The sequence below is a fragment of the Rehaibacterium terrae genome (assembly GCF_014202935.1).
GTDB lineage: Bacteria > Pseudomonadota > Gammaproteobacteria > Xanthomonadales > Xanthomonadaceae > Rehaibacterium > Rehaibacterium terrae.
In genome coordinates this window covers 56,204-111,266 of sequence record NZ_JACHHX010000004.1, presented here as the reverse complement: position 1 = coordinate 111,266, position 55,063 = coordinate 56,204, and the positions used below count along the sequence as shown (strand labels likewise).

Genomic DNA, 55,063 nt, shown 5'->3' with positions numbered 1-55,063 from the left:
TCACCGTTGCGAGCATCCCAGCCCAGTCTCCGGGCGTCCCGGGCCAGCCGGAGAACCCTGTGGCCAAGCTTAGCCCCGCGAGGGCGTGCACTGCCAGTCGCGGCAGGATCGGCAACGGGCGATGGTCGTCCAGCCAACCGATACCCGCCACGGCCAGAAGGCCGGCCCCGAAGCCCAGCCACAACCCGCGCTCTTCCGGCGCCATGAACCACAGCCCCGCCAAGCCGCACATCAACGCGACGACGATGCCGACCCCGCCGCCACGCGGGGTCGGGACGGCGTGGCTCCGCCGCGCACCGGGCTGGTCGAGCAGCGCCATCCGTCGGGCATAGCCAAGCGCCAGCGCCGTGGCCAGCGACGAAACCGCCGCCACCAGCAGCGTCGAGCCCAGCAGCACGGCCGGCGGGAATGTCTGGCTCATTCTGCGGCCAGGCTGTGCACGGGCTTGACCGCGCCCCAGCTCTTGCAGCTCGGACACTGCCAGTGATGCGCGCGGGCCCCGAAACCGCAACGGTTGCAGCGATAGGCCGGGGTCCGCATCAGCATCTGTTCGGTGACCTGCTTGAGCGAGTTCAGTGTGCTCGATCCGTCGGACATGCCTTCCGCCAGGCTGAGCTCGATCAAGGCGGCCTGTCCGCGGATGGAAGGCTTTCGTTTGAGCTGGTCGGTGAGGAAGGCGATGGCTGCCTCGCGCCCCTCCTCGCGTTCGATCAGCTTGGCGAGCGAGAGGATCGGCGAGACCCCTGGATAGCGCTCGGCCATCTCGGCCAGGAACGCGCGCGCGCGCGCGGTTTCGCCGCGCCGCTCGTAACAGGCCAGCAGCGGCTTCAGGATCTCGGGCAGGTACTCGGCGTCGTGACGCGCCACCCGCTCGAAGGCGCGGATCGCGGCCTGGTCGTTGCCGGCCGCCAGCTCCAGCCGGCCCTCGAGGATCCCGGCGCGGACCGAATCGGGTTCGGCCGCGAAGGCATCGGCCAGATGCGACCGCGCCCGCCCGTCATCGCCGTCCAGCCGCGCCTGCTCGGCCAGCTCGCAATGGAAATGCGCGATCAGCGACCCCATCGGCTCGCCGGTCACCTCCTGGTAGCGCCGCGCATGCTCGATCGCCTTCGGCCAGTCGCGCTCGGCCTGGTATATCGAGATCAAATGCCTGAGCGCCTGCGGCATGGAAACGTCCAGCCGCACCAGATCGCTGAACAGGGTTTCGGCACGGTCGAACAGACCGGCGCGCATGTAGTCTTCGCCCAGTTCGAAGATGGCCTGGGTACGGTGCTCGTCGCTCAGCCCGGCCCGCGCGATCAGTCCCTGGTGCAGCCGGATGGCGCGCTCGACCTCGCCCCGGCGACGGAACAGGTGGCCAAGCGCCAGCTGGGTCTCGACCGTGTTGCTGTCGACCTCGGCGATCTGCAGGAACAGCTCGATGGCCTTGTCCGGCTGCTCGTTGAGCAGGTAGTTCAGGCCGCGAAAATAGGTCGTCGACAGCCGGCTCACGCGCTGTCCGGTCTGCCGGACGCTGCCGCGCCGGCCCGCGAGCCAGCCGGTCGCTGCGGCCACGGGCAGCAACATGAAGAGCCAGTAGAGTTCGCTCACGGCTGTTCGACGGCCGGCGGTGCAGGCGGCTCGGACTGCCGCTGCCGCTGCAGCCTGCGCAGCCGGCGACCGAGCGGCCAGGCGACCGTCGCCGCGACCGCCAGCCCGCCCAGCAGGGTGCCGGCCAGCAGCGCCAGCAGCAGCGCGACCCCGAGGCTGCTGCCCCAGGTCAGGAAATGGAAATCGATGATGACAGGCGCCGGGTTGAGCGCACTGAACAGCACGCCGGACAGGACGAAAAGGATGGCGATCAGGCCCTGGAACAGGCGCATGGGCGGAGCCTCATGGGGTCGTACCCCGAAAGCTTAGCCGAAAGACCGGAGCTCAGGCGCCGGTCGCGGCAGGCACCACGCCGTTGACGCGCTCGCGCAGCTCCTTGCCTGGCTTGAAATGCGGGACGTGCTTGCCCGGGAGCGCGACCGACTCGCCGGTCTTGGGATTGCGACCGATGCGCGGCGGCCGGTAGTGCAGCGAGAAGCTGCCGAAGCCGCGGATCTCGATGCGCTCGCCGTGGGCCAACGCGCCGCTCATGAGCTCCAGCAGGGTCTTGACGGCCAGATCGACGTCGTCCGCCTTCAGATGGGCTTGCCGGCGTGCGAGGACTTCGATCAGTTCGGACTTGGTCATGGGCGGAGGATCGGCAGGCTGGAATGGCGGAGTCGAAAGCGGGGTCCGGGCCGTCCCGGACCCCGCCCGCATCGCTTACTCGGACTTGTTCAGCTGCTCGCGGAGCAGCGCGCCGAGCTTGGTGGTGCCGCCGGAGGCGTTCTGGTAGTCCTCCAGCACCTCGCGCATCTCGGCCTCGTCCTTGGCACGGATCGAGAGCTGCAGGGTGCGGCCCTTGCGATCCATGCCGATGAACTTGGCCTCGATCCTGTCGCCGACCTTCAGGTGCTGGGTCGCGTCCTCGACCCGCTCCTTGGCGATGTCGGAGGCACGCACATAGCCCTCGATGCCGTCGGCAAGCTCGATGGTGGCACCCTTGGCGTCGACTTCCTTCACGGTGCCGGAGACCAGCGAGCCCTTCGGGTGGGCGGCCATGAACTGGCCGAACGGGTCCTGCTCGAGCTGCTTGATGCCCAGCGAGATGCGCTCGCGCTCGGGGTCCACCGCCAGCACCACCGCCTCGACCGTGTCGCCCTTCTTGAAGTTGCGGACCACGTCCTCGCCGGTGGCGTTCCAGGAGATGTCGGACAGATGCACCAGACCGTCGATGCCGCCTTCCAGCCCCACGAAGATGCCGAAGTCGGTGATCGACTTGATCTGGCCGGTCACCTTGTCGCCCTTCTTGTGCATCGCCGAGAAGGCTTCCCACGGGTTCGGCTGGCACTGCTTCATGCCCAGCGAGATGCGGCGACGCTCCTCGTCGACGTCCAGCACCATCACCTCGACCTCGTCGCCGACCTGGACGACCTTGGACGGGTTGACGTTCTTGTTGGTCCAGTCCATCTCGGAGACGTGCACCAGACCCTCGACGCCCGGCTCGATCTCGACGAACGCGCCGTAGTCGGTGACGTTGGAGACCTTGCCGAACACGCGGCTGGTGGCCGGATAACGGCGGGCGATGTTGTCCCACGGATCCTCGCCCAGCTGCTTGAGCCCCAGGCTGACGCGGTTGCGCTCGCGGTCGTACTTGAGCACGCGCACATCCAGTTCCTGGCCGACCTCGACCACCTCGGACGGGTGGCGCACGCGCTTCCACGCCATGTCGGTGATGTGCAGCAGGCCGTCGATGCCGCCGAGGTCGACGAACGCACCGTAGTCGGTGAGGTTCTTGACCACGCCCTTGATGATCGCGCCTTCCTGCAGGCGCTCCAGCAGCTTCTCGCGCTCCTCGGAGAACTCGCTCTCGACGACGGCGCGGCGGGAAACCACCACGTTGTTGCGCTTGCGGTCGAGCTTGATGAGCTTGAACTCCAGCTCCTTGCCCTCGAGGTAGACCGGGTCGCGGACCGGGCGCACGTCGACCAGCGAGCCCGGCAGGAACGCGCGGACGTCCTTGATGTCGACGGTGAAGCCGCCCTTGACCTTGCCGCTGATGCGGCCGGTGATGGTCTCGTTGTTCTCGAGCGCCTTCTCCAGCTCGTCCCACACCATCGCACGCTTGGCCTTCTCGCGCGAGAGCACGGTCTCGCCGAAGCCGTTCTCGAGGTATTCCAGGGCGACCTTCACTTCGTCGCCGACGTTGACTTCGATCTCGCCCTGATCGTTACGGAACTGCTCGATCGGGATGATGCCCTCGGACTTCAGGCCAGCATTGATGACGACGACGTCGCTGCGGACCTCGACCACGGTGCCGGTGACGATGGCGCCGGGCTTGAGCTTCGCGATCGCGGTCTGGCTCTGTTCGAACAGTTCTGCAAAGGATTCGGTCATTGTTTGGTTACTCGGTTGAACACTCGGGCCGGTTGCATCCGCGGCCCACCCTTGTGTGCGGTGCCTGCGCACCTGTCTGGATAGGAAATACCCGGGCATCTGACCCGGGGCCGTCCTGCCGGCGGAAACGCGCACGCCCGAGCCGGCCGGAGGCCGGGCCGGATCGTTGCCGTGGCGGTGGGCCGGGCGGGCCTAGCTGCCCCGGAGCGTATCCGGCAACAGCGACAGCACGCGCTCGACGACCTCCTCGACCGGAATGCCGGTGGTGTCGATGAGAACGGCGTCTTCGGCCGGCCTCAACGGCGCCACCGTACGCTGGGCGTCACGGGCATCGCGGGCGAGAATCTCGCGCAGCAGACTGTCAAGGTTAACCGAAACCCCTTTATCCTTCAACTGCTTATAGCGCCGTGCCGCACGCTCCTCGGCGCTGGCGGTCAGGAACACCTTGTATGGAGCATCGGGAAAGATCACTGTCCCCATGTCGCGCCCGTCGGCGACCAGGCCAGGCGGACGCCGGAAGCCGCGCTGCCGCTCGCGCAGCGCCGCCCGCACTTCCGGAACCGCGGCGATGGCCGACGCCGCCGCGCCGGCGGTCTCGGTGCGCAGTTCGTCGGTGACATCGACGCCGTTGACCAGGATCCTCGGCTCGCGCTCGCCGTCCTCGCGGAAGGCGATGTCGGTATCGAAAGCGCAACGCACCAGTGAAGGGTGATCGGAGAAGTCCACGTCGGCCCAGCTGGCGGCCAGTCCGACCGCGCGGTACAGCGCACCGGAATCCAGATAGTGCCACCCCAGCCGCGCGGCGACCGCCCGGCTGATCGTGCCCTTGCCTGAGCCCGAAGGGCCATCGATGGTCAGCACGGGAACGGGATCGGTCATGGCATGGGTCCGCAGCGATGGGCGGCAGCGATTCTAGCCCGTGCTGCCCGGGCTTCAGGAAAAAGTCGGCAAACCCTTGAGCGCCCGCGGGAAAATGTATTATGATCTTGTGCTTTCCGCCGAGGGTTTACCCATGAAAGTCCTGTCTTCCCTGAAGTCGGCGAAGACCCGTCACCGCGACTGCAAGGTCGTCCGCCGCCGCGGCAAGGTCTTCGTGATCTGCAAGTCGAACCCGCGTTTCAAGGCCCGCCAGCGCTGAGCCGGCGAGCCCGGCCGCGACCGCGGCCGGAAACGACGAACAAGGGCCGCGCAAGCGGCCCTTGGCCGTTTCAGGGTGTCGACACCCGCGCGCATGACGGCACAACCCCGCTTCTGATAAAACGTCGTCGACAACCGGAACGCGGGAGAACTCCGATGCGCATCAGGCTGCTTCCCCTTCTTCTCGCCCTCGCACCGCTCGCCTCGGCCGCGGCCTCCGAACAGACCACGATCAGGAGCGATGTCCTGCTCATCGAGCGCGTCCAGGCAAGTGCCGCCCTGCAACTGCCCACACGCGGCATGAGCATGAGCCAGGTCGAGGCCCGTTTCGGCACACCCGCACAGAAGATGGAGCCGCGTGGCGGGCAGAAGCCCCAGTGGCCGGTCATCCACCGCTGGAACTACCCGCAGTTCACCGTCTACTTCGAGCGTGACCGGGTCATCAATGCCGTCGCCAACAAGGCGACGCCCGAGGAGATCGGACCCAAACCGGTCCGCTGAACGGATCATCCCATGGCACTACGATTCCCCGCGGAGTGGGAGCCCCAATCCGCGATCCTGCTGGCTTGGCCGCACGAAGGCACCGACTGGGCCGACCGGCTGGACAGCGTCGAGAAGACCTACGTGGCCCTGACGGCGGCGATCGCCGCCCACCAGACCGCCGTGGTCTGCGTCGCCGACGAACCCCTGCAGCGTCGCGCCCGCATCGCGCTCGAGCGCGGCGGCGTGCGGCTGGACCGGGTACGCTTCGTGCAGGCCAGCTACGACGACACCTGGCTGCGCGACTCCGGGCCGATCACGCTCGTGGGTCCGGACGGTTTCCGCCTGCTCGACTTCCGCTTCACCGGCTGGGGCGGCAAATTCGAGGCCGCGCGCGACGACCGTCTGGTCGAGCAGCTCGAAGCCGCCGGTCTGTTCCGCAATGCCACCCGCCAGCGCATCGACTTCGCCCTGGAGGGCGGCGGCATCGAAACCGATGGCGCCGGCACCCTGCTGACCACCTGGCGCTGCATGCACGAACGCCACCCGCACGCCAGCCGTGACGGCCTGTCCCATACGCTCGCCCACCACCTGCACCAGAACCGGGTGCTGTGGCTGGATCACGGCCATCTCGAGGGCGACGACACCGATGCGCACATCGACACGCTGGCACGGTTCGCCGCGCCCGACGCCATCGTCTATCAGGGCTGCGACGATCCGGACGACAGCCATTACCCGGAGTTGCAGGCGATGGCCGCCGAGCTGGCCGCGCTGCGCACCCGGCACGGCCACCCCTACCGGCTGTTCGCGTTGCCGTGGGCCCGGCCCATCATCGACGAAGGCCGCCGCCTCGCCGCGTCCTATGCCAATTTCCTGATCATCAACGGCGCCGTGCTGATGCCGGCCTACGGCGACCCGGCCGATGCGGGTGCGGCGGCCGTGATGGCGCGGGCATTCCCCGACCGCAAGATCGTGCAGGTGCCCTGCCGGCCGCTGATCTGGCAGAACGGCAGCCTGCACTGCGTCACCATGCAGCTGCCGATCGGGCTGCTGGCCTGAAAGCCGGGAATCGGGAGTCGCGAGAGCAACACCCCGACCTCATTCCTCCAAAAGCGGGAATCCAGTGTCCCTCGCGCCCGGACAAGGCACTGCGCCCGGCGTTGGTGCGGACGACGATACCCAGGGCTCGCGCGCTTTCCGCTTCCAGGCCTCTCGCCTGTCGCCTGCAGGCGCGCCCTACTACAATGGCCCCTTTCCGGATTCGCTGACCGATGAAGAAGACCACCCTGCCCGTCGCACTCGTCCAGGAACGCAACCACGGCGATGCCGAAGCCAACCTGGCCGTGATCGAGCAGCGCGTGGCCGAGGCCGCCGAGCGCGGCGCCCGGCTGGTGCTGCTGCAGGAGCTGCACAACGGCCCGTACTTCTGCCAGCACGAGAGCGTGGACGAATTCGACCGCGCGGAACCCATCCCGGGCCCGAGCAGCGAGCGCCTCGGCGCGCTGGCGAAACGGCACGGCGTGGTGATCGTCGGCTCGCTGTTCGAGCGCCGCGCGCCAGGCCTCTACCACAACACCGCCGTGGTGCTGGAGCGCGACGGCCGGCTGGTCGGCAAGTACCGCAAGATGCACATCCCCGACGACCCCGGCTTCTACGAGAAGTTCTACTTCACGCCCGGCGACCTCGGCTTCGAGCCGGTCGACACCTCGGTCGGCCGGCTCGGCGTGCTGGTGTGCTGGGACCAGTGGTATCCGGAAGCCGCACGGCTGATGGCCCTGGCCGGCGCCGAACTGCTGCTCTACCCCACCGCCATCGGCTGGGATCCGGCCGAGGACGAGGACGAGAACGCGCGCCAGCGCCAGGCCTGGATCCTCAGCCATCGCGGCCACGCGGTCGCCAACGGCTTGCCGGTGCTCAGCTGCAATCGCGTCGGCCACGAACCCTCCCCGCTGGGCGCGGCCGGCATCCGCTTCTGGGGTTCGAGCCATGTGCTCGGTCCGCAGGGCGAGTTCCTCGCCGAGGCCGGCACCGATGCGCCGGAAATCCTGATGGCCGAGGTCGATCTCGGGCGCAGCGAGTCGGTGCGCCGCATCTGGCCGTTCCTGCGCGACCGCCGCATCGACGCCTACGGCGACCTGCTCAAGCGCTACCGCGACTGACTCCCGCCCCATGAGCGAAACCCATCACGCCGTCGACGCGCTGCACGGCCAGCCCTGCGTCGAAGTCGAGCGCGACGGCGTGCATTACACGCTGCTCGGCACCGCTCACGTTTCCCGTGCCAGCGTGGAAGCGGCCGAGGCACTGCTCGCCGGCGGTGACTTCGACGCGGTCGCGGTCGAGCTCGACCCGCAGCGCCACCGCGTACTCACCGAGCCCGACACCCTGCGCAACCTAGACCTGTTCCGCATACTGAAGGAAGGCAAGACCGGCCTGGTCGCCGCCAACCTGGCACTGGCCGCCTACCAGCGCCGGCTCGCCGAACAGCTCGGGGTCGAACCTGGTGCCGAGCTGAAGGCCGCCGCGGACGGCGCCAGAAAGGCCGGCCTCCCGCTCCACCTGATCGACCGCGATGTCGGCCTCACGCTCAAGCGCGCCTGGCACGGCCTGGGCTTCTGGGGCCGCAGCAAGCTGATCGCCGGCCTGGCCGCCAGCCTGCTCACCGACGAGAAGGTCGAGGAGCAGGAGATCGAGCGGCTCAAGCAGGGCGACCTGCTCGAAAGCAGCTTCGGCGAGTTCGCCGCCGCCAGCCCGCCGGTCTACCGCGCCCTGATCGCCGAGCGTGACCGCTACATGGCGGCCCGGTTGCGCGAAGACGCCGTCTCGGCGCCGGGCCGACGGGTGCTGGTGGTGGTCGGCGCCGGCCACCTCAAGGGCCTGTCCGAGCAGTTGCGCACGGAAACGGCCGAGGCGCATGCCGTGCGCGCCGAGCTGGAGCAGGTGCCCAGCGGCAGCAAGGTGCCCTGGTTCACCTTGTTCCTGACCGTCTTCCTGCTAGGCGGCTTCGCCTGGGGCTTCTCGCAGGGAGCCGAGGTCGGCGGCGGGATGGTGCTCGGCTGGGTGCTGGCCACCGGCACCCTCGGTGCCATCGGCTGTGCACTCGCCGGCGGCCATCCACTGAGCATCGCCGGCGCCTTCCTGTCCTCGCCGATCACCCCGCTCCACCCCGCCCTCGCCTCCGGCACGGTCAGCGCCGCCATCGAGGCCTGGATGCGCAAGCCGACCTACGTCGACTTCCTCAACCTGCGCGACGACACCGCCCACTGGCGCGGCTGGTGGCGCAACCGTGTCGCCAGGGTGATGGTCAATTTCTTCCTGACCAGCCTGGGGACCGCCATCGGCGTATGGACCGGCGGCGCACATCTGCTCGGCCAAATGCTGGGCTGAGGCGCCCGGCGCATCGCAGCGGCCGTGGAGAACATCCGTGCGCCCACTGCGGCGCCCAGGACCGCCACTACTCTGCCGCCCGCGCGCGCAACGGCGCCCTCGCCGCGGCGCGGCGGACGATGTCGTAAGTCCACTCACGCAGGTCGTCGAGCAGGGCGTAGACGGTCGGCAGGAAGGCCAGGCTGACCAGCGTGGAGAAGATCAGGCCGCCGACGATGGCCCGCGCCATCGGGTAGTAGGGCGGGCCGTCGCCGCCGATCTGTGTCCCTCCCAGGCACAGCGGGATCATGCCCAGAATGGTGGTGCCCATCGTCATCAGGATCGGGCGCAGGCGCTCGCGCCCGCCCGCCACCAGCGCCTCGGTACGGCTCAGGCCCTCGCGTCGCAACGCATTGATGTGCTCGACCATCACGATGCCGTTGTTCACCACCACGCCCATCAGCACCAGGATGCCGATCGAGGCCATGATCGAAAACGTGGTTCCGGTCAGCCAGAACAGCCAGAACACACCCAGCACCGAGAACAGCACGCCGCTCACGATCGCCAACGGGAACAGCAGCGACTCGAACAACGCCGCCATCACGATCACGATCATCAGCAACGCCAGCAGCGTGTTGAACATCATCCGCTGCCCCGCCTCGTCGTTGCGCTGGAAGTCGCCGCCGAAGCTCCAGCGATAACCCGGCGGCATCGCTACCGTGGCCAGGGCCGACTCCATCGTCTTGCGCGCATCCTGTGCCGTTACGCCCTCGGCAAGGTTGGCCCGGATGCGCACGCTGGTCTGCCGGCTCTCACGGGTGATCTGGCTCGGACTGCGGCGCACCTGCACGTCGACCAGCGCCAGCAACGGCACGCTGGTACCGTCCGCCCGCTGCAAGTTGTAATTGCTCAGGTCGTCGACCTGTTTGGCATCGGCGTTGTCGAAGCGCACCCACATCGGCACCTCGCGCCCGCCGTGACGGAATTCGCGCAGCGGCGAGCCGCGCAGGGCGATGCCAATGTAGTTCGCGACCTCCTGCGCAGTGAACCCGTACAGCGCCGCGCGGTCGCGATTCACGCTGACCGACACCTCGCTGCTCGCATCGCCCGACTCGGTGCGGACGTCCCGCAGCTCAGGGCGCGCGGAAAGCACACGGACCACATCGTTCGAAATCTCGCGCAGCGTCTCCGAGGAATCGCCGAACAATGAAAGCACCAGCCCCTCACTGTTGCCGCCGCCCTGGTCCCCCTGGATGCCGACGGTCGCGGTGGCGAGCTTCGGCATGTCCTTGCGGATCTGGTCGATGATCTCGGCCGGCGGCCGCAGGCCAGCCCCTTCCGTATGCAACGAGACATTGATGCCGCCCCAGCCACGCTCCGAGAACCAGCTGTAGATCTGCCGGATCTGGTAGCGCTCTCGGTTCTCGTCGAGGAAGTTCTCGATCTTCGCCACTTCCCTGGACATCTGTTCCAGCGGATAGGACCCCTTCCACTGGAAGTACATGCTGAACTCCGGCCGCGCTTCGGACGGAAACATGTCCTTCTTGGTCTGCGCGACCGGAATGAAGCTCAGCGACACGATCAGGAAGATGCCGAACAGGCTCCAGCCACGGTTGGCTAGCGTCCAGCGCAGCATCTGACCGTAACTGTCCTGCATGCGCTTGATCAGGCCGCGTGCCGACTGCACCTGCGGCGGCGCCTTGATCCGCGCCGAGAGCATGGGAATCAGGCTGACCGCCATCAGCCACGAGGCCAGCAGCGCCACGGTGATGGTGATCGCGACCTCGCCCATGAACAGGCTGATCTCGTTGCGCTCGCCGAACAGGTTGGGAATGAAGACGATGATGCTGGTCAGCGTGCCGGCGCTGATCGCCAGCTGCACCGAGCGGGTGCCCTCGATCGCGCACTTCCAGGGGTTGTCGGGATATTTCTCGCGGTACTGATAGATGCTTTCGGTCACCACCACCGCATTGTCCACCAGCATGCCGACGCCGAGCAGCAGACCCATCATCGAGATGATGTTCAGACTGACGCCGAAGAAATACATCGCCCCAAGCGTCATGACGAAGCAGACCGGGATCGCCAGCGCCACCATCAGCGTCGATGCCCAGTGGCGCAGGAAGAAGAACAGCACGAGTATCGACAGCAGCGAGCCGAGCAGGCCGGCTTTGGCCAGCTCCGACAACGAACTGGTCACGCCATCGGCCTGATCCTGGATCACGTTGAACTGGATGCCTTCGAATTCGGGCAGCTCGGCGATACGGTAGGTTTCGGCCAGGACCGTGCGTCCGACATCGACCAGATTGGCCTGGCGCTCCTTGAACACATCGATGCCGACCGCCGGTCGGCCATCGAGCCGGCGGCCGTAGTCCAACCGGCTGGGCTTGAGCCGCACGGTGGCGACATCCGCCAGGCGTGTACCGCGCGGCGAGATGACCAGCTCGCGCACATCCTGCAGATCGGTCAGCTCGCCGATCGGCTGCACCCGCAGGCGCCGGGTGCCCTCGTCGATCTGGCCGGCAGAGAGCGAGAAGTTGGCAGCCTGAAGCCGCTGCGCCAGCTCGTTCAGGCCGATGCCGTGGGCGCTGAGGCGATCGGGCGAGATCGCGATCTCGACCTCGGGCGGCGCGACGCCGGAGATGTCGACGCGTGCGACGCCGGGCAGGCGTTCCAGCCGGCGCTTGACCTGCGTATCGAGCAGGTCCCAGCTCGTGGTGAGGTCACGATCACTGGCAAAACGGATGCGCAGCACCGGCGTGTCGGTACTGGAGAACTTCAGCACGAAGTAGCGCTGCAGGTCGTCGGGCAGTTCGTCGCGGATCGCGTCCAGCCGCTCGCGCGCCTCCGAAGCCACCACCTCGACATCGCGGCCCCAGCTGAACTGCATCTCGATGCCGGCGCCGTCGGCACGCGAGGTCGATCGCATCCGTTTGATGCCGGAAAGCGTCGAAAGCACTTCTTCGGCGGGCCGGGTAATCGTGCGCTCGACCTCTTCAGGCGTCGAGCCGGGATAAGGGAAGTCGACGAAGATGAAGGGCGCATCGAACTCGGGGAAGAAGGCCAGCGGCAACCGGAACGCGGCGATCAGGCCGATCGCGATCATCGAAACGAAGAACATCGTTGCCGTGACCGGCCTGCGGAGGCTCAGCTCCGCCAGGCTCCAGCGTTTCTGGCCATTCATGCCGTGGCCTCCCCGGTGCCGTCGCCCGCCGACAGCGGCCTGTTCCTGGCGGCGTAGGCCTCATCGGTCTTGCGGTCGAGCAGGTCGTACATGACCGGGATGACCACCAGCGTCAGCAGGGTGGACACCACCAGACCGCCGATCACCGTGATCGCCATCGGCGCGCGCACCTCCGCGCCCTCGCCCAACCCCAACGCCAGCGGCATGAAGCCGAACACGGTGGTCATCGTGGTCATCACGATCGGCCGCAGGCGCGCCTCGGCGCCTTCCAGGATGGCACGCCGCTTCGGCACGCCGGCGATTCGCAGCTGGTTGATGCGGTCGATCAGCACGATGGCGTTCTTGACCACGATGCCGGCCAGCAGGATCAGGCCGATGAACACCACGACCGAAAGCGAATTGCCTGTGAGTATCAAGGCGAGCACGGCGCCAACGACGGCGAGCGGAATGGTGAACATGATGACGAACGGGTGCAGCAGCGACTCGAACTGCGAAGCCATCACCAGATAGACCAGGAAGATCGCCAGACCGAAAGCGAACAGCAGCGATGCCGTCGAGGCATCGAGTTCCTCGCCCTGGCCGCCGATGTGCATCCGCACGCCGGCCGCCAGCGGCTTCTCGGCGACCATCCGCTGCACCGCGGCCACGGCCGAGCCGAGGTCGCCATGCCGCAGGTTCGCCGAGACGATGGCGACGCGACTCTGGTCGGCACGGTGGATCTCGCTCGGACCGGTCGTGGCGATCACTTCGGCCACCGCGTCCAGCGTCACCGGGCGATCGCTTTGCGGGTTGACGATCAGGCGCCGGATGTCGGCCACCGAGGCGCGATCGGACTCCTGCGCCCGCACCAGCACATCGATCTTGCGGTCGCGGAAGCTGTAGCGCGTGGCCACCTCGCCGCGCACCTTGCGGACCACCTGGTCGGCGATCTGGCGCGTGGTCAGGCCGAGCGCGGCGGCGCGCTCCTGGTCGAAGCGGATCTGTATCTCCGGAAAGCCACCCTCGACCGTGGTCTTGATGTCGGCGAAGCGGTCGTCGCCCGCCATGCGTTCGGCCAGGTCGCGACCGGCGCGCTCGAGCGCGCCGAGATCGCTGCCGCGCAGCTCGATCTCGACCGGTGTCGCCATGCTGAACAGCTCGGGGCGACCGAACTTCACCTCGACGCCCGGGTAGCGCTGCATGGTGGCGCGCAGGCGCTCGATGGCGGCGGCCTCGGCACGCGCGCCGGCGCCACGCTCCAGCACCACGGTGAGCTTGCCGATGTTCTCACCCGATTCGGTCGGGTTGGCGTCCAGCCGTGTGCCGCTGCCGCTCACGCCGTAGATGACGCGCACGCCCGGATCGTTCGCGTGCGCCGCCTGCAGCTCGCGCACCAGCGCATCGGTGTCACGCAGCTGGGTGCCGGCCGGCAGCTTGGCGGTCATCTCGAAGCGGTCCTGCGCCAACTGCGGAATCAGATCCATGCCCATCGTCGGCACCAGCGCCAGCACGGCGGCAAAGGCCAGCGTGGCGGTTGCCAGCACCAGCGCGGGCCGTTCCAGCGCCTGTGGCAACACCTGGGCGTAGAAGCGTTCCACGCGCCCGTAGCCGCGCATCAGCACAGCGCCGATGAAATGCAGCAGACGACCGACGGTGGCGGCCAGCAGGCGGCCGGTCGTTGTGGCCAGCCAGCTTGTGGCGAACAGCAGCCGCGGTGCCAGCATGGCCAGCAACATCACGATACCGACCAGCACCAGGGGGACCAGCTTGAGCGGCAGCGTGAGCAGAAACAACCCGCCGCGCAGCGCCGGCGCCATGGACCCGCCCAACGGCCATCGCGCCAGACCCAACCCGTAGTCCAGGATCTGCCTCCAGACTGCGCGGGTGTCGCCACCGGTTTCGGGGCGATAGCCCATGGGCGCCTTCGCCTTCAGCGAGGACAGCATGGGGATCAGGGTCAGCGAGACCAGCAGCGACATCAGCATCGCGATGGTGACGGTCAGCGCCTGGTCACGGAACAGCTGGCCGGCGATGCCGTGCACAAAGACCAGCGGCAGGAACACCGCCACGGTCGTCAGGGTGGAGGCCACCACCGCCATGCTGACCTCGCGGGTGCCCTGCACCGCCGCCTCGAGGATTCCCAGTCCGCGTTCACGCGCCTTGGCAATGCTTTCCAGCACCACGATCGAATCGTCCACCACCATGCCGGCCGCCAGCGCCAGGCCAGCCAGCGACATGATGTTCAGGCTCAGCCCGAGCTGTCCCATGAAAAAGAACGTGGCGATGATCGAGATCGGCAGCGACAGGCCGATCACCAGCGTGCTCCAGCCGTTGCGCAGGAAAAAGAAGATGATCAGGATCGCCAGCGAGCCGCCGATCAGCGCCTCGCTGCGCACTTCGCTCAACGCCTGCTTGATGAATACCGACTGGTCGTCGACCTCGGTCAAGCGCGCATCGGGCGGCAGATCCTTGCGCAGGCGTTCGAGCACCCGATGGACGTTCTCGGCGACGGTGACGGTGTTGGCATCGCCTTCCTTGTAGATGGCCAGTTCCACGGCCTCGCGGCCATCCAGGCGGATGACCGCCTCGCGCTCCTTGAAACCCTGACGGATAGTGGCGACATCGCGCAGCCGGATCGGCACGCCATCGAAATTCGTCACCAGCAGTTCGCGCATCTCATCGAGATCGACGAACTGGTTGATGGTGCGGACGAGGTACCGCTGGCTGCCTTCCTCGATACGCCCACCGGAAATGTTGACGTTCTCCTGCCGCAGCCTGTCGATCACCTGGCCGACCGACAGGTTCAGGCGGGCGAGCTGATGCTGGTCGATCTCGACCTGCACCTCGTCCTCCAGACCGCCAGACACCTTGACCGCGGCCACACCCTCGACCGGCTCCAGGCGCTTCTTCAGTTCCTCGTCCGCGAAGCGGCGCAGGCGCATCAGCTCGGCCATCTCGCTGCCGGCCGCCTCGCCCTGCCCGGAGAGGACCAGACGCATGATCGGCTCGGTGGACGGGTTGAAGCGCAGCAATACCGGCTTCTTCGCCTCCAGCGGCAGACGCAGCACCTCCAGCTTGTCACGCACCTCCATGCCGGCCCGGTCCATGTCCGTGCCCCAGGCAAACTCCAGGATCACGTCGCTCTGGCCGGTGCGCGATACCGAGCGCAGCTTGCGCAGGTTCTTCACCACACCGACCGCTTCCTCGACCGGCTCGGTGATCAGGTTCTCGATCTCGCTCGGCGCCGCGCCGGTGTACTCGGTACGCACCGTGAGCGTGGGATAGCTCAGGTCCGGCAGCAGATTCACCTTCAGATCCTTGAGCGCGATCAGCCCGAACAGTACGAAGGTGACCGTCGCCATCGCGATGGTCACGCGACGACGGGTGGAGAATTCGACCAGGCTCATTCGGAGGCCGCTCCGTTGTTGCCCTGCCTGGCGACCTGACTGCCGTCGCCGAGCGCGGGTGCGTTCACCACCTCCACGCTGGCACCATCGCGCAGCGTGACCTTGCCGACCGTCACCACCTGATCGCCCTCATCGATACCGGCGCGCACCTCGGCAAAACTGCCGTTGACGTAGCCCAGCTGCACCGGCGTGCGTACTGCCTTGCCATCGCGCACGGCGAACACTGCGGTCACGCCATCGTCTTCCACCAGCGCGTCGCGGGGAACGACCAGCACATCCTCACGCTGGTCATAGACCACTTCGATGCGCCCGAACATGCCCGGGCGAAGCAGCTCCGCCCCCGCGAAGGCCGCAACCACGCGGAACGTGCCGCTGCCCGAATCGACCACCGGCGCGACGCGATCCACCTTTCCTTCGAAGACCATGCCGGGCACGGCGTCGACGTGCATCTTCACCGGCAGGCCCGGCTTCATCGTCGCCAGTTCGCGCTCTGGCACGTTCAGCACCGCCTCCAGACGCGAGGTGTCGACGATGCGGAACAGTGGGGCATTGGTCTGGACCAGATTGCCTTGCTTGACCATGCGCTGGGCGACGACGCCCGAAATCGGCGCAACGACATTGGTGTAGGACAACTCCAGCCGCATGATGTCCACCGCGGCGCGCTGGACCTCCAGCTCCGAACGGAGCTTCTCGTACGCATCCGCGCTGACCAGCTGGCGGGCAAACAGCTCCTGCGAGCGCTTGAATTCACTCTCCAGTTTCCTCAGCTGCGCCTGGCTCTGCGCCAGCGCCAGTTCCTTGCGATCGGGATCGAGACGGGCCAGCACCTGGCCGGCCTGGACCATATCGCCCTCCTCGGCCATCAGCCGCAGGATGACGCCGGTCGTCTTGGCCACGACCTGGGCCTCGGCCGGCGCATCCAGCGTCGCCGTGCCGCTGTAGCTGGCGGAAATCGCGCGCCGGCTGGCCCTGGCGACTTCCACCGGCACCGTGTCGACCCTGGCGGCGGCACCCTGGCCTTGCGCCGTCGCACGCGCCGCTTGTGCGGCGGGTGCGCCCTGGCCGCCGCAGGCTGCCAGCACGGACATCGTGATCGCGAGGGAAAGCACGCGGACCGTGGCACGGAACGGGAGACGGGCGTTGATGGCAAGGCTCATGGCGGCAGCAGTGTTATGGGGGTATGGTGTTATAGTTATCTATAACACTATTCTTGTCAAGCACCCAAGAACGGCAGGGGCGAGTCTGCGGAAGCCCCGGCATCCGGGCGCGTGTCGTAAGTCACGGCGGGTCCGGACTGACACTGAGCATGCGCCCCTCTGTCTGTACCGGGGATGCACGGTTATACTGGCTGCTTTTCGTGCGCCGCCTGGCGGTGCGCGCCATCGCCACCCGAGAAGACGCGGACCTCCGACGATGAAGCAAACCCTCCCGATCGCCGCCAGCCTCGTCCTCGCCGCCCTCGCCGCACCCGCACTGGCGCAGGGCGACGCTGAGAACGGCAAACTCCTGGCCTACACATGCACCGGCTGCCACGGCATCCCCGGATACAAGAACGCTTACCCCAGCTACCGCGTCCCCAAGATCGGCGGACAGAACTACGAATACCTCGTGACGGCGCTGATGGCCTACAAGAACAACCAGCGCCCGCACCCGACCATGCGCGCCCAGGCGGAAAGCTTCACCGATCAGGAAATCCGCGACATCGCCACCTACCTGGCCAGCCTCGCCGACGGCGGCGCGAAGTGAAAGGAAGCCCTCCCATGACCCTGCGCATCGTTATCGCCGCACTCCTGTTCGCCACCGCACCGGCCCTGCTTGCCAAGGGCAATGTCGAGGCCGGCCGCCAGAAGGCCCAGGTCTGTCAGGCCTGCCACGGCGCCGACGGCAACGGCACCGGCGACGGGCAATACCCCCTGCTCGCCGGCCAGTACGCCGACTACCTGGAAAAGGCCCTGCACGATTACAGGTCCGGCGCGCGCGACAACGCCATCATGGCCGGTTTCGCAGCCACGCTCAGCGACCAGGACATCGCCGACCTGGCCGCCTTCTATGCCGCCCAGAGCGGTCCGCTGCGCGACATGCGCGGCGCCAGATAATCGCTCCGGCACGCGGACGGCAAAAAGGGCTCCGTACGGAGCCCTTTTTCGTTCCGTCGGAGGGGCATCGCAGACCCGGCTGAGCCGGTCGCCGGGAGGCCGCGGTCAACGGTTGCGGTTCGGAGGCGGCACGTAGGGTCCGAAGTCCTGCCGCCCGGATGCCTGCACGACAGGGGCGATCCCGCAGCCGGCGCCGGGCGCCAGCAGCGAGACCTTGCAGACGATCCGCCAGCCGCTGCCCGGGATGGGGATCGAGACTTCCTTGATGCCCTTGCGCACCCATTCCTCGAGCAGGTTTTCGTGCGGCACCCAGTAGGCCTCGAACACGGTGGGCTCGTAGTCGATGGGCGGCGGCCGGAGGAACATGCCGGCCCGATCGAGGTTCGCGATGCGGTACTCGACCTGTTCGGCGGCCGCCTTGTCGAGTGCATCGACGAGGTTCTCCGGCAGTTCCAGCGCCCCGTCCGGGCGAAACAGGAAGCTGCGGGCCGGTGGCGGGAGCGGCTCGTCGACCGTCTCCGCCAGGGACTGGGGAGCCTCACGCGCAGGCGCCACCGCCTGCAGGCGCCGCACTGGCGGCGGTTCGCCGTCTGGCGGTCGCAGCTCGGGGATCGGCGCATCCGCATCGAGCAGGACCAGCTCGATCCGCGTCGGGTCGCGCGGACCCGGTTCGCGCGGCGACATCTCGCCACGAAGCATCCAGACCAGCACGAGATGCAGCAACGCCACCGACGCCAGCACGAACCAGCGCAGCCGGGGCGATGTGTCCGTATCCGGCGGGCGCCAGCTTTCCAGCGGCCGCGCGCGCGGCGATAGCCGACGCGACCAGTCGTGGCTCAATCCGTCGCCTGCATCGGCCATCGTCCAGCGGCTCCGCGCGTCAAGGGCAGGCGGAGACTATCGGGCACTGGCTGAAAATCGGGTTAAGCGTCGCGCCGGTAGTAGGGAGCGCTGCCGCTGGCGTGGTCGGTGGCGTCGTGCACTGCGGTGATCTCGGGAATGCGCCCGCGCAGGGTCCGCTCGATGCCCTGCCTCAGCGTCACGTCGACCATGCCGCAGCCATGACAACCGCCTCCGAAGCGCAACACGACCACTCCGTCGGCAGTGACCTCTTCCAGCGCCACCCGGCCGCCGTGCGAGGCCAGCTGCGGATTGATCTCGCTCTCCAGCAACCAGCGCACCTTCTCGACCAGACTGGCGCCCTCGCCCGGTACCTCGCCCTTGATCCGTGGGGCGCGGATGGTGAGCTGGCTGCCGGCCGTGCCGGTGCTGATGTCGATTTCCGCGCCGTCGAGGAAGGGGACGCTCGGTGCATCGACGTAAAGCGTGAACCCTTCGCACTCCACGGCCCATTCGTCACCGCCGAGGTCGCCGGCTTCGCAGAACTCCAGGCGCGCGTCCGCGCGGGGCGTGCCGGGATGGATGGCGGAAAGACGGATGCCGACGGCATCGCCGCCCTGGGTCTGGAGCAGGCGCTGGAAATGGGCCTGCGCGGCCGGGGATATCTGGATCATGCGGCTATTGTAGTCCGTCGGGCGACCTTCGCCCCGTATACTTTCCGGATCGACGATGGAGACGGCCATGACCGCGATCAAGGACCTGCTGGCAGCCCACTGTGTCCCGCGCAGGGGCGCGGAGCACCGCCTCGACCCGGCCCGGGTGGCCGAACACCTGGGCGCCCTGCCCGGCTGGGAACTGGTCGAGGATGGCCAGGCGATCCGCAAGACGTTCCGCTTCGCCGACTACCACCGCACGATGGCCTTCGTGAACGCGCTGGCCTACGTCGCGCACCGCGAGGATCACCACCCCGACCTCGGCGTGCACTACGACCGGGTGGTCGTGCGTTTCTCCACCCACGACGTCGGCGGGTTGTCCGAGAACGACTTCATCTGTGCCGCCAAGGCCGAGGCGCTTGCCGCCGACTCGCGCTGAGCCCGGTCAGGCCAGCGCGTCGAGGGCCGCGACCAGTTCCGGCGCCAGCGGCGCGTTGAGCACGTAGGGCGCCCGCCCGCCATCGAGGGCGAACTCCAGCGAGGCGGCATGCAGGAACAGCCGCTTGAGTCCGGCCTGTTCGCGCAGCCGGCGGTTGGCCTCGCGATCGCCGTACTTCTCGTCACCGGCGACCGGGTGGCCGACATGGGCGGCGTGAACGCGGATCTGGTGGGTGCGCCCGGTATCGATGCGCACCTCGCAGAAGCTGTGCCCACCGCGGCGCTCGAGCACCCTGAAGTGGCTCACCGAGGGCTTGCCGCCCGCGTCCACGCGCACCATCCGCTCGCCGCCCTGCAGTACCGACTTCTGCAGCGGCTGATCGACGGTCATCGTGCCGTCGGGCATCCGCCCGACCAACAGCGCCAGATAACGTTTGGCGATGCCGCCTTCCTCGCGCATCAGCGCCTGCAGCTCGGTGAGCGCCGAGCGCTTCCTGGCCACGACCAGCAGGCCGCTGGTGTCGCGATCCAGACGATGGACCAGCTCCAGCGGCTCGCCGGGCCGCAACTGCCGCAGCCCTTCGATCACCCCGAAACCGATCCCGCTGCCACCGTGCGTGGCGATGCCGCTGGGCTTGTTCACCGCCAGCAGCAGCCGGTCCTCGAACACGATGCTGGCTGCCAGCCGGTCGAGCAGCGCTTTCGGCGCCGCCCCCCGGTCCACCGGCTCGCCCAGACGGACCGGCGGGATACGTACCTCGTCGCCCCCTTCCAGCCGGGATTCGGGCTTGGCCCGCTTGCCGTTCACGCGCACCTGGCCGGTGCGCAGGATGCGGTAGACCAGGCTGCGCGGGGCGCCCTTGAGCTGGCCGAGCAGGAAATTGTCCAGGCGCTGACCGGCCCGGTCATCCGGGACGCGCACCAGCTTCACGCCCGGGGACGGGGCATCTGTGGTCATGGGGATCGCTTCTGCTACACTAAGGCCGCGAAGTAACGTCCTGATTTCACTGGACGCTTTGGGGGTTCCCCAGCGTCGGCGAATTCCGGAGCGACACCGCCTTCAGGGCCCTTCGGGGCGCCCATGTTAACGCGACGAGTCATGGGCTGCGGCCGTCCCCTCCGGACTGGCGTCAATCGCACGGAAACGCCGTCTGGTTTCCGGCATGGAAGCCGGCGGGCGCAAGGCGCCCATCCGGTCGAAGAAAACCCGTTTTTATGACAAGCGCTCCCGCGGGCTATGCCCCTCGGTCTGGTAGCAGCGCTGGAGATTTCGCAGGGGCCGCCCAAGGCGCGTGGCGCACGGGGCGGCCCTCCCACATCGGGAGCGGACACCCCGGCGTTCCTCGCGGTCGAGCGCGTGAGGACACGACAACAATGAAACGCATGCTCATCAACGCGACTCAGGCAGAAGAGTTGCGTGTGGCCATCGTCGATGGCCAGACCCTGTACGACATCGATATCGAACAACCCTCCCGGGAACAGAAGAAATCCAACATCTACAAGGGCCGGATCACCCGGCTCGAACCTTCGCTCGAAGCCGCCTTCGTCGACTACGGCGGTGAGCGTCACGGCTTTCTTCCGCTCAAGGAAATCTCCCGCGACTACTTCCAGGCCGGCGTCGACCCCAACAAGGCCGGGCTCAAGGAGCTGCTGCGCGAAGGCCAGGAGGTCGTCGTCCAGGTCGACAAGGAAGAGCGTGGCAACAAGGGCGCCGCGCTGACCACGTTCATCTCCCTGGCCGGCCGCTACATGGTGCTGATGCCCAACAGCCCGACTGCCGGCGGTGTCTCGCGGCGGATCGAGGGCGACGACCGGCAGGCACTCAAGGAAGCCATGGACCAGCTGCGGATCCCCAACGACATGGGCGTCATCATCCGCACCGCGGGCGTCGGTCGCGACGCCGAAGAGCTGCAGTGGGACCTGGACTACCTGCTTCACGTCTGGAAGGCGATCACCGACGCCGCCCTGTCCAAGCCGGCACCGTTCCTGATCTACCAGGAGTCGCGGCTGATCATCCGCGCCCTGCGCGACTACCTGCGCGCCGACATCGGCGAGATCCTGGTCGACACCGAGGAGCTCTACGAGGAGGCCCGGGACTTCATGCAGCAGGTGATGCCGCAGAACCTGCGCAAGCTCAAGCTGTACAAGGATTCCACCCCACTCTTCAACCGGTTCCAGATCGAGTCGCAGATCGAGGCCGCCTACGGACGCGAGGTGCGCCTGCCCTCCGGCGGCGCCATCGTGGTCGACCAGACCGAAGCCCTGACCGCGATCGACGTCAACTCGGCGCGCGCCACCAAGGGCAGCGACATCGAGGAGACCGCCTTCCAGACCAATCTGGAGGCGGCCGAGGAGGTCGCCCGTCAGCTGCGCCTTCGCGACCTCGGCGGCCTGATCGTGATCGATTTCATCGACATGTCGTCCAACCGCCACCAGCGCGAAGTCGAGAACCGTCTGGCCCAGGCGCTCAAGCAGGACCGCGCCCGCGTGCAGATTGGCCGGATCTCGCGCTTTGGCCTGCTGGAGATGAGCCGCCAGCGACTGCGCCCCTCGCTCGGCGAATCGAGCCAGATCGTCTGTCCGCGCTGCGACGGCCACGGCCGCGTGCGCAGCGTGGAGTCGCTGTCGCTGTCGATCCTGCGCCTCGCCGAAGAGCACGCGATGAAGGAAAACACCGGCCAGGTGCTGGTGCAGGCCCCGCCGCAGATCGCCAACTATCTGCTCAACGAAAAGCGCCGGGCGCTGATCGAGATCGAGCAGCGTCACGACGCGCCGATCATCATCGTTGCCGACGACAAGCTGGAGACGCCGCACTTCAACGTCACCCGCCTGCGCGAGAACGATATGGGCGAGGAGGCCAGCAAACCGAGCTACCAGCGCACCACCCCGCGCAAGCTCGAGGTGCACTCGCTGACCAAGGCCAACCTCAACATCCCGCCGGCCGCGGCGGTCACCAACGTCCGTCCGCCGGCGCCCGCACCGCTGCGCGAGGAAGCGCCGCCGCCAGAGCCGACGGTCGCCGCGCCGACCCACTCCGGCGGTCTGGTCGAGCGGATCCTGCGCTGGTTCCGCAGCAGCGGGCAGGCCGCGCCCGCGAAGCCGGCCGAGGGCCGCGAGCCGCAGCGCGGCGGGCGGCGCGAGCAGGAGCGCGAGCGCGACCAGCGCCAGCGCAACGGTCGTCGCGACGAAGGCCGCCGCGACAAGCGCGAGCAGCAGCGCCAGCCGCAGCAGGCCAAGCAGGCCAAGCCGCCCCAGCCCCAGGCCCGCCGGGAAGAGCCGCGTGGCGGCAAGGCAGATCCCTCCCGCCAGAGCGGCCAGCCGGCGCAGGCCAAGCCGGAGCGCCGGGAGCCGCCCGCTCGCCCGGAAGCCGAGCGCAAGGACGGCAAGGCCGCCGCGCCGCCTGTCCAGCCTGCGCCGGAAACCGACACCGGAACCGCCGCCATTCCCGCCGCTGCGCTCACCACCGAGCCGGCAGTGAGCGAGGCCGTAGCAGTCCCGGCCGCCGATGCCACCTCGACGGCGGCCCAGGCCGGCACCGAGACGGGCGAAGCCGGCGCCCCCGGCAGCACTCGCCGTCGCCGTGGCCGCCGCGGCGGTCGCCGCCGCCGCCGTCAGGAAAGCACGCCGGTCGAGGGCTCGCCGGAGAGCATGAGCCAGCCCGGCTTCGATTTCGACGAGGAGGAGCCGGCCGTGGAAGACCGCCGCGACCGGGCGCCGGCCGCGGTCGCACCGCAGTCGCAGCCCCCCTCCCCGACACCGCCCGTCGCACCCGCTGGCGAGCCCGTCGCGGGCCGCGCAGCCGCTTCCGCACCGGTCCCGGCGGCGGATGCCGCCGCGGACGACCGTCAACCGGCCCCGGCAGCGCCTGCCAACGACAAGCCGCGGACGGCCTCCGCGAACGACGGCCCGGAATCAGCCGGTGCGACAGCGCCTGAAATCGCCAAGCCCGCTCCCAGGCCGGCCGCCCGGATCATCCCCCCGGAGCCGCCGGTCCGTCAGCCACCGCTGGTGATCCCGCTGTCCACCGCCGTCGCCGCGGCGATCCATGCGCCGCCCCCAATGCCCACGCCGGTTGCCCCCCCGCGCCCGTCGTCGCCCGGGAACGAAAGCCCGGCCACGATCGAAACCGCCAACCGCCCGCCAGCCGAGAAAACATCCGCGCCAGCCAGCGACACGGCTCCGGCGGACGGAGCGCGCGCCGGCGGCGAGGCCGCCGCCGGCGAGGAGAGCAAATCGACCGGCTGATGGCGCCGCGACAGCGGAATGCGGAACGGGCGCTTCCGGGCGCCCGTTCCCGTTGCGCTCAGCCGGTCGCGGCGTCGATCAGTCCATACTGGCCGGCCAAGCGTGCCAGCGCCACCACGTCGCCGATGCCGAGCTTCTCGAACAGCCGGTACTTGTGCGTGGCCACGGTCTTCGCGCTCAGGCTGAGGTGACGGGCGATGTCCTCCATGCGCTTGCCCTGACTGAGCATCATCGCCACCTCCAGCTCACGCGGCGAAAGCCGGTCGAACGGCGACTCGTCGCCGGTGAGCGCGCCGAAGGCCAGCTTCTGCGCCAAGCCGCCGGCGAGGTATCGCTTGCCGGCATGCACGTCGCGAATCGCACGCAGCAGTTCGTTCGCTTCGCAGCCCTTGCCGAGGTAGCCGGATGCGCCGACTTCGAGCAACCGGCGCGGCATCGGGCCGTCCTCCTGCACCGACACGACGATCACGCGTGGTCCGTAGCTGCCCTTCACGACCCGCTCGGTGATTTCCAGCCCGCTCACGCCGGGAAGGTGCAGATCGCAAAGCAGGATGTCCGGCCTGAGCTTGCGGATCAGCGGCAACCCTTCCTCGCCGCTTGCCGCCTCGCCGACCACCTCCATATCGACCTGTTGCGTCAGGATCATGCGGAAGCCGGTGCGGACCAACGCATGATCGTCGAGCAGGAAGACGCGAATCATGGGTTCCCCCGAAGTTCCCTTTCGCACGTGCGAGGTTATGCCAGCCAGGGCAAGCGGCGCAACGAGCGGTCGTGGCGGGGCCCGCGTGGCGACAGCTCGGGAGGGATCGTCCGGAACCCGAGCGCCGGCAGGCCGTTCATGCCCGGCCTGTCAGGCGAGCCATCGCTGGCCCGCATCGCCAGGCGATCGCTGCAAGCGATGGCCGTGGCATGCCTGCCCAGAGTGCGTAGGGCTGCGCTTCACGTTCTCCCGGGCATCATCCTGCCCGCGCTGGCGAACGGCGCGGGACAGAGCATCCCGGCCGGTGCGTCGTCGCCAACGCCGGAATGCGCGGGCGCTATGGCAAAATGCCCGTCCCTGCGCGCTTTCCGGCCATCGGGGCAGGGTCATGCGGCCGCTGCCCGCGGTCGTGTTGGCCGCGAGACCGTCTCGATTCCGTTGGCTTGGCCGCCATTTTTTTGCCCCGACTGGACATTTCCGCAGGACGCATGAGTCATCTCCTCCGCTCGCTGACAATGCTGCTCGCGCTCGCTGGCGCGCCCGCGCTCGCCGCCGAGCAAGCGCAGGAGCCGGCCAACGAGGCCCAGAACGGCAGCTTCGACGCCGACCCTTGGGAGCGCTTCAACCGCCGCACGCACGCCTTCAACCAACGGGTGGATCGCTACGTGGCGCGGCCGCTGGCGACCGTCTACACCACCCTGACTCCGCCGGTGGTGCGACGCGGTGTCGGCAATTTCTTCACCAACCTGTTCCAGCCGTTCACCGCCCTGCACCAACTGCTGCAGGGCAAACCGGCGCAGGCCGGCAGTGCGATGGCGCGCTTCGCGATCAACACCACGCTCGGCCTCGGCGGCCTGCTCGATCCGGCCAGCGACGCCGGCCTGCGCATCCGCCGCGAGGACATGGGCCAGACCATGGCGACCTGGGGCTGGCGGAACTCGCGTTACGTCGTGCTGCCCTTCCTCGGCCCGACCACCGTGCGCGACGCCTTCGGCGACGCCGGCGACTACCAGCTCGGCCCGTTCCGCCACTTCGAGCGTGAAAAGACCCGTATCTTCGTCTCCGGGCTGTACCTGGTGGACCTGCGCGGACAGGCGCTGGCCGCCGAGGGTTTCGTCAGCGACGCGTCCGATGACTACGTCCTGATCCGCGACGCCTGGCTGCAACGCCGTCGCTTCCTGATCAACGACGGCGAGGACGAGCTGCCCGACTATCTCTTCGACCTTGAGGACTACGACGACTGATGCCCGTCGTCCCACCGACCGCCGTGAACGACACTCACGACATGCCTGCCGTCCGCATCGACGATCTGCGCATCGTCCGCGGCGGCCGTACCATCCTGGACCGCGCCAGCCTGCACATACCGCGTGGCAGCGTGGTGGCCGTGCTCGGTCCCAGCGGTGCCGGCAAGTCCACCCTGCTGCACGCCATCACCGGCGAACTGGCGCCCGCCAGCGGCACGGTCGAGGTGTTCGGCGAGCCGGTGCCGGCCGGACGGCCGCGCGCGCTGATGGCGCTGCGCCGACGCATCGGCGTGCTGCTGCAGGGCAACGGCCTGCTCTCCGACCTGACCGCCGGCGAGAACGTCGCCCTGCCGCTGCGCTACCACACCCGGCTGCCGGACGCGGTGATCCGCCGCATCGTCGAACTCAAGCTCAACGCGGTCGGCCTGCGCTCGGCGATCGATCTTTACCCACGCGAACTGTCTGGCGGCATGGCCCGCCGCGTGGCGCTGGCGCGCGCACTGGCGCTGGATCCGCCGCTGATGATCTACGACGAGCCACTGACCGGCCTGGACCCGATCGCCACCGGTGTGATTGTCAGCCTGATCAAGCGCCTGAACGACATGCTCGGACTGACCAGCCTGGTGGTGACCCACCACATGCTCGAATGCCTGCCGATCGCCGACCGGGTGGTCGTGGTCGCCAATGGCGGCATCGCCTTCGACGGCACCCCGGCCGAACTGGAGGCCACCGACGACCCGCTGCTGCACCAGTTCATGGCCGGCGAACCGGACGGCCCGATCCCCTTCGACGCCGGCCGCGAACGCCCCGCGGCGCTGGGAGGCTGACCATGCCCGCCGCACGCGCCCTGTCCGCCATCGGCGAATCCGGCCTGTTCCTGGTCACCATCCTGCGCGCCAGCTACCCGCGCCGCGACCTGCTGGCCGACATCGTCGCGCAGCTGTATGCCATCGCCGTGCGCTCGCTGCCGATCATCGCCGTCGGCGGTGCCTTCGTCGGCCTGGTGATGACCCTGCAGGGCTATCGCACCCTGAGCACCTTCGGCGCCACCAACTCGCTCGGCACCCTGCTCGGCCTGTCGCTGTACCGCGAGCTCGGGCCGGTGCTGACGGCGTTGCTCTTCATCGGCCGCGCCGGCTCCTCCATGGCCGCCGAACTCGGCCTGATGCGCGCCACCGACCAGATCCCGGCGCTGTCGCTGATGGCGATCGATCCGGTCGCCAAGGTCGTGGTGCCGCGCTTCTGGGCGGCGGTGCTGGGCGTGCCGCTGCTGTGCGCGTTCTTCTGCAGCTTCGCCATCGCCGCCGGCTACTTCGAGGCGGTCTGGGTACTGGGCCTGGACGCCGGTTATTTCTGGTCGGCGCTGCGCGAGAGCATCGACCTGGTCGATGATTTCCTCGGCGCCTTCCTCAAGTGCCTGGTGTTCGGTCTGATTGCCGCACTGATGGCAACCCACGTCGGCTACCACACCGAGCCCACCATCGAGGGCACCTCGGTCGCCACCACCCGCGCGGTGGTCAACGGCTCGCTGCTGGTGCTCGTCTCCAACTTCATCCTGAGCGCGATGCTGTTCTGACCATGAACCGTTCCGGCAACCGATTCGAACTCGCGGTAGGGCTGTTCCTGCTGCTCTCCTTCGCCACCCTGCTGGTGCTGGCCTTCGCCTCGACCAACGGCAAGACCGGCCTGGGCGGCGGCAGCTACACCGTCACCGCCCGCTTCAGCAACATCGGCGAGCTGCGCGTGCGCGCTCCGGTCAAGATCGGCGGCGTCACGGTCGGCGAGATCAGCCGCATCCAGCTCGATCCGCAGACCTTCGAGGCGGTGCTGACCCTGAAGATCGACTCGGCCTATTCGGACATCCCGGTCGACACTTCCGCCGCCGTGTTCACCAGCGGTTTGCTCGGCGAGCGCTATGTTGCCCTCGCCCCCGGCGGCGACCCGGAACCGCTGCGCGACGGCGACGAGATCGTCCTGACCCAGTCCGCGGTGGTTCTGGAGCAGCTGATCGGCAAGTACCTGTTCGGCGGCGGCGACGAAAACGCCCCGGCGACGGACGAATGAGCACGGAAGGAACCCAAGGAGTTTCCGTCATGTTTCCCGCCCCCCTGTTGCGACTGCTGGCCGCCGCTGCGCTGATGCTGGTCGTCGGCGCCGCCGTCGCCGGCCCGCGCCCGAAGCTGGTCATCGAGCAGACCACCGCTGCCGTCCTGGCTGGCATCAAGGAACGCCGCGACGAGTTCAACGCCAACGACGCGGCGCTGCAGGAGTTCATCCGCAGCACACTGGGCGAAGTGCTCGACCAGAACTACTCGGCCCGCATGGTGCTCGGCCTGCACGGCCGCCGAGCCAGTGACGCCGAGGTGGACGCCTTCGCCCAGGCGCTGGCGGACAATCTGCTGCACCGCTACGGTCGCGCCCTGCTGGAGATCGATCCCGACAAGACCCGTGTCCGGGTCACCGGCGAGCAGCCACTGCGCGATGGCCAGATCGTGCGGGTGAACACCGAGGTGCTGCGCGCCTCCGGCGCGCCGGTGCCAGTGCAGTACCTGTTCCGCAAGCGCGGCGACGACTGGAAGGTGTTCGACGTGATCGTCGAGGGCATCTCCTACGTGCAGACCTACCGCACCCAGTTCGACGAACCGCTGCGCCAGCGCGGCATCGCCCAGGTCACCGAGGACCTGCGTGCCGGGCGCATCCAGATCAGGGACGCCCAGTGAGCTCCGAGACTGTGCTCAGGCTGGACGGCGCGCTCGACCGCGAGCGCGTCGCCGACTTCCCGTTGCATGACGCCGGTCTGCGCCACGTGGAGACCATCGACCTGCGCGGCATCGACCGTATCGACGTGGCCGGCATCGCCCTGCTGGCCGAACTGATCGCCCGCATCGAGGCTGTGAGCGGCCGCCGCCCACGTATCGAGGGACATCCCGCCGGCCTCGACGAACTGTGCCGCGCCTACCGCATCGCGCCGGATTTCAGCGACTTCCCCTGATCCTCGCAGTGCGCCGTCAGTAGAGCGTGCGGCGCAGATTGTCCTCCAGCGCCGCGTCATACCCGATCGCATCGAACCGGTCCGTCTGCTTGAGTCGCGCTCGCCCGCCCGCCGGGCGCGGCGCAGGCCTGCTCGCTCGGCCGGATCAGCCGGCTTCGGCCCGATAGCGACGCGCGACGTAGTCGTCGATGATCGCCACGAACTCGCGGGCGATGTTGTCGCCGCGCAGGGTCATCGCCTTCACGCCGTCGATGAACACCGGCGCGGCCGGCGCCTCGCCGGTACCCGGCAGCGAGATGCCGATGTCGGCATGACGGCTCTCGCCAGGGCCATTGACCACACAGCCCATCACCGCCAGCGAGAGATTCTCGACACCGGGATGTTTGAGCTTCCACTCCGGCATCTTGGCCCGGACATGTTCCTGCACGGTCTTGGCCAGCTCCTGGAAGAAGCTCGAGGTGGTGCGCCCGCAGCCCGGACAGGCGGTGACCAGCGGCGTGAACGCACGCAGGCCCATGGTCTGCAGCAGTTCCTGGGCAACGACCACTTCGGCGGTGCGTGACTGGCCCGGCTCGGGGGTGAGCGAGATGCGGATGGTGTCGCCGATACCCTCCTGCAGCAGCACCGCCAGCGCCGCGGTGGAGGCGACGATGCCCTTGCTTCCCATGCCAGCCTCGGTCAGCCCCAGGTGCAGCGGATAGTCGCAGCGCGCGGCCAGGTCACGGTACACCGCGATCAGCTCCTGCACGCCGCTGACCTTGGCGCTGAGGATGATGCGGTCGCCCGGCAGGCCCAGCGCCTCGGCGCGTTGCGCCGACTCCAGCGCCGACACGATCAGCGCCTCGCGCAGCACGCGCGCGGCGTCCCAGGGCTCGGCGCGGTCGTGGTTCTCGTCCATCAGCCGCGCGGCCAGCGACTGGTCCAGCGAGCCCCAGTTGACGCCGATGCGCACCGGCTTGCCGTAGCGGATGGCGGTCTCGACGATCGTCGAGAACTGCACGTCCTTCTTCTTGCCGAAGCCGACGTTGCCCGGGTTGATGCGGTACTTGGCCAGCGCCTCCGCGCAGGCCGGCTCGGCGGCCAGCAGCTGGTGACCGTTGTAGTGGAAATCGCCGACGATCGGCACCTCCACACCCATCATCGCCAGCCGCTCGACGATGCGCGGCACCGCGGCGGCGGCCTCGGTCGTGTTGACGGTGACGCGCACCACCTCCGAACCGGCACGCCACAGCTCGGCGATCTGCTGCGCGGTGGCCTTGACGTCGGCGGTGTCGGTGTTGGTCATCGACTGCACCACGACCGGCGCATCGCCGCCGACCGTGACGGTGCCGACCCGTACCGCCCGCGCACGCCGACGCGGCGCGGGTCCGTAACGATCGCTCATGAAAACGACTCCCGGGCGGACGCGGAGGTGCCGTAAAGCACGTAGTCGCCGCCGTTGTGAAGCAGACCCAGGCGTGTCCGCGACGCACTGAGGATGTTCTCGCCCGCGCCGTCGAGCCGCGATGGACGCAGGATCTCGATCTCGCCGCCGTCGAACTCGCCGGGCTCCTGGCTCAGGTACCGCGCGCCGGTCTCGCCGTCGAGCGGCAACAGGGCCAAGGCCCGCAGCGGCGGACGGTCGTCGCCCCGCCCGTTCAGCCCGCGCAGGCCGACCGCATGGGCGCGTCGCGCCAGCAGCTCGATGCCGGCCGAAATGCTGCCGTCCTCCTCGTAGCGCAGCCAGCGGATGATGCCGACCATCCAGTCGCGCTCGTCGTCCGGCTCGTCCGGCAGCGACAAACCGACCAGTTCGCCGACCCGGGCACGCGCCTGTGCATCGCTCCCCCAGGCGACACGATAGCCGTGCAGGCTCTGATCCAGCACCTGCGTCGGCACGGGCGGCAGGCGCGTCAATTCCCCGCCGGCATGCGTCCAGGCGGCGCGGTCGACCATCTGGATCTGGCCTTCGCGCGCCTGGCGCACGAAGGCGTCGAAGTCCAGCCGGCCGGCCAGGTAGTAGTGCAGCACGCTCATGCCGATCACGCAGTCGAGCACGTGACCGCCCGGCAGGCGCCCCTCGGCACGGGCCGCCACCGCCTGCCCCAGGCTGCGCTGCACGCTCTCCAGCAGCTTGCGCCCGCTCTGCACGACCACGCCGTGCGAAGGCGACAGCCGCAGGCGGCTTTCGCCGCCGTGCGCCAGCGCGTGGTCGATGTCGGCGCGCAGTCGCGACGTGTCCAGGTAGGCCGCGCCGTCCGGGCCGCCACCACCGATCCCCGGGCCGCAGTCGCTTTCGGGATCGATCATGGCGAGCGCATCCGGCCCGCCCTCGCCCGACAGCGGGCACTGCGGCGCGTAGGCACGCGCCAGCGCCCACAGCACCTCCTGTTCGGCCTGGCTGTGTGCGTAGGGGTTGCACAGCGAGGCCAGCAAGGTCGCACAGTAGATCGCGTCGAGCGTCTGGCGCGACCCGGCCAGCGGATCGTCGATCGTCTTGCTGCCGAGTCCGCACTCGACGGCGAACGCATGGCAACGATGCAGGCCCTGCCAACTGCCTGGCTGAGGGGCGCGGTAGACCTGCCAGGCCTTGGCCAGCGCGGCGCCGTAATGATGCATGGCGCGTCCCAGTGCCGTGGCGACCGTGCCGCCGCGAAGCATCGGCGGCTTGCCCGTGGGCGTGCACAGGTCGGCCGCGGCCAGGCGGTAGCCATGCGCCAGAGCGACGTGGAAGCGTTCGGCGTCTTGCGCGGCACGGACCTTGGCCGGCGGGAGCGGAAAGGTGGCGCCGACGAACTGGCCTTCGAGCTGTGCGACGGCCTCCGCCACCGGCGAGCGCAGCAGCTCCAGCGCATCGAAGCGGGCGCCGCCGCTGAGGCGCTGCGCGGCGAGCGCATCCAGTGCGTCGCGCAGCTGCTCCTGCACGACGGCCGGATTGGCGCGCGGCAGGGCCGCCACCCAGGCGGCGAGCCGCCGCGCGTCGGTCGGCAAGACCGAGGCCTTGCCGCTGCTTTCGATCGGCGGCAGGTCGCGCAGATGGCGGTAGCTGGGGCTGGTCATGGGTTTCGCCGGAGGAACCGATGCATATTCTAGACCGCCCGCCCTCCGGGCCCGCGACCGGCCGCCGCGGCTTGCCGCTGACGGTCGGCAGCGGCATGCTGGCCGGCCGCCCCCGGAGCCCGTACGTGTCCGACCTTGCCCACGAACGCCAGATACTGACCCCGGGCCAGCTCAACGCGCTGGCGCGCGATCTGCTGGAGGATGCCTTTCCGCTGGTCTGGATCGAAGGCGAGATCAGCAATCTGTCGCGCCCGGCCTCCGGCCACCTGTACTTCAGCCTCAAGGACGAGCGTGCCCAGGTGCGCTGCGCACTGTTCCGCAACAAGGCGCTGCTGCTGCGCTTCCGCCCCGCCGATGGCCAGCGCGTGCTCGCCCGCGGCCGGCTCACCCTGTACGAGCCGCGTGGCGACTGCCAGCTGGTGCTCGATCACATGGAAGAGGCCGGCGAAGGCGCCCTGCGCCGCGCCTTCGAGGAGCTGAAGGCCAGACTCGCCGCCGAGGGCCTCTTCGACGCCGCCCGCAAGCGCCCGCTGCCGCGCTTCGTGCGCCGGTTGGGCATTCTCACCTCGCCGCACGGTGCCGCGGTGCGCGACGTGCTCAGCGTGCTCGGCCGGCGTTTCCCGCTGATCGAGGCGGAAATCCTGCCGGTACCGGTGCAGGGCACGAGCGCCGCCGCCGAAATCGCCGCCATGCTGCGCCGCGCCTACGCCAGCGGACGCCACGATGCCCTGCTGCTGACCCGTGGCGGCGGCTCGCTTGAAGACCTGTGGTGCTTCAACGACGAGGCGCTGGCGCGCCTGATCGTCGAATCGCCAGTACCCCTGGTATCGGCCGTCGGCCATGAGATCGACGTGACCCTGGCCGACTTCGCCGCCGACCTGCGCGCCCCCACGCCCTCGGCCGCCGCCGAACTGCTCGCCCCCGATCGCGGCGAACTGCTGGCCGCCCTCGCCGCCCAACGGCGACGGCTGGACAGCGCCTTCGCCCGCCTGCATCGGGGGTTGGCGCAGCGTGCCGACCGCGCCTGGCTGCGCTTGCGCGCCGTCAGCCCGCAGCAGCGCGTGGCCCGCAGCCGCCAGCGCCTGGGCGATCTCGACCACCGCCTGCGGCTGGTCGCGCGACACCTGATCGAGCGCAGCGAGGGTCGCCTGGCGGCGGCGGCCGCACGACTGCGGCTGATCGCGCGACGCCTGATCGAGCGCAGCCAGGGCCGCCTGGCGACGGCGGCCGCACGATTGCGGGCAGTGCATCCCCGGCGGCGTCTGCAGGATTCGCGCGAACGCCTGCGTCGCCTGCGCGAGCGCCAACAGTTCCTGCTCGCGCGCCGACTCGAGCAGCAGGCCCTGCGCCTGGCGGGGCTCGCCCGCGCACTGGAAGCCACCAGCCCCCTGGCCACGCTGGCGCGCGGCTACGTGATCCTGCGCGACCGCGACAGCGGGGCGCTGCTGCGGCTCGCCGGCGAGGCGACGCCTGGGCGGCGCGTGCGGGCGCAGTTCGCCGACGGCCAGCGGCATCTGACGGTCGACGACCGGCAGGACGACTGACCCGGCCAGCCCTCCGCCCCCTGCTTGTCCCTGTCCCGCCGTCCGTCCGACAGCGATGCGCTCCGCGTCGCCGGAATGCAACCGTCTGTTTCAGAAAAGCTTTTATCCCCGGAGAAAACCCTTTCCCTGGATGTAAGAAAAGAGTAAAAGCGCTGATGACGGGAGTCCGAAAGACCACTCCGGCCAACCGGAGGGCGGCTCCCGCCGGTGGCCGTCGGCAGGCGGCCGTCCTTCGACACGTTCAGGGGAGCAAGACAATGCAGACGCAGAAATGCAAGAGGCCCAGGCCGCAACGGCCGGGCATGCCTGGCGCCGGGATCCGTCAGCATGCCGGCGCGAGACTGCGCCGCTCGGCCCTGTACTCGGCCACGGCGCTGTTCTGCGCCGTGCTGGCCGTCCCGGCCCAGGCACAGGAGGCCACGGCCGCCGAAGAGGAAGTCGCCCAGCTCGACCAGATCATCGTCACGGGCACCCGTGTGCGCGGTCGCGTGCCGACCGAGTCGATCTCGCCGATCGACGTGTTCTACCCGACGACGCTGGAACGGCAGTCCTCGCCTGAATTCACCGACCAGCTGGCCAACATCGCACCGTCGTTCAACACCCAGCGTTTCCCCATCGCCGACGGCACCGCCTTCATCCGCCCGGCCAGCCTGCGCAACCTGCCGCCCGACCAGACACTGGTGCTCATCAACGGCAAGCGCCGCCACCGCTCAGCGCTGGTCAACCTGCAGGTCGAGCCGTTCGGCACGGTCAACCAGGGCGCGCAGGCGGTCGATTTCGGCCTGATCCCGGCCGCGGCGATCCAACGCGTGGAGGTGCTGCGTGACGGCTCCTCGGCGCAGTACGGCTCCGATGCGATCGCCGGCGTCATCAACATCATCCTCAACGACTACTCCAGCGGCCTGAAGATCGACGGCCAATACGGCTCGACCTACGAAGGCGACGGCGACAAGTACCGCGCATCGCTCAGCTGGGGCACGCCGTTGACCAGCGACGGCTTCTTCAACCTCACCGCCGAGTATTTCAACAACGACTTCACCTCGCGCGGCCATCCGCGCGCCGACGCCGCCGTCGTGGGCAACATCGTCGGTCGCGACCGGGTGCCGTTCAACGGCCTCGGCCAGCGCTGGGGCGATCCCAATGCCGAGGGCATCCGGCTGTTCTTCAACAGCGAGATCGGGGTCAGCGACAGCGTTCGCGCCTACGCTTTCGGCAGCTACGCCGACCAGGACTTCGACTCCAGCTTCTTCTATCGCACCCCGGTCGGCGTACCCGGCATCCGCCCGCGCGGCACGCTGATGGTGGACAGCGACGGCGACGGCCAGCCCGACCCGGTCGACCAGGCCCTGGTCAACGCCATCATCGCCCGCGGCCTCAACCCGGCCGACTACCTCACCCCGAGCGCGACCAGCCCGTCCGGCTGGGTTGCCCTGAACCCGATCCATACCCGCTTCCCGGGCGGCTACACGCCCACCTTCGGCGCCGAGATCGAGGACTTCGAAACCGTTCTCGGCATCCGCGGCGAAAGCGCCGGCGGCCTGCGCTGGGATCTGAGCGGGCGCCTGGGCGAGAACCGGGTCGCCTACCTGTTGCGCGACTCGATCAACCCCAGCCTCGGTCGCCTCAGCCCGACCGAGTTCCGGCCCGGCACGCTGACGCAGCGCGAGCGTGGCGTCAACCTGGACTTCGCCTACGCGCTGGAGAACAGCGTGTTCGCCGCGCCGCTCAACATCGCCTTCGGCGCCGAATGGCGCAGCGAGACTTACATCATCGGCCAGGGCGACCCCGCCTCGTACGAGAGCGGCCCCACCGCGCTGCTGTTCGGCGTCGGCTCGGACGGCTTCCAGGGCGACGGCCCGGAATCGGCCGGCCGCTTCAGCCAGAACAGCTGGGCCACCTACCTCGACCTCGAGACCGATCCGACCGACCGGCTGACGGTAGGCCTGGCCGGCCGCGTCGAGGAATCGGCAGCCTTCGACACCCACTTCGACTGGAAAGTGTCGGCGCGCTTCCAGGCCAGCGAGACATTCGCCCTGCGCGGCACGGTCAACACCGGCTTCCGCGCGCCGACGCCGGGCCAGGCCAATACGCTGGACGTGACCACCACCGCCGACGCCTCCGGCACACTGGTGCCGCTGGGCACCTTCCCAGTGAGCCATCCGGCCTCGGTCGCGCTGGGCTCGCGGCCGCTGGAAGTCGAGGAGTCGTTCGCCTACTCGGCCGGCATCGTGTACGCACCGTCACGTGATTTCACCGTGACGCTCGACTACTACAACATCGACGTCGACGACCGCATCGCACTGGCCAGCTTCAACATCGAGCCCGGCTCGCCCGAACAGCAGCGGTTGATCGACGCCGGCGTGCCCGGCGCCGAACTGCTCGGCTTCGTGTCGTTCTTCACCAACGCCTTCGACACCACCGTGGAGGGCGTGGATCTGGTGGCCAACTACCGCGCCGACTTCGGCGAGTACGGCTGGGCCATCTTCGACGCGCGCCACAGCTACAACAAGCAGAAGGTGCGACGCTTCGATCCGGGCACGATCGACGAGGAGCGCGTGTTCGACCTGGAGAACCAGCTGCCGCGCAACCGCTCGGTGCTGACCTTCGACTACCGCTCGCCGTGGAACGTGGACCTGCTCGTGCGTGCCAACCGCTACTCCGGCTGGCAGGACTTCACCTTCGGCGAACGGGCCAGCTTCGGTTCCAAGTGGTTGTTCGACCTGGCTGCGACCTGGCACATCCGCGACCGGTTCCACCTCACCGTGGGCGGACAGAACATCTTCGACACCTATCCCGACCGCGAAACCAACGGGGTGCTGAACTTCCTCGGGCTCAGCTATCCGCTGTCCTCCCCGTTCGGCTTCAACGGCGGCGAGTGGTACGTGCGCCTGTCGGTCGACGTCTGGTAACCGTCGCAACATCGCCCGCACCCCGGCTGCGGCCGGGGTGCGGCAGTCAGGCCAGGTGAACGTCCGGCGCGCCGATCTCGCCGGCCGCCCATGGCGCGTCGAACAGGTAGCCCTGGCCGTAGGCGCAACCCAGCCCGATCAGCGTCTCGCGCTGCGCCGGGGTTTCGATGCCCTCGGCGATCGCCTCGATGCCGAGCGAGCGCGCCAGTGCCAGGATGGCACGCACCACCGCCGTGCCACCTTGCCCGGAGCTGCTGTCCAGCCCGGCGATGAAGCTGCGGTCGATCTTGAGCGAGCCGATCGGGAAGCGGTGCAGGTACGACAGTGCCGAATAGCCGGTACCGAAGTCATCCAGCTGTACCACGACACCGGCCTCGCGCAACTGCACCAGGCTGTCGCGCACCACCGAGGAGTCGTCGAGCAGGGCCCCCTCGGTGATCTCGATGCGCACCTGTGACGGCGCCAGGCCATTGACGGCCATCAGCTCCAGCAGTCGCCCGGCCAGTCGCGGCGAACGGAAATGACGTGGCGAGACATTGATGCTGACGTACTGCCCGGGGCCGAGCAGGGATGGCGCGAGCCGGCAGGTGCGCTCGAACAGCAGCCAATCGATCTGCTCGATCAGGCCGCTGTCCTGCGCCACGGCCAGGAAGTGCTCGGGACAGAGAATGCCGTGGCAGGGATGGCGCCAGCGCAACAGCGACTCCAGACCCACCCGGTGGGCATCGCCGAGCCGCACGATGGACTGGAAGTGCGGCTCGAAATCGCCGGTGGCCAGGGCCCGGCGCAGGTCGCTTTCGATGTCGAGCACGCGCAAGGCCTCATGGCGCAGTTGCTCGTCGAAGATCTCGTAGCGCTGCCGGCCGGCAGCCTTGGCCCGATACATCGCCACATCGGCGTCGCGCAGCAGTTCCTCGCCCTGGCTGTAGCGCGGATGGGCCATGGCGATGCCGATGCTGGCCGAGGTGTACAGCTCCTTGTCGCCGATGATCATCGGCGCGGCGAGTGCGTCGATCACGCGCGCCGCCACCTCGCACGCCTCCTCTTCGCCGTGGATTTCCTCCAGCAGGATGGCGAACTCGTCTCCCCCGAGCCGGGCCACGGTATCCGGCTCGCGCACCGCGCCGGCGATGCGCCGGCCGGCCTGCACGAGCATCTCGTCACCGATCAGGTGGCCGACACTGTCGTTGACCACCTTGAAGCGGTCGAGGTCGAGGAACAGCACCGCGAACGACCTTCGCGGGTCGCGGTGATAGCGTGCCATCGCCGCCTGCAGCCGGTCGAGCAGACGGACGCGGTTGGGCAGCCCGGTCAGGCTGTCGTGCAGAGCCTGGTGGGTCAGCCGCTCCTCCGCGCGCTCGCGCTCGGCGATCATCGCGCGCAGTTCGCGGTTGGCCTCGGCCAGGGCATGGGTGCGTTCCTCGACGCGCTGCTCCAGCTCGGCATAGGCGAGTTTGAGGCGATCCTGCGCCTGCTTGCGCTCCAGGCCGGCAGCGATATGGAAGGCGACGAAGCTCAGCAGCTCCTGATCGTGCAGGTTGAAGCCGATCCCGGGCGAGTAGCTCTGCACGGCAAGCACTCCGATGGTGCGCTCGTCCTGCACCAGCGGCACTCCCAGCCACCAGTCCGAGGGCGCGCCGGAGGTGATCACCTCGCCCCGCGCCTGCAGCGCTTCGTGGGCTGCCTGATCGACCAGTAGCGGACGGCCGGTGCGCAGCACGTACTCGGTGAGTCCGCGCCCGAGCAGGCGACGTGGCCGTGGCGGGTCACGCTCGTCCACCGAGTAAGGGAACTCCAGTGCCGTGCCGTCCTCGGAGAGCAGCGCGATGAAGAAGTTCTTCGCGTACAGCAGCTCGCCGACCACGGCATGCACCTGGGCATAGAACGACTCCATGCTGTCGGCGCCGATGGACAGCTCGGCGATGCGGAACTGCGCGGCCAGCAGGCGCTGGGCGCGCTGGCGCTCCTCGATCTCCTGGCGCAGCTCGTCGTTCGCGGCGGCGAGCGCGCGGGTGCGGTCGCGCACCCGCTGCTCCAGCTCGTGCTGTCCCTGCTTGCGCAACAGAGCGGTCAGGATATGCCGCGCCACGAAGGTCAGCAGCGTCCGGTCCTCCTCGCTGTAGCGCACGCCGTGGTCGTAGCTCTGCACCACGACGGCGCCGCGCACGCCGTGGTCGTCGAGCATGGGCACGCCCAGCCAGTCCTCGCTCTCCGGCCCGGTCTGCGGGCTGGACGCCAGCCCGAGCTCTTCCGCGACACGACCGGACGGGCCCATCATCGACTGGCCGCGGCGGATCAGCGCCACGGTGAGACTGTTCGGCAGGTCGGCGATGGCGAACTCGGTCTCCGGATCGGGGGCGAAGTTGTCCTTGGAGTCGGCAAAATAGAGGAAGCGGATCGATTCGCGTGCGGCATCGTAGAGGACGATGTAGAAGTTCTCGGCATACATCAGGTCGGACACGATCCGATGGATGCCGCGCAGCATCTCGCTCATCTCGAGCGGCGCGCTGGCCATGTCGGCGATGGCGTAGAGCGCGCTCTGCAGCAGTTCGGCCTTCTCCAACCGGTGCACGGTCTCGTGCAGGTGCTCGCGCTCGAGCAGGGTGGCCGCCCGACGCAGCGCGGCATCGGCGAGGTGGCGCAGGCGGTCCTCGGAGCACTGCCCCTCGCATCCCAGCGCCACCGCCACCCAGCCCAGCGCATGCGGGACGGCCCTCGCCTGGGCGAAACCGGCACCCGACCCGCTGCGGCGCGGACGGTCGTCGAGGGCCTCGATGGCCTCGGCCAGGGCATCGCGCAGGTCGGCCGGGAGGCCGGCATCGCTGCCGAAACGACCGCTGCGCCCACCCGAACGTCCGCAGCACAGGGCCACGGGCGCGCCGGCCGCGAATTCGCGCAGCACCTCGGCCAGCGCGGCCATGTCCTCGGCATAGGCGATGGCCCGCCAGGCCGACGCCTTGGTGCGCTGCGCGTCGCGCGACCTGCTGGTCTTGGCCTGGATACGTCGCCGGCTCATGCCCCGGGAGCATAACAACGCCCCGGACAAAGACTAGCATTCCCGTGGACCTCGCCAGCGGCTAGGCTGTGGCGATGACCCGGGAGCCGACCGACGAGGAGCTGATGCAGGCCTTCGGCCGTGGCGAGGCGAACGCCTTCGAGACGCTGTACGCCCGTCACCGCGCACCGCTGTTCCGCTTTCTGCACGGCAGCGTGCGCGACCGCGGCCTGGCCGAAGAGCTGTTCCAGGATGTCTGGCAGCGGGTGATCGCCGCCCGGATCCGCTACCGGCCGGAAGCCCGCTTCGCCACCTGGCTGTACCAGGTGGCGCACCACCGGCTGGCCGACCACTGGCGCGCCAAGCGCCACCGCCCGGATCCGCCGCCCGACGGCGAGGAACGCATCGCCCGCGAAGCAGACCCGGATGCCCCCGACAGGCGTTTGTCCGAATTCGAGGAGCGCCGCCGGCTGCAGCGCGCGCTGGAGGAACTGCCGCCGGAGCAACGCGAGGCGGTGCTGCTGCGACTGGAGCAGGAACTGTCGCTGGAGGAGATCGGCCGCATCACCGGCGTCGGCCGTGAAACCGTCAAATCGCGGCTGCGCTACGCGATGGACAAGCTGCGCGCCAGACTGAGGGCGAGCTGATGCACACCGACGATCCGCGCAAGGAGGCCCACGACGCCGAGGAGCGCGCGCTGGCGCGCATCGTCCGCGCCCTGTCCGGCGGCGGCCCATCGTCGCAGCTGGATGCCGCCGTGCTCGCCGCCGCCCGCGCCGCTGTCGAACGGGACAACCCACGCCGCCGCCTGTCGCTGCGCTGGGGCTTCGGCGCCTCGGCCGCCGCCATGCTCGCAGTCGCCCTGTTCTGGCAATGGCAGCGCCCGGACGCACCGCTCGACGAAGTGGCGCCGCTCGCCCCCGCACTCGAGACTGTCCCGGCACCGGACAGCGTCCGCGGGCGTGCTGCGGCCGACACTGTGCGACCGCAGACGCGCGACATCGCCCCGCCGGCGCCCGCCGCCGCCCTGCTCTCCGTCCCCGATGCCACACTGCCGCCGCCGGAAAGCGACGAAAGCCTCGCCCCGGCAGACTGGATCGCGCGCATCCGCGAGCGCCTCGCCGCCGGCCAGGCCGACGACGCCCGCCGCAGCCTGCGCCGCTTCATCGACGTCCACCCCGACCACCCGCTGCCCGACGACTTGCGGGCGCTGGCCGAATGAGCCGGCGGCAGACCCTCGCCGGCCCGGCCTCGTTCGAACTGGAGGTCAAGAAGAGCCGTCACCTGGCGCAGGCCGCGCCGGTCGATTCGCCGGAGGCGGCACTGGCCTTCCTCGACCGGGTCGCCGACCCCGCCGCCACCCACAACTGCTGGGCCTACCGCATCGGGCAGCATTACCGCTTCAGCGACGACGGCGAGCCCGCCGGCACCGCCGGCCGGCCGATCCTCGCCGCCATCGACGGGCAGGGGCTGGACGGCGTGATGGTGGTGGTGACGCGCTGGTTCGGCGGCATTAAGCTCGGCGCCGGCGGCCTGGCGCGCGCCTATGGCGGCGCCGCCGCCGAGTGCCTGCGACTGGCCCCGCGCATCACGCTGGTCGACACCTGCGAAGCCGACATCGCCGCCGGCTTCGAGCACGCCGGCACGCTGCACACCCTGCTCGCCCAGCACCAGGCCGAGAAGCTCGACGAACACTACGCCGCCGACGGCCTGCGCCTGCGCATCCGCCTGCCCGCCGACCGCCTCGACGCCCTGGCCGCCGCCCTCCGCGACGCCACGCGCGGACAGGCCCGGCTGGAGACGACCGAATGAACACCTGGATCGCCCTGCTGCGCGGCATCAACGTCGGCAGCACCCGCAGCCTGCCGATGAAGTCGCTGATCGCGCTGATCCAGTCGCTCGGCGGCGAGGATGTTCGCACCTACATCCAGAGCGGCAACGTCGTTTTCCGCCATCGCGATGCGCGCCGGCTGGCCGGCACGCTGCGCGACGCCATCGCGCGCGAGTGCGGCTTCGCCCCGGACGTGCTGGTGTTCGACGCCGCCCGCCTGCGCGCCATCGCCGCCGCCAATCCGTTCCCGGAAGCCGACGCCGCGCCGACCCGCGTGCATGTGTTCTTCCTTGCCGCGCCCGCCACCGCACCCGACCTCGATGCGCTGGAGCGTCACCGCAGCGGCAGCGAGCGGTATGTTCTTGGCGAGCACGCCTTCTATCTGCACACGCCCGACGGTTTCGGCAAATCCAGACTCGCCGAGCGCGCCGAGAAGGCGCTGGGTGTGGCGGCCACCGCGCGCAACTGGCGCACCGTGAGCAAGCTTCTGGAGATGGCCGGCGGGGACTGACCGGGCCCGTCAAGCTCACGGCGAGCGTATGCCCGTACCGTCGCACGGCGATGCACGAGCCCCACCATGAACCGCATCCTCGGAATCTCCGGCAGTCTGCGCGCCGGCTCCTGCGACACCGACCTGCTACGCGCCGCACAGGCGCCCGCCGGTGACGGCCTCGACCACCTCACCCTCGCCGTCGCCGACCTCGACCGGTCCCCGCCGCGAACCGCTCCCAAAAATCCGGATAGCGGACGACGAAGCCCTCGTCGTCCACATCGAGCTCGGCACGGAAGCTCCCGCCGCCCGATTCGTAGCCGTAACGCCTCGCCTCCACCCGTCGGTAGACCTGCTCCAACGGCTCGAACACGAGTTGCGGGAACCGCAGCCATGCCGCGCGTACCGACGCCTGCTCGCCCACTGCCAGCGCGAGCCGGCGGATCGGCAGCAGATTGGTCGAAGGGCTGAAGCCGAGGTCGACGTCTTGGCAGCCGGCCAGCGCCGCGCACTCCACGCCATCGACGAACCAGCGCTGCGCCTCGTCCACCGTGACACGCAGCGCGACCTCGCGCGTGCCAACGACGCCTTCGATCCCGACCTCCAGCGTTCGCCACTGCGCATCGCAGCGGATGCGGTAGTCGAGCCGGCACGGCTCACCCGCCTCCGCCAGCACCGCCGCGCCCGACAGCAGCCAGCCGCCATCGCACGGCGCCAGCCGAGCGAATTCGTGACCGGGCTGGTCGAGGCGGCGCCAGAGGATGGAGGTTGTCTTCAAGGGGAGGCGGGCCGTCGTCGCATCATCGCCAAGCATGCCGTGATGGCGCTGCCGGAAAGTGGCGGAGAGAGTGGGATTCGAACCCACGAGAGGCTTTCGCCCCTGGCGGTTTTCAAGACCGCTGCCTTAAACCACTCGGCCATCTCTCCGTAGTTGGTGCTCCTGAATCGCGCGGCGAGCAACCTTCCCTGGTGCGTTGCCGTTCGGCATCCTGCCTCACCCTCGCCCGCGTCACGATCTGCCACCGGCAGATCGTAAACGACGCGGGCTGCGACCACTCGGCCATCTCTCCGTACTCGATGCTCCCCGGTTGCGCGGCGAGCAACCATCCCTGGTGCGCTGCCGTTCGGCGTCCTGCCTCACCCTCGCCCGCGTCACCCTCACCCTCGCCCGCGTCACGATCTGCCACCGGCAGATCGTAAACGACGCGGGCTGCGACCACTCGGCCATCTCTGCGTTGCTGGTACTGCTGAATCGCGCGGCGGGAAACTTCGCTGGTGCGCGGCCACCATCGCGAGGCCCGCCGGCGGATGCGCAGTTTACTTGCCTTGCGCGGCGGCTGTCGCGCCGGCCGGTGATGGCGAAACTGCCTTGCGCCCGTCGCAGCCGACGCAATCCAGGCGCGAGGCCTCGATGAGCGGCGGCAGGCGCTCGGCAAGGAAGTCGATCAGCACGCGCACGGCCGGCAGCAGGCCGCGCCGGGTCGGAAACACGGCGTGACAGATGCCCTGCGGCAGACTCCAGTCCGGCAGCACCACCTCCAGTGAGCCGGTGCGCACCTGGTCGGCGCAGACTGTCTCCGGCAGCAAGGCGATGCCGAGACCGCGCACCGCCATCTCGCGCAGCACGGGGAAGTCGTGCGCCATCACCCGTGGCTGCATCTCGATGCGCACGGTTTCGCCATCGGGGCCCTGCAGGTCCCAGCGCTGCTTGCCCTCCTCCTCGCTCATGCTCAGGCTCACGTGCGCACGCAGCTCGTCGGGCGTGCGCGGGCGGCCATGACGGGCGAGATAGGCGGGGCTGGCGACCAGCAGCTCCTGGATCGAGCCGAAGCTGCGCATCACCAGGCTGCCGTCGTCGTTGAGCTGCGAGCGTACGCGCAGGGCGATGTCGATGCCTTCGTTGATCAGATCGACGCGGCGGTTGCTGACGTGCAGCAGCACGCGCACCTGCGGGTACGAGGCGAGGAAGTCGGGCAGGATCTGCGCGATCTGCCGCTGCGCCAGCGCCACCGGGCAGCTCATCCGCACCAGCCCGCGTGGCTCGGCGCTGAGGCGGTCGACCACCTCGCGCGCGGCCCGCGCCTCCTCGATCATGCTCTGGGCATGGCGGTAGATGCTCTGGCCGACATCGGTCACGGCGAAACGGCGGGTGGAGCGCTGCAGCAGGCGCACGCCGAGGTCGGTCTCCAGCTGCGCGATGCGCCGGCTCAGCCGCGACTTGGGGATGCCCAGCGCGCGCTCGGCGGCAGCGAAGCCGCCGTGCTCGACCACCATGGCGAAGTAGTAGAGATCGTTGAGATCCTGCATGGCCCTCGTTCCATAAAGAGAACGATCAATGTCTTTTTAGGACATTTATCCCGGAAAAGTCAGATCTTATCGTTGCTCCATGTGCAACGATCATGGGAGCAATGTCATGAATGTACTGCATATCGACTCGAGTGCGATGGGCGACGGCTCGGCCAGCCGCCAGCTCGCGACCGCCATCGTGTCGGCCCTGCGGTCGACTGCCCCGAACGTCGTGGTCCGCTACCGCGACCTCGATGCCGAGCCCCTGCCGCACCTGACGGCGGCCAGCCTGACCGCCGCCGACCCACGGCAGGCTGCACTGGCCGCCGAAGTGCTGGCCGAATTTCAGGCCTCCGACGTGCTGGTGATCGGAGCCCCGATGTACAACTTCAGCATCCCCTCCACCCTCAAGGCCTGGATCGACCGCATCGTGGTCGCCGGCAAGACCTTCCGCTACACCGCCGAGGGCCCTCAGGGCCTGGCCGGCGACAAGCGCGTGATCGTCGTCAGCACACGCGGCGGCCAGTACGGGGCCGACAGCCCGGCCGATTTCCAGGAAAGCTACCTGCGGCACGTGTTCGGCTTCATCGGCGTGAACGACCTCCACATCGTCCGCGCCGAGGGGCTGAACCTGTCTCCTGCCCAACGCGAGGCGGCGCTCAAGGCGGCCCTCGCCGAGCTGCCGGCACTGTTGCCACGAGCGGCGTGAAACTCCACCCGGGCCGAACCGGGCGGATCGCAGCGGTTTGGGTTCCCGGCCTGCCTGCTGACCGCTGGCAGTGTCCCGATCGCCTGGCCAAGGCGCTCAGGCGATCGCCTCGACGCCACCCATGTAAGGCCGCAGCACCTCGGGCACGGTGATCGAGCCGTCGGCGTTCTGGTAGTTCTCCATCACCGCGATCAGGCAGCGGCCGACGGCGACGCCGGAGCCGTTGAGCGTGTGCAGCGGCTCGGGCTTGCCGGTAGCCGGATTGCGCCAGCGCGCCTGCATGCGGCGGGCCTGGAAGGCCTCGCAGTTGGAGACCGAGCTGATTTCGCGATAGGCCTGCTGGCCCGGCAGCCAGACTTCCAGGTCGTAGGTCTTGGCGGCGGCGAAGCCCATGTCGCCGCTGCACAGCAGCATGCGGCGGTACGGCAGGCCGAGCTTCTCCAGCACGATCTCGGCGTGGCGGGTCATCCGCTCGTGAATCTCGTAGCTCTCGTGCGGACGGGCGATGGCGACCAGCTCGACCTTCTCGAACTGGTGCTGGCGGATCATGCCGCGGGTGTCGCGGCCGTGGCTGCCGGCCTCGGCGCGGAAGCACAGCGAGTGCGCGGTCAGCAGCATCGGCAGCATGCCGTCCTCGACGATCTCGTCGCGGACGAGGTTGGTCAGCGGCACTTCGGCAGTCGGCACCAGGTAGCGGCTGGTGTCGCCGACCCGGGTCGCGAACAGGTCCTCCTCGAACTTGGGCAGCTGGCCGGTGCCCTGCATCGAGTCGGCGTTGACGATCAACGGCACGTTGCACTCGGCGTAGCCGTGCGCGTTGACGTGCAGGTCCAGCATGAACTGCGCCAGCGCGCGGTGCAGGCGGGCGAGTTGGCCGCGCATCACGGTGAAACGCGCGCCGCTGAGCTTGGCGCCGGCGTCGAAGTCGAGCCAGCCGTGGCGCTCGCCGAGTTCGACGTGGTCCTTGACCGGGAAGTCGAACGCGCGCGGCTCGCCCCAACGATGGATTTCGCGGTTGGCGCTCTCGTCGGGGCCGACCGGCACGCTCTCGTGCGGCAGGTTGGGAATGCCCAGCGCGATCTTCTCCAGCTCGGCGCGGATCTCGTCCAGCCGCACCTCGGAGGCCTTCAGCTCGTCGCCGATGCCGGCGACCTCGGCCATCAGCGCGGCGGTGTCCTCGCCCTTGGCCTTGGCCATGCCGATCGCCCTGGAGCGGGTGTTGCGCAGGTTCTGCAGCTCCTGGGTGCGGGTCTGGATCTGCTTGCGCTCGGCTTCGAGGCGTTCGAGCGCGGCGACATCGAGGCTGAAGCCGCGGGTGGCCTGCAGGCGCTCGGCGGTGGCCGCGAGCTGGCCGCGCAACAGGGCGGGATCGAGCATGGCTTGCTCCGGTGTCGGTATCGGACGGGAAGCCGGCGATTATCGCGGCCACCCGCCCCCGCGGGCAAACGCACACGAACGAAACTTGCGGCGGCTGGCGGTTCTGCGGCCTACTCGGACCAGTCCACTCCTTCCATCGAGCATGGCCGCGACCGAGCCGACCCCAGCCTCCCACGAAGCCGGAAACCGCTGGCGTGCCCTCACCCGCCACCCGGCCGCGCGGGCTGCAGGCGTGTTCGCGCTGGCGCTCGCCCTCGGCGTGCTGCTCGGGCTGCTCCGTTTCGGCCTGCCGGAAACGAACCGCCCGCCTCCGCCCCCGCCCGACCCGGCACCCGCCGCGGGGACCACGCCGACGCTGCCGACGCCGCCAGGCCCCGCGCCCGACCTGGCGATTCCGGAAGCGCCACCGGCAGGGATGCGGCCACCGCCGTACGTCGACCCGCGCATCGTCGACCAGGCGCCGGCGTCGACACCCGGCGACACGGTCGTCGTCAGCGAACGCCAGGCCCGTCCGCTGCCGAACCAGCCCGCGCCGGGCTACCCGTCGCAGGCGCTGCGTCGGCGCATCGAGGGCGAGGTGCTGCTGCGGGTCGAGGTGGATGCCCGCGGCCGGCCGACGCGGGTGCAGGTGGAGCGTGGCAGCGGCGCGCGCCAGCTCGATGCGGCGGCGGTGGCGGCGGTGCGGCGCTGGCGCTTCGAGCCGGCGCTGCACGACGGCCAACCGGTGCCGTCGAGCGTGCTGATCCCGATCGCGTTCCGTCTGGAACGCTGACTCAGCCCGCCCTGCGCACTCCCATTCCGGCGCCGCGCGCCAGCGCTTCGAAACCGGGGAACGAGGTCGCGACGTTGGCGCAGTCGCCGATCCGCACCTGGTCGCCGGCCAACTGCGCCGCCACCACGAAGCTCATCGCGATGCGATGGTCGCCACGGCTGTCCACCGCGCCGCCGCGCAAGCGGCCGCCTTCGATCACCGCGCCGTCGGGACGCTCCTCGACGGCGATGCCGAGCGCACGCAGCCCCTCGGCCATGGCGGCGATGCGGTCGGACTCCTTCACCCGCAGTTCGGCGGCGCCGCGCACCACGGTACGTCCCCGCGCGCAGGCCGCGGCCACGAACAGGACCGGGAACTCGTCGATCATGTCCGGCACCCAGGCGGTGTCGATCTCGATGCCGCGCAGCGGCGCGTGGCGGACGACCAGATCGGCCACCGGCTCGCCGCCCTGCTCGCCCGCGTTCTCGACCCGGATGTCCGCCCCCATCGCCCGCAGCGCGTGCAGCAGGCCAGTGCGGCGCGGGTTGATGCCGACCGCGCGCAGTCGAAGCTCGGAGCCTGGCACCAGCGTGGCGGCGACCAGGAAGAACGCCGCCGAGGAGAAATCCGCCGGGACGACGACCTCGGTCGCGCGCAGCCGTTGCCCGCCGCTCAGCGCGGCCTCGCCGGGACGGAAAGCCACCGGCCAGCCGAATGCGGCCAGCATCCGTTCGGTGTAGTCGCGGGTCGGATGCGGCTCGCGCACCCTGGTTTCCCCGCGCGCGTACAGCCCCGCCAGCAGCAGCGCCGACTTCACCTGCGCGCTGGCCACAGGCATTTCATAATCAATACCTTGCAATGCATTGTTGCCGTGAATTATCAGCGGCGGGCGACCGCCCTCGGCGGCCTCGATACGCGCCCCCATCCGCGCCAGCGGCTCGATCACCCGCCCCATCGGCCGGCGCGAGAGCGAGGCGTCGCCGACCAGCCGGCTGTCGAAGACCTGCCCCGCCAGCAGCCCGGCCAGCAGACGCATGCCGGTGCCGGCATTGCCGCAGTCCAGGTCGTCGGCGCAGCCGCGCAGCCCGTGCAGGCCGACGCCGTGGACGATGCGCTCGCTGGCCGCCGGCGCCTCGATGCGCGCGCCGAGCTGGCCGAGGATGCGCGCCGTCGCCCGCGTGTCCTCACCTTCGAGAAAACCGCGTACCCGGGTGACGCCCTCGGCGATCGCGCCCAGCATCACCGCGCGGTGCGACACCGACTTGTCGCCGGGCACGACGAGTTCGCCGCGCAGCGGGCCGGCCGGGCCGGCGAGCCAGTCCAGGGACGATGCGCCGCTCATGCGCCGGCTCCCTCCAGCCCCGACAGCAGCCGCTGGTTCTCGCTGCGCGTGCCGATGCTGATGCGCAGGCAGGTCGGCAGGCCGTAGCCGCGCATCGGGCGCGGGACCACACCCTGCGCCAGCAGGGCCTCCTCGTACGGCGTGGCGTCGCGGCCGAAATCCACCAGCAGGAAATTGGTCTGCGAGGGATGCACGTACAGACCGCGGTCGCGAAGGCGCGTGCTCAGCCACTCGCGCTCGATGCGGTTCTGTTCGACATGCCAGGCCAGGTGCTCCTCGTCGGCCAGCGCGGCCTCGGCGGCGGCCAGCCCGGGCAGGTTGACGTTGAAGCTCTCGCGCAGCCGCTCCATCACCGCCACCAGCCCCGGTTGCGCCACCGCGTAACCAACCCGCAGCCCGGCCAGCCCGTAACCCTTGGAAAAGGTGCGGGTGACGATCAGGCGCGGGAAGCGCGGCAGCAGCGTCAGCGCGCTCTGCAGCTCCGGCACCTCGACGTATTCGGCATAGGCCTCGTCCACGACGACCAGCACCTGCTCGGGCAACGAGGCGAGGAAGCGTTCAAGGTCGGCGCTGGGAAACCAGGTGCCGACCGGATTGCTCGGGTTGCACAGGTAGACCAGCCGCGTGCGCTCGTCCACTGCGGCGCGGATCGCGTCGAGGTCGTGGCCGCGGTGCATCGGATGGCCCTCAGGCAGCGCTTCGGCGACGGTCAGCGGCGCATCGGCGGCCAGCGCCGCCAGCGGATACACGGCGAAGCCGTAGCGCGACATGACCACGCCGGCCTCGGGCCCGCAGAAGGCCTGCGCGAACTGCATCAGCAGCTCGTGCGAACCATTGCCGAGCAGGATCTGTGCGGCATCGACGCCGAGCTTGTTCGCCAGCGCGGCCTTGAGGTCGCCGCCGAGCGGATCGGGATAGCGGGCGAGCTGGCCGAGTGCATCGAGGATCGCCTCGCGGGCGCGCGGGCTGGGGCCGTGCGGGTTCTCGTTGCCACCCAGCTCCACCAGCCGCGCGCCGAAGCGGCGGCGCAGCGCGACGATGTCGTGGCCGGGGTCGTAGGGCCTGAGCCGGCGCAGGCCGGGCTGGGCCAGGGCGAGGAAGTCGTTCTCGTGCATTGGCGAGGTCTGAGGGCAGGGGGCTGAAGGCGCGGAGCTTTTCCCGGGCCACGGGTCCCGGGTCCCCGGTCCCGGCCCTGTCACGGCAACGCCACCGGATACGAGCCCAGCACCCGCACCTCGGCTGCGGCGCGGCGCGCCTCGGCCACGGCCTCGGCCAGGCGGGGATCCTCGATGTGCCCCTCGACATCGACGAAAAAAACGTACTCCCACTTGCCGGTGCGCGCCGGGCGCGACTCGATGCGGGTCATGCTCAGGCCGCGCTCGGCCAGCGGTCGCAGCAGGTCGAACAGCACGCCGGGGCGGTCGCGGGTGGCGATCAGCAGCGAGGTCTTGTCGTGACCGGAAGGCGGAAAGATCTCGCGGCCCAGCACCAGGAAGCGGGTGGTGTTGTCGGGCCGGTCCTCGATCGGCCCGGCGACCGTCCTCAGGCCATAGACATGACCGGCGTGCTCGCCGGCAATGGCCGCGGCTTCCTCCTGGTTGCGCGCGCGCCGCGCCGCCTCGGCATTGCTGCCGACCGCGATGCGCTCGGCGTCCGGCAGGTGCGCGCGCAGCCAGCCCTTGCACTGGCCGAGCGACTGCGGGTGCGAATAGACGCGCTCGATGTCCTCGATCCGGCCGCTGCGCGAGAACAGGTACTGGTGCACGCGCAGCTCGATCTCGCCACAGATCTTCAGCGGCGTGTGCAGGAAGTGATCGAGCGCCGAGTGCACGGTGCCCTCGCTGGAGTTCTCCACCGGCACCACGCCGAAATCGGCATGGCCGGCCTCCACCTCCTGGAACACCTCGTCGAAGCCGCTCAGCGGCAGGCCCTTGGCCGAATGGCCGAAATGCTTGAGCACCGCCTGCTGGCTGAAGGTGCCCTCGGGGCCGAGGTAGCCGATCTTCAGCGGCTCCTGCTGGGCCAGACAGGCCGACATGATCTCGCGAAACAACCGCACCATCTCGGTGTCGGACAGCGGCCCCTGGTTGCGGTCGATCACGCCACGCAGCACCTGCGCCTCGCGCTCGGGCCGGTAGTAGTCCACCGCGCGCCTGAGCGGTCCCTTGGCCTTGCCGACCTGCTGCGCCCAGCGCGCGCGCTCGGCGATCAGTGCCTGGATCTGCCGGTCGATGCCGTCGATGCGGGCGCGTGCCTCGGCCAGATCCATCCGCGGGGCCGGCGGTTTGGCGGCGGGCTGCTTCTTCGGGGGCATCGTCGTCAGCCGTGGCGGCGGGCGAAGTCGCCCATGAAGTCGACCAGCGCTGCCACCGCCTCCTCGCTCACGGCGTTGTAGAGCGAGGCGCGCATGCCACCGACCGCCTTGTGGCCCTTCAGGCCATGCAGGCCCGCGGCCTGCGACTCGTCGAGGAAGGCGGCGTCGAGCGCGCTGTCGTGCAGGGTGAAGGGCACGTTCATCCATGAGCGGCAGGCCGGATCGACCGGGTTGCGGTAGTAGCCGCCGGAGCCGTCGATGGCGGCGTACAGCCGCTCGGCCTTGCGCCGGTTGCGCGCGGCCATCGCCCCCAGCCCGCCCTCGGCCTTCAGCCACTGGAACACCAGCCCGGCCAGGTACCAGGCGAAGGTCGGCGGGGTGTTGAGCATCGAGTCCTGCGCGGCGTGCTCGGCGTAGCGCAGGATCTTCGCCCGCGGCTGGCCGGCGCGGGCCAGCAGGTCGCGTCGCGCGATGACCAGCGTCAGCCCGGCCGGGCCGATGTTCTTCTGCGCGCCGGCGTAGATCAGGCCGAAACGCGACACGTCGACGGGCCGCGACAGGATGTTCGAGGACATGTCCGCCACCAGCGGCACGTCGCCGACATCGGGCACGTGATGGAACTCGACGCCGTGGATGGTCTCGTTCGGGGTGTAGTGGAGGTAGGCCGCGCCGGGCGTCAGCCGCCACGACTCGCGCGGCGGGATGGCGGTGAAGTCGTCGGCCTCGCCGCTGGCGGCGATGTTGACCTTGACATGGTGCGCGCCCTCGGCGGCGGCTTTCTGTGCCCAGTGGCCGGTAAGCACGTAGTCGGCGGTCTGGCCCGACTCGGCCAGGTTCATCGGGATCAGCGCGAACTGCTGGGTGGCGCCGCCCTGCAGGAACAGCACGGCGTAGTCCTCGGGAATCCCCATCAGCTCGCGCAGGTCGCGCTCGGCGCGGGCAGCGACCTCGATGAAAGGCTTGCCGCGATGGCTCAACTCCATGACCGAGGCACCCTGCCCGCCCCATTCGAGCAGCTCGGCCTGGGCTTGACGAAGCACCGGCTCGGGCAACGCCGCCGGACCTGCACTGAAGTTGTAGACGCGCGACATTTCCGCCTCCTGGAAGGGAATCCGAGGCTAGCATGACGCAGTGCAGCAAGGTAGCCGCCACGGCACGTCGACAGGCGGGCCTGCACGCTGGTCTCTGCGCCGCGCACCTTTTCCGCAACTCCGTGACTCCGGAAGGGTCGGAAAAGTATCCAGGAGCACCCCCATGCCCATCCGCATCCGCCCCTCCGAAATCACCTCCGAGAGCGTCTACCTGCGGCGCCGCCAGCTGATGGGCGCCGCTCTGGCCGCACCCCTGCTCGCCCTGCCCGGTTGCTCCGACGCCCACCAGGAAGCGGTACCCCCCACGCCGCAAGCCGAAGCGCTGACCAGTTGGGCCGACGTCACGAACTACAACAACTTCTACGAGTTCGGCACCGCCAAGACCGACCCTGCCAAGCATGCCCACACACTGGTGACCCGGCCCTGGGGCGTGACCATCGCGGGCGAGGCCGAGGTCACCGGCCATTTCGAGCTGGACGACCTGATCCAGCCGCACCAGGCGCAGGAGCGCATCTACCGGCTGCGCTGCGTGGAGGGCTGGTCGATGGTGATTCCGTGGCTGGGCTTCCCGCTGGCCGACCTGCTCAAACGCTTCCGGCCGACCTCGCGCGCCAGGTTCGTCGCCTTCGAGACGCTGGCCGACCCGCGCCAGATGCCCGGCGTGCGCCAGCGCATCCTGCAGTGGCCCTACCGCGAGGGCCTGCGCATCGACGAGGCCATGCACCCGCTCACCCTGCTCGCCACCGGTCTGTACGGCCGCGAGTTGCCCAACCAGAACGGCGCGCCGCTGCGGCTGGTGGTGCCGTGGAAGTACGGCTTCAAGAGCATCAAGTCGATCGTCAAGATCAGCTTCGTCGAGCAGATGCCGCCGACCAGCTGGAACCTGTCGCAGCCCAACGAGTACGGCTTCTACTCGAACGTGAACCCGGCCGTGCGCCACCCGCGCTGGAGCCAGAAGACCGAGCGCCGCATCGCCGGCAGCGGCAGCAAGCTGTTCGCCGAGCGCATCCCGACACTGCCGTTCAACGGCTATGCCGACGAGGTGGCATCGCTGTATGCCGGCATGGACTTGCGGCTGTGGTTCTGAGCGCCGGCCGCCTCGCGCTCGCCAGACTGGCGGCGCACGCGCTGGCGGCGCTGCCGCTGGCCTGGCTCGCCTGGCTGATCGCCAGCGACGGCCTCGGCGCCGATCCGGTCGTGGCGATCACCCGCTTCAGCGGCCTGTGGGCGCTGCGCTTCCTGCTCGCCTCGCTGGCGATCACCCCGCTGCGCCATCTGACCGGACTGCCGGCGCTGATACATTTCCGCCGCATGCTCGGGCTGTGGGCGTTCGCCTGGGCCAGCCTGCACCTGTCGGCATACGTCGTGCTCGACCTCGGCGGCTACTGGACGCAGATCCTGGAGGACATCGTCGAGCGCCCGTACATCACCGTCGGCTTTCTCGCCTGGCTCGGCCTGCTGCCGCTGGCGCTGACCTCGACCCGCGCCATGATGCGGCGCCTGGGCCGGCACTGGGGCCGGCTGCACAAGCTGGTCTACGCCATCGCCGTGCTGGCGGTGCTGCATTTCTGGTGGCTGGTGAAGGCGGATCTGCGCGAGCCGTCGTTCTACGCGGTCGCGCTGGCACTGCTGCTGGGCATCCGTCTGGCGCGAGGGCGAGCGCAGCCGCGACTTCAACCGGTGGCGCGCGGGCCGTAGACCAGCACCGCGGTGATGACCGCCGCGAGCACGGCGGCAGCGGCGATCAGCCACCACACGGCGACGCCGCGACCGACGCCATCGTCCTCGTCGGCCTGGCTGGCGATGACATGATGGTTGGCATTCGGCACGCCGGACGTCGCCGCGCCCCCCGTCATGCCCGGCGGACGGGCGAGGCCGGGCGCTTCGAGCACAAAGCGGTCGGACTCGATCACCAGTTGGTCGCCGGGCGCGAGCAGACTGTCGCCGACGCGCATGCCGTTGACCATCACCTCGCCCCCGATCCGTCGCAGCACGACGCGCTCGCCGTGCAGCTCGATCTGGGCATGGCGCTCGGCAGCGGCGGGGTTGTCGAGACGGACCTGGACCCCCTCGCCGCGGCCGATCAGCAGCGTGCGCTCGATCGCATGGCTGCGACCGAAGTGCGCTCCGGCCACGCCGCGCAGAACCACCCGCGGCAGCGCCGGCTCGGCATCGTCAGCGGGTGGCGCCGGAGGAATCGGCAGCACCTGGGACCCGTGCTCGTCCGCACACAGCAGCAGGTGGACATGCCCGAGACAGACCACGTCGCCCTTGCGCAGCATGGCCAGCTCGCGCACCGGGCGGGCGTTGAGGTGGACCGGCGGCGCCTCGGCTGACACGTGCAGCCAGGCGCCGCGGCGATCGGCGACGATGCGGGCGTGGTGCGGCGCCAGTCCGGCATCGGCGATGGCGACCCGGTTGTCCGCGGCGCTGCCGATCGAGACATCGCCCTCGTCCAGGCGCAGGTCGGGGTGTTCACCGTTCGGGAAGCTGAGCCGCATCATGCGGGCGGAACGATAACATGCGCCCGGAAAGCCTTGGCGGCATCCCGCTTACGCCGCAGAATGCCGCTCCGGAGGAGAGCCGTCATGTCCAGCATCGATATCCGCCGCCGCCACTCACGCAGCCAGAAGGAAGCGCGCGCCGCGGTCGAGCGCATCGCCAAGCACATCGCCGAGAAGTTCGACGTCGAGTACGGCTGGAACGGCTCGGTGCTCGACTTCTCCCGTGCCGGCGTCGACGGCCACATCGCGCTGGAGAAGGACGAGATCCACGTCTACGCCCGGCTCGGGCTGTTCCTCGGCATGCTCAAGGGACCGATCGAAGCCGAGATCCATCGCTACCTCGACGAGGAGTTCGCCTGACCGGCCGGGACCCGGGACCCGGAAAGGGGCATCGGAGCGAGTCGTCCATTCGCGCCGCAGGCGCCGGACGCGATGGCGGCCCGCCCTGACGCTCATCCGAACGGCCGCGGGTGGCCGGCGAACAGGCGGCGACTGACTTCGTACTCGCGCCCGGCGATGACCTGCAGAAAGTCTTCGGCGCCATCGAGCCGGCGGAAGGCGGCGAAGCCGCGCTCCAGGAAGCCCTGCAGCTCGCCCAGCCCGGCCGCCCGCGCCGGCAGACGCGACAGCTTCAGCAGCCGCTCCACGCCCTGCTTGTGCACGGCGCGGTCGAGCGTCCGCCCGACCCGCACGATCAGCGCGATCTGGTGCCGGCGCAGGCGCGGGCACCCGACCTGTCGATAGGCGCGGGCGTAACGGACCTGATCGATCTCGAGCGTGCCACCGCCCTCGGCTTCCAGCGCTTCGGCCATGCGCAGGTCGAAGGCATGGCTGAGCGCACCCAGCGCGATCGCGTCGGCCAAGGCCTCGAGCAGGGCCGGCGGCAACAGCCGCAGCATCAGCGGCACCACCCGCGCCACGTCGCGGTCGCGGCCGCTGAAGTCGTGGTCGCCGTAGAGGTCGCTGAGAAAGAACTCGGCCGCCGGCCGGGTGCGTGGTGCAGCCAGCAGATCGGCAAAACCAGTCGCCAGCCGTGCCGCCTGCCAACGCCGCAGTGGCGGCAGCCAGGGCGAGCGGTTGCGCGGCTCGCGCTGCGGATCGTGCAGCGCCTGGTGCCAGGCCAGACGCCGCCCGACCCGCCAGCGTGCGCGTTCTACAGC

General features: G+C 69.5%; 51 protein-coding genes and 1 tRNA gene (2 of these 52 cut by a window edge). 26 read left to right on the top strand and 26 right to left on the bottom strand.

Annotated elements, in window-relative coordinates; all coding sequences use genetic code 11:
• From HNQ58_RS04030 to cmk, 6 genes are all read right to left on the bottom strand, one after another.
• Positions 1–421, bottom strand: partial view of an MraY family glycosyltransferase gene (locus HNQ58_RS04030; protein ID WP_183947503.1) — the beginning only. It extends 608 nt beyond the left edge of the window; only the first 421 of its 1,029 coding nucleotides appear in the window; it begins with the start codon at positions 419–421; its stop codon lies beyond the left edge, outside the window.
• Complete coding sequence (gene lapB, locus HNQ58_RS04025) at positions 418–1,590, bottom strand: lipopolysaccharide assembly protein LapB (protein WP_343057176.1); 1,173 nt, start codon at positions 1,588–1,590, stop codon at positions 418–420. Before lapB ends, HNQ58_RS04030 begins: the two co-directional genes overlap by 4 nt.
• On the bottom strand, positions 1,587–1,862 hold the full coding sequence (locus tag HNQ58_RS04020; RefSeq protein WP_183947502.1) for a lipopolysaccharide assembly protein LapA domain-containing protein: 276 nt from the start codon (positions 1,860–1,862) through the stop codon (positions 1,587–1,589). The genes lapB and HNQ58_RS04020 overlap by 4 nt, the downstream gene beginning before the upstream one ends.
• A 52-nt stretch (positions 1,863–1,914) precedes the next feature.
• The gene (locus tag HNQ58_RS04015; protein WP_183947501.1) at positions 1,915–2,217 is read right to left on the bottom strand and encodes an integration host factor subunit beta; all 303 of its coding nucleotides are present in this window, start codon (positions 2,215–2,217) and stop codon (positions 1,915–1,917) included.
• A gap of 75 nt (positions 2,218–2,292) precedes the next feature.
• Complete coding sequence (gene rpsA, locus HNQ58_RS04010; RefSeq protein WP_183947500.1) at positions 2,293–3,966, bottom strand: 30S ribosomal protein S1; 1,674 nt, start codon at positions 3,964–3,966, stop codon at positions 2,293–2,295.
• Between the two features lie 192 nt (positions 3,967–4,158).
• Positions 4,159–4,845 (bottom strand): (d)CMP kinase, encoded by a 687-nt coding sequence (cmk, locus tag HNQ58_RS04005; RefSeq protein WP_183947499.1) that lies wholly within the window; start codon positions 4,843–4,845, stop codon positions 4,159–4,161.
• A gap of 133 nt (positions 4,846–4,978) precedes the next feature.
• Here cmk and ykgO point away from each other — a divergent pair, with 133 nt between their 5' ends.
• The 5 genes from ykgO (at position 4,979) to HNQ58_RS03980 (ending at position 8,967) form a co-directional block, all read left to right on the top strand.
• Positions 4,979–5,104: a type B 50S ribosomal protein L36 gene (ykgO, locus tag HNQ58_RS04000; protein WP_005913193.1), complete on the top strand. Its 126-nt coding sequence runs from the start codon at positions 4,979–4,981 to the stop codon at positions 5,102–5,104.
• Positions 5,105–5,259: 155 nt separating this feature from the next.
• A complete protein-coding gene (locus tag HNQ58_RS03995; RefSeq protein ID WP_183947498.1) occupies positions 5,260–5,604 on the top strand; it encodes a hypothetical protein in 345 nt (114 codons plus the stop codon).
• Positions 5,605–5,616: 12 nt separating this feature from the next.
• Positions 5,617–6,642, top strand: a complete 1,026-nt coding sequence (locus HNQ58_RS03990; RefSeq protein ID WP_183947497.1) for an agmatine deiminase family protein — start codon at positions 5,617–5,619, stop codon at positions 6,640–6,642.
• A gap of 212 nt (positions 6,643–6,854) precedes the next feature.
• Positions 6,855–7,742: a carbon-nitrogen hydrolase gene (locus tag HNQ58_RS03985; RefSeq protein WP_183947496.1), complete on the top strand. Its 888-nt coding sequence runs from the start codon at positions 6,855–6,857 to the stop codon at positions 7,740–7,742.
• Between the two features lie 10 nt (positions 7,743–7,752).
• On the top strand, positions 7,753–8,967 hold the full coding sequence (locus HNQ58_RS03980; RefSeq protein WP_183947495.1) for a TraB/GumN family protein: 1,215 nt from the start codon (positions 7,753–7,755) through the stop codon (positions 8,965–8,967).
• A 67-nt stretch (positions 8,968–9,034) separates the two neighbouring features.
• Here the strand turns inward: HNQ58_RS03980 and HNQ58_RS03975 are convergent, their stop codons facing one another.
• The 3 genes from HNQ58_RS03975 to HNQ58_RS03965 are packed head-to-tail and all read right to left on the bottom strand — an operon-like array spanning position 9,035 to position 16,670.
• The gene (locus HNQ58_RS03975) at positions 9,035–12,127 is read right to left on the bottom strand and encodes an efflux RND transporter permease subunit (protein ID WP_183947494.1); all 3,093 of its coding nucleotides are present in this window, start codon (positions 12,125–12,127) and stop codon (positions 9,035–9,037) included.
• Positions 12,124–15,513, bottom strand: coding sequence for an efflux RND transporter permease subunit (locus HNQ58_RS03970; protein ID WP_183947493.1), 3,390 nt, complete (start codon positions 15,511–15,513; stop codon positions 12,124–12,126). Before HNQ58_RS03970 ends, HNQ58_RS03975 begins: the two co-directional genes overlap by 4 nt.
• On the bottom strand, positions 15,510–16,670 hold the full coding sequence (locus HNQ58_RS03965; protein ID WP_425504144.1) for an efflux RND transporter periplasmic adaptor subunit: 1,161 nt from the start codon (positions 16,668–16,670) through the stop codon (positions 15,510–15,512). Before HNQ58_RS03965 ends, HNQ58_RS03970 begins: the two co-directional genes overlap by 4 nt.
• A gap of 256 nt (positions 16,671–16,926) precedes the next feature.
• Here HNQ58_RS03965 and HNQ58_RS03960 point away from each other — a divergent pair, with 256 nt between their 5' ends.
• A complete protein-coding gene (locus HNQ58_RS03960) occupies positions 16,927–17,259 on the top strand; it encodes a c-type cytochrome (RefSeq protein WP_183947492.1) in 333 nt (110 codons plus the stop codon).
• Between the two features lie 14 nt (positions 17,260–17,273).
• Positions 17,274–17,609: a c-type cytochrome gene (locus HNQ58_RS03955; protein WP_183947491.1), complete on the top strand. Its 336-nt coding sequence runs from the start codon at positions 17,274–17,276 to the stop codon at positions 17,607–17,609.
• A 105-nt stretch (positions 17,610–17,714) separates the two neighbouring features.
• Here HNQ58_RS03955 and HNQ58_RS03950 read toward each other — a convergent pair whose 3' ends face one another.
• On the bottom strand, positions 17,715–18,470 hold the full coding sequence (locus tag HNQ58_RS03950; protein ID WP_183947490.1) for a hypothetical protein: 756 nt from the start codon (positions 18,468–18,470) through the stop codon (positions 17,715–17,717).
• A 62-nt stretch (positions 18,471–18,532) separates the two neighbouring features.
• Complete coding sequence (locus tag HNQ58_RS03945) at positions 18,533–19,123, bottom strand: NfuA family Fe-S biogenesis protein (RefSeq protein WP_183947598.1); 591 nt, start codon at positions 19,121–19,123, stop codon at positions 18,533–18,535.
• Between the two features lie 67 nt (positions 19,124–19,190).
• On the opposite strand from HNQ58_RS03945, the gene HNQ58_RS03940 reads away from it, so the two are divergent.
• The gene (locus HNQ58_RS03940; RefSeq protein WP_183947489.1) at positions 19,191–19,541 is read left to right on the top strand and encodes a 4a-hydroxytetrahydrobiopterin dehydratase; all 351 of its coding nucleotides are present in this window, start codon (positions 19,191–19,193) and stop codon (positions 19,539–19,541) included.
• Between the two features lie 6 nt (positions 19,542–19,547).
• On the opposite strand, the gene HNQ58_RS03935 is transcribed toward HNQ58_RS03940, so the two are convergent.
• Positions 19,548–20,498 carry an RluA family pseudouridine synthase gene (locus tag HNQ58_RS03935; protein WP_183947488.1) on the bottom strand — a complete coding sequence of 317 codons (951 nt, stop codon included), beginning with the start codon at positions 20,496–20,498 and terminating at the stop codon, positions 19,548–19,550.
• A gap of 416 nt (positions 20,499–20,914) precedes the next feature.
• Here HNQ58_RS03935 and HNQ58_RS03930 point away from each other — a divergent pair, with 416 nt between their 5' ends.
• Positions 20,915–23,785 (top strand): Rne/Rng family ribonuclease, encoded by a 2,871-nt coding sequence (locus HNQ58_RS03930; protein WP_183947487.1) that lies wholly within the window; start codon positions 20,915–20,917, stop codon positions 23,783–23,785.
• Positions 23,786–23,843: 58 nt separating this feature from the next.
• Here HNQ58_RS03930 and HNQ58_RS03925 read toward each other — a convergent pair whose 3' ends face one another.
• Positions 23,844–24,485, bottom strand: coding sequence for a response regulator (locus HNQ58_RS03925; protein ID WP_183947486.1), 642 nt, complete (start codon positions 24,483–24,485; stop codon positions 23,844–23,846).
• A gap of 488 nt (positions 24,486–24,973) precedes the next feature.
• On the opposite strand from HNQ58_RS03925, the gene HNQ58_RS03920 reads away from it, so the two are divergent.
• From HNQ58_RS03920 to HNQ58_RS03895, 6 genes are read left to right on the top strand one after another with little or no spacing between them, the layout of a single operon-like run.
• Positions 24,974–25,729 carry an MlaA family lipoprotein gene (locus tag HNQ58_RS03920; RefSeq protein WP_183947485.1) on the top strand — a complete coding sequence of 252 codons (756 nt, stop codon included), beginning with the start codon at positions 24,974–24,976 and terminating at the stop codon, positions 25,727–25,729.
• A gap of 41 nt (positions 25,730–25,770) precedes the next feature.
• A complete protein-coding gene (locus HNQ58_RS03915) occupies positions 25,771–26,556 on the top strand; it encodes an ABC transporter ATP-binding protein (RefSeq protein WP_183947484.1) in 786 nt (261 codons plus the stop codon).
• A gap of 2 nt (positions 26,557–26,558) precedes the next feature.
• Positions 26,559–27,305 (top strand): MlaE family lipid ABC transporter permease subunit, encoded by a 747-nt coding sequence (locus HNQ58_RS03910; RefSeq protein ID WP_183947483.1) that lies wholly within the window; start codon positions 26,559–26,561, stop codon positions 27,303–27,305.
• A 2-nt stretch (positions 27,306–27,307) separates the two neighbouring features.
• The gene (gene mlaD / locus HNQ58_RS03905; protein WP_183947482.1) at positions 27,308–27,793 is read left to right on the top strand and encodes an outer membrane lipid asymmetry maintenance protein MlaD; all 486 of its coding nucleotides are present in this window, start codon (positions 27,308–27,310) and stop codon (positions 27,791–27,793) included.
• 29 nt (positions 27,794–27,822) lie between these two features.
• Entirely contained in the window at positions 27,823–28,449 is a 627-nt protein-coding gene (locus HNQ58_RS03900) for an MlaC/ttg2D family ABC transporter substrate-binding protein (RefSeq protein WP_183947481.1), read from the top strand.
• Positions 28,446–28,721, top strand: a complete 276-nt coding sequence (locus HNQ58_RS03895) for an STAS domain-containing protein (protein WP_183947480.1) — start codon at positions 28,446–28,448, stop codon at positions 28,719–28,721. Before HNQ58_RS03900 ends, HNQ58_RS03895 begins: the two co-directional genes overlap by 4 nt.
• A 145-nt stretch (positions 28,722–28,866) precedes the next feature.
• On the opposite strand, the gene ispG is transcribed toward HNQ58_RS03895, so the two are convergent.
• Positions 28,867–30,105, bottom strand: coding sequence for a flavodoxin-dependent (E)-4-hydroxy-3-methylbut-2-enyl-diphosphate synthase (gene ispG, locus HNQ58_RS03890; RefSeq protein ID WP_183947479.1), 1,239 nt, complete (start codon positions 30,103–30,105; stop codon positions 28,867–28,869).
• Entirely contained in the window at positions 30,102–31,760 is a 1,659-nt protein-coding gene (locus HNQ58_RS03885; protein ID WP_183947478.1) for a hypothetical protein, read from the bottom strand. Before HNQ58_RS03885 ends, ispG begins: the two co-directional genes overlap by 4 nt.
• 125 nt (positions 31,761–31,885) lie before the next feature.
• Between HNQ58_RS03885 and xseA the strand changes: the two genes are divergently transcribed.
• Together xseA and HNQ58_RS03875 are read left to right on the top strand one after the other, a co-directional pair.
• On the top strand, positions 31,886–33,304 hold the full coding sequence (gene xseA / locus HNQ58_RS03880) for an exodeoxyribonuclease VII large subunit (RefSeq protein ID WP_343057174.1): 1,419 nt from the start codon (positions 31,886–31,888) through the stop codon (positions 33,302–33,304).
• A gap of 302 nt (positions 33,305–33,606) precedes the next feature.
• Positions 33,607–36,213: a TonB-dependent receptor plug domain-containing protein gene (locus HNQ58_RS03875; RefSeq protein WP_183947477.1), complete on the top strand. Its 2,607-nt coding sequence runs from the start codon at positions 33,607–33,609 to the stop codon at positions 36,211–36,213.
• Between the two features lie 46 nt (positions 36,214–36,259).
• Here the strand turns inward: HNQ58_RS03875 and HNQ58_RS03870 are convergent, their stop codons facing one another.
• Positions 36,260–39,229: an EAL domain-containing protein gene (locus HNQ58_RS03870; RefSeq protein ID WP_183947476.1), complete on the bottom strand. Its 2,970-nt coding sequence runs from the start codon at positions 39,227–39,229 to the stop codon at positions 36,260–36,262.
• Positions 39,230–39,303: 74 nt separating this feature from the next.
• Between HNQ58_RS03870 and HNQ58_RS03865 the strand changes: the two genes are divergently transcribed.
• From HNQ58_RS03865 to HNQ58_RS03850, 4 genes are read left to right on the top strand one after another with little or no spacing between them, the layout of a single operon-like run.
• Positions 39,304–39,855 carry an RNA polymerase sigma factor gene (locus tag HNQ58_RS03865; RefSeq protein WP_183947475.1) on the top strand — a complete coding sequence of 184 codons (552 nt, stop codon included), beginning with the start codon at positions 39,304–39,306 and terminating at the stop codon, positions 39,853–39,855.
• Entirely contained in the window at positions 39,855–40,430 is a 576-nt protein-coding gene (locus HNQ58_RS03860) for a hypothetical protein (protein WP_183947474.1), read from the top strand. The genes HNQ58_RS03865 and HNQ58_RS03860 overlap by 1 nt, the downstream gene beginning before the upstream one ends.
• Complete coding sequence (locus tag HNQ58_RS03855) at positions 40,427–41,020, top strand: IMPACT family protein (protein ID WP_183947473.1); 594 nt, start codon at positions 40,427–40,429, stop codon at positions 41,018–41,020. The genes HNQ58_RS03860 and HNQ58_RS03855 overlap by 4 nt, the downstream gene beginning before the upstream one ends.
• The gene (locus tag HNQ58_RS03850; RefSeq protein ID WP_183947472.1) at positions 41,017–41,550 is read left to right on the top strand and encodes a DUF1697 domain-containing protein; all 534 of its coding nucleotides are present in this window, start codon (positions 41,017–41,019) and stop codon (positions 41,548–41,550) included. The genes HNQ58_RS03855 and HNQ58_RS03850 overlap by 4 nt, the downstream gene beginning before the upstream one ends.
• Before the next feature lie 169 nt (positions 41,551–41,719).
• On the opposite strand, the gene HNQ58_RS03845 is transcribed toward HNQ58_RS03850, so the two are convergent.
• From HNQ58_RS03845 to HNQ58_RS03835, 3 genes are all read right to left on the bottom strand, one after another.
• Positions 41,720–42,394: a putative glycolipid-binding domain-containing protein gene (locus tag HNQ58_RS03845; protein WP_183947471.1), complete on the bottom strand. Its 675-nt coding sequence runs from the start codon at positions 42,392–42,394 to the stop codon at positions 41,720–41,722.
• A tRNA-Ser gene (locus tag HNQ58_RS03840) sits at positions 42,367–42,456 on the bottom strand. Before HNQ58_RS03840 ends, HNQ58_RS03845 begins: the two co-directional genes overlap by 28 nt.
• Before the next feature lie 390 nt (positions 42,457–42,846).
• Positions 42,847–43,836, bottom strand: coding sequence for a LysR substrate-binding domain-containing protein (locus HNQ58_RS03835; RefSeq protein WP_183947470.1), 990 nt, complete (start codon positions 43,834–43,836; stop codon positions 42,847–42,849).
• Positions 43,837–43,942: 106 nt separating this feature from the next.
• Here HNQ58_RS03835 and HNQ58_RS03830 point away from each other — a divergent pair, with 106 nt between their 5' ends.
• Positions 43,943–44,524: an FMN-dependent NADH-azoreductase gene (locus HNQ58_RS03830; RefSeq protein ID WP_183947469.1), complete on the top strand. Its 582-nt coding sequence runs from the start codon at positions 43,943–43,945 to the stop codon at positions 44,522–44,524.
• 96 nt (positions 44,525–44,620) lie between these two features.
• Here the strand turns inward: HNQ58_RS03830 and serS are convergent, their stop codons facing one another.
• Positions 44,621–45,901, bottom strand: coding sequence for a serine--tRNA ligase (serS, locus tag HNQ58_RS03825; RefSeq protein WP_183947468.1), 1,281 nt, complete (start codon positions 45,899–45,901; stop codon positions 44,621–44,623).
• A gap of 142 nt (positions 45,902–46,043) precedes the next feature.
• Between serS and HNQ58_RS03820 the strand changes: the two genes are divergently transcribed.
• A complete protein-coding gene (locus HNQ58_RS03820) occupies positions 46,044–46,673 on the top strand; it encodes an energy transducer TonB (RefSeq protein ID WP_221301135.1) in 630 nt (209 codons plus the stop codon).
• Position 46,674: 1 nt separating this feature from the next.
• Here HNQ58_RS03820 and aroA read toward each other — a convergent pair whose 3' ends face one another.
• From aroA to serC, 4 genes are all read right to left on the bottom strand, one after another.
• Positions 46,675–47,994 carry a 3-phosphoshikimate 1-carboxyvinyltransferase gene (gene aroA, locus HNQ58_RS03815; RefSeq protein ID WP_183947467.1) on the bottom strand — a complete coding sequence of 440 codons (1,320 nt, stop codon included), beginning with the start codon at positions 47,992–47,994 and terminating at the stop codon, positions 46,675–46,677.
• Positions 47,991–49,109 carry a histidinol-phosphate transaminase gene (gene hisC, locus HNQ58_RS03810; RefSeq protein ID WP_183947466.1) on the bottom strand — a complete coding sequence of 373 codons (1,119 nt, stop codon included), beginning with the start codon at positions 49,107–49,109 and terminating at the stop codon, positions 47,991–47,993. The genes aroA and hisC overlap by 4 nt, the downstream gene beginning before the upstream one ends.
• Positions 49,110–49,189: 80 nt before the next feature.
• On the bottom strand, positions 49,190–50,308 hold the full coding sequence (gene pheA / locus HNQ58_RS03805) for a prephenate dehydratase (protein WP_183947465.1): 1,119 nt from the start codon (positions 50,306–50,308) through the stop codon (positions 49,190–49,192).
• Positions 50,309–50,313: 5 nt separating this feature from the next.
• A complete protein-coding gene (serC, locus tag HNQ58_RS03800; protein WP_183947464.1) occupies positions 50,314–51,399 on the bottom strand; it encodes a 3-phosphoserine/phosphohydroxythreonine transaminase in 1,086 nt (361 codons plus the stop codon).
• A 163-nt stretch (positions 51,400–51,562) separates the two neighbouring features.
• On the opposite strand from serC, the gene msrP reads away from it, so the two are divergent.
• Both msrP and HNQ58_RS03790 read left to right on the top strand, forming a co-directional pair.
• Entirely contained in the window at positions 51,563–52,486 is a 924-nt protein-coding gene (msrP, locus tag HNQ58_RS03795) for a protein-methionine-sulfoxide reductase catalytic subunit MsrP (RefSeq protein ID WP_183947463.1), read from the top strand.
• Positions 52,477–53,097, top strand: coding sequence for a protein-methionine-sulfoxide reductase heme-binding subunit MsrQ (locus HNQ58_RS03790; RefSeq protein WP_183947462.1), 621 nt, complete (start codon positions 52,477–52,479; stop codon positions 53,095–53,097). The genes msrP and HNQ58_RS03790 overlap by 10 nt, the downstream gene beginning before the upstream one ends.
• On the opposite strand, the gene HNQ58_RS03785 is transcribed toward HNQ58_RS03790, so the two are convergent.
• On the bottom strand, positions 53,073–53,903 hold the full coding sequence (locus HNQ58_RS03785) for an FHA domain-containing protein (protein ID WP_183947461.1): 831 nt from the start codon (positions 53,901–53,903) through the stop codon (positions 53,073–53,075). The genes HNQ58_RS03790 and HNQ58_RS03785 overlap by 25 nt on opposite strands.
• An 84-nt stretch (positions 53,904–53,987) precedes the next feature.
• Here HNQ58_RS03785 and HNQ58_RS03780 point away from each other — a divergent pair, with 84 nt between their 5' ends.
• Positions 53,988–54,263 (top strand): polyhydroxyalkanoic acid system family protein, encoded by a 276-nt coding sequence (locus HNQ58_RS03780; protein ID WP_183947460.1) that lies wholly within the window; start codon positions 53,988–53,990, stop codon positions 54,261–54,263.
• A gap of 92 nt (positions 54,264–54,355) precedes the next feature.
• Here the strand turns inward: HNQ58_RS03780 and HNQ58_RS03775 are convergent, their stop codons facing one another.
• Positions 54,356–55,063: the 3' portion of a DUF8198 family protein gene (locus HNQ58_RS03775; RefSeq protein ID WP_246416939.1), read on the bottom strand. The gene runs 48 nt beyond the window's last position; the window shows 708 of its 756 coding nt (coding positions 49–756); its start codon lies off the right edge, out of view — the gene reads right to left on this strand; the stop codon is at positions 54,356–54,358.

What these genes read in the sequence shown, in the direction of transcription:
- HNQ58_RS03950 (WP_183947490.1), bottom strand. Translation starts at nt 18,470, where the DNA reads ATGGCCGATGCAGGCGACGGATTGAGCCACGACTGGTCGCGTCGGCTA.
- hisC (WP_183947466.1), bottom strand. Translation starts at nt 49,109, where the DNA reads ATGCACGAGAACGACTTCCTCGCCCTGGCCCAGCCCGGCCTGCGCCGG.
- HNQ58_RS03900 (WP_183947481.1), top strand. Translation starts at nt 27,823, where the DNA reads ATGTTTCCCGCCCCCCTGTTGCGACTGCTGGCCGCCGCTGCGCTGATG.
- HNQ58_RS03865 (WP_183947475.1), top strand. Translation starts at nt 39,304, where the DNA reads ATGACCCGGGAGCCGACCGACGAGGAGCTGATGCAGGCCTTCGGCCGT.
- HNQ58_RS03945 (WP_183947598.1), bottom strand. Translation starts at nt 19,123, where the DNA reads ATGATCCAGATATCCCCGGCCGCGCAGGCCCATTTCCAGCGCCTGCTC.
- HNQ58_RS03820 (WP_221301135.1), top strand. Translation starts at nt 46,044, where the DNA reads ATGGCCGCGACCGAGCCGACCCCAGCCTCCCACGAAGCCGGAAACCGC.
- HNQ58_RS04015 (WP_183947501.1), bottom strand. Translation starts at nt 2,217, where the DNA reads ATGACCAAGTCCGAACTGATCGAAGTCCTCGCACGCCGGCAAGCCCAT.
- pheA (WP_183947465.1), bottom strand. Translation starts at nt 50,308, where the DNA reads ATGCCCCCGAAGAAGCAGCCCGCCGCCAAACCGCCGGCCCCGCGGATG.
- HNQ58_RS03940 (WP_183947489.1), top strand. Translation starts at nt 19,191, where the DNA reads ATGACCGCGATCAAGGACCTGCTGGCAGCCCACTGTGTCCCGCGCAGG.
- HNQ58_RS03850 (WP_183947472.1), top strand. Translation starts at nt 41,017, where the DNA reads ATGAACACCTGGATCGCCCTGCTGCGCGGCATCAACGTCGGCAGCACC.
- cmk (WP_183947499.1), bottom strand. Translation starts at nt 4,845, where the DNA reads ATGACCGATCCCGTTCCCGTGCTGACCATCGATGGCCCTTCGGGCTCA.
- aroA (WP_183947467.1), bottom strand. Translation starts at nt 47,994, where the DNA reads ATGAGCGGCGCATCGTCCCTGGACTGGCTCGCCGGCCCGGCCGGCCCG.
- HNQ58_RS03870 (WP_183947476.1), bottom strand. Translation starts at nt 39,229, where the DNA reads ATGAGCCGGCGACGTATCCAGGCCAAGACCAGCAGGTCGCGCGACGCG.
- HNQ58_RS03830 (WP_183947469.1), top strand. Translation starts at nt 43,943, where the DNA reads ATGAATGTACTGCATATCGACTCGAGTGCGATGGGCGACGGCTCGGCC.
- serS (WP_183947468.1), bottom strand. Translation starts at nt 45,901, where the DNA reads ATGCTCGATCCCGCCCTGTTGCGCGGCCAGCTCGCGGCCACCGCCGAG.
- HNQ58_RS03935 (WP_183947488.1), bottom strand. Translation starts at nt 20,498, where the DNA reads ATGACCACAGATGCCCCGTCCCCGGGCGTGAAGCTGGTGCGCGTCCCG.
- HNQ58_RS03970 (WP_183947493.1), bottom strand. Translation starts at nt 15,513, where the DNA reads ATGAGCCTGGTCGAATTCTCCACCCGTCGTCGCGTGACCATCGCGATG.
- HNQ58_RS03875 (WP_183947477.1), top strand. Translation starts at nt 33,607, where the DNA reads ATGCCTGGCGCCGGGATCCGTCAGCATGCCGGCGCGAGACTGCGCCGC.
- HNQ58_RS03995 (WP_183947498.1), top strand. Translation starts at nt 5,260, where the DNA reads ATGCGCATCAGGCTGCTTCCCCTTCTTCTCGCCCTCGCACCGCTCGCC.
- HNQ58_RS03855 (WP_183947473.1), top strand. Translation starts at nt 40,427, where the DNA reads ATGAGCCGGCGGCAGACCCTCGCCGGCCCGGCCTCGTTCGAACTGGAG.
- ispG (WP_183947479.1), bottom strand. Translation starts at nt 30,105, where the DNA reads ATGAGCGATCGTTACGGACCCGCGCCGCGTCGGCGTGCGCGGGCGGTA.
- HNQ58_RS03965 (WP_425504144.1), bottom strand. Translation starts at nt 16,670, where the DNA reads ATGAGCCTTGCCATCAACGCCCGTCTCCCGTTCCGTGCCACGGTCCGC.
- HNQ58_RS03985 (WP_183947496.1), top strand. Translation starts at nt 6,855, where the DNA reads ATGAAGAAGACCACCCTGCCCGTCGCACTCGTCCAGGAACGCAACCAC.
- HNQ58_RS03785 (WP_183947461.1), bottom strand. Translation starts at nt 53,903, where the DNA reads ATGATGCGGCTCAGCTTCCCGAACGGTGAACACCCCGACCTGCGCCTG.
- ykgO (WP_005913193.1), top strand. Translation starts at nt 4,979, where the DNA reads ATGAAAGTCCTGTCTTCCCTGAAGTCGGCGAAGACCCGTCACCGCGAC.
- HNQ58_RS03910 (WP_183947483.1), top strand. Translation starts at nt 26,559, where the DNA reads ATGCCCGCCGCACGCGCCCTGTCCGCCATCGGCGAATCCGGCCTGTTC.
- mlaD (WP_183947482.1), top strand. Translation starts at nt 27,308, where the DNA reads ATGAACCGTTCCGGCAACCGATTCGAACTCGCGGTAGGGCTGTTCCTG.
- HNQ58_RS03920 (WP_183947485.1), top strand. Translation starts at nt 24,974, where the DNA reads ATGAGTCATCTCCTCCGCTCGCTGACAATGCTGCTCGCGCTCGCTGGC.
- HNQ58_RS03925 (WP_183947486.1), bottom strand. Translation starts at nt 24,485, where the DNA reads ATGATTCGCGTCTTCCTGCTCGACGATCATGCGTTGGTCCGCACCGGC.
- msrP (WP_183947463.1), top strand. Translation starts at nt 51,563, where the DNA reads ATGCCCATCCGCATCCGCCCCTCCGAAATCACCTCCGAGAGCGTCTAC.
- HNQ58_RS03860 (WP_183947474.1), top strand. Translation starts at nt 39,855, where the DNA reads ATGCACACCGACGATCCGCGCAAGGAGGCCCACGACGCCGAGGAGCGC.
- HNQ58_RS03990 (WP_183947497.1), top strand. Translation starts at nt 5,617, where the DNA reads ATGGCACTACGATTCCCCGCGGAGTGGGAGCCCCAATCCGCGATCCTG.
- HNQ58_RS03975 (WP_183947494.1), bottom strand. Translation starts at nt 12,127, where the DNA reads ATGAATGGCCAGAAACGCTGGAGCCTGGCGGAGCTGAGCCTCCGCAGG.
- HNQ58_RS03930 (WP_183947487.1), top strand. Translation starts at nt 20,915, where the DNA reads ATGAAACGCATGCTCATCAACGCGACTCAGGCAGAAGAGTTGCGTGTG.
- HNQ58_RS03780 (WP_183947460.1), top strand. Translation starts at nt 53,988, where the DNA reads ATGTCCAGCATCGATATCCGCCGCCGCCACTCACGCAGCCAGAAGGAA.
- serC (WP_183947464.1), bottom strand. Translation starts at nt 51,399, where the DNA reads ATGTCGCGCGTCTACAACTTCAGTGCAGGTCCGGCGGCGTTGCCCGAG.
- HNQ58_RS03885 (WP_183947478.1), bottom strand. Translation starts at nt 31,760, where the DNA reads ATGACCAGCCCCAGCTACCGCCATCTGCGCGACCTGCCGCCGATCGAA.
- rpsA (WP_183947500.1), bottom strand. Translation starts at nt 3,966, where the DNA reads ATGACCGAATCCTTTGCAGAACTGTTCGAACAGAGCCAGACCGCGATC.
- HNQ58_RS03955 (WP_183947491.1), top strand. Translation starts at nt 17,274, where the DNA reads ATGACCCTGCGCATCGTTATCGCCGCACTCCTGTTCGCCACCGCACCG.
- HNQ58_RS03915 (WP_183947484.1), top strand. Translation starts at nt 25,771, where the DNA reads ATGCCTGCCGTCCGCATCGACGATCTGCGCATCGTCCGCGGCGGCCGT.
- HNQ58_RS03835 (WP_183947470.1), bottom strand. Translation starts at nt 43,836, where the DNA reads ATGCAGGATCTCAACGATCTCTACTACTTCGCCATGGTGGTCGAGCAC.
- HNQ58_RS03980 (WP_183947495.1), top strand. Translation starts at nt 7,753, where the DNA reads ATGAGCGAAACCCATCACGCCGTCGACGCGCTGCACGGCCAGCCCTGC.
- HNQ58_RS03960 (WP_183947492.1), top strand. Translation starts at nt 16,927, where the DNA reads ATGAAGCAAACCCTCCCGATCGCCGCCAGCCTCGTCCTCGCCGCCCTC.
- HNQ58_RS04020 (WP_183947502.1), bottom strand. Translation starts at nt 1,862, where the DNA reads ATGCGCCTGTTCCAGGGCCTGATCGCCATCCTTTTCGTCCTGTCCGGC.